Here is a 56,582-nt window from a genome sequence, read left to right as displayed (position 1 = left end):
CGTCGTCGTCGGCTCCCCCCACCCCCTCGCCACCCGACGCGCCGCGCTCCGCGACCGCGACCAGCGCCGCGCGCTGGTCCCGGGCCTGCTGGCGGACCAGGTACCGCGCCTGGCCGAACGCCGCCTCACCGCCGACGGCGCGGCGGCGGTGGAGACCATGCTCCGGGCCCGCTCCGGGTCGGCGTGGTCGGGCACCTCCGACTTCGCCGAGACCGCCGGGCTGCTCCGGCGCGCGATGCTCATCCCCAAGGTCGCGCACCTGTCGCTGGAGAGCCGCCGATGGATGATCCGCAGCCAGATGCGCCCTGACGGCCGGGACTTCCGCCGCACCGTCTCCCGGGTGCTGGACCAGCCGGTGTTGGCGATCAGCGGTGCCGAGGACCGGTTCATCCGTCCCGAGACCGTCCGCGCGTCCCGGGAATGGGCGCGCGATTTCCGCACCGAGCTCGTCCCCGGAGCCGGGCACTACCCGGCCATGGAGGATCCCGCGGCGACGTCGCGACTGATCGTGGACTTCGCGCGCGACGTCAGCGGGTTCTGAGCCCGGTCAGGGCGCCCCGACGCAGGACCCCGTCGACACGGGTGCGACCGCATCGACCGCGATCTCGAGCTGCGGGAGCACCTGCTCGACGGTGAGCGCGTACCCGGTGTCGGCGGCGTCCATCGCGGCGCCGAACACCACGCCCACGACCTGCCCCTCCGGCGAGATCAACGGCCCGCCGGAGTTGCCCTCGCGCACGGCCCCCCGCAGGATGTACACCTCGCGCTCGACCGTCTCCTTGCGGTAGATGTCCGGCCCGCGGAGCGTGACCCTCTCGCGGATCCGAGCGGAGTCAGCACGGAAGGGGCCGTTTCCGGGGTAACCCACGACGATCGCGCTGTCGCCGGTCCGGGAGCGGCGCTCGGCGAAGGGCAGCACCGGCGCCTGCAGACCGGGTACCCGCAGGACGGCGATGTCCACGCGCGAGTCGTAGGCCACCACGTCGGCGTCGAGCTCCTCGTCACCCACCACGACCTTCACGGAGCCTGTCCCGGCCACCACGTGGGCATTGGTCATGACGAGCCCGGGCGCGGCCACGAACCCGGAGCCCTCGAGGGCACGGCTACAGGACTCGGCCCGCCCCAGGATCTTGAGGACCGACGGCTGCACCGCGGCCACCACCTGTGACCCGGTCAGAACCGGGTCCGGCGGGGCCACCTCCTGCATGGGGGTGGTGCCGAAGGGGCCGAGGATGTCCGGGAAGCCGGTGGTGCCGAGCACCGCGGTGAACGCGCCCGGGATCCGTTGCAGCTGCTCGGGGGCGACGTCGTCGATCTTGGCGAGCACCGACGACCCCCGCACCGCCTTCCCCGGGCCCGGCCCCTCCTGGGCGGCGATCGGGATGGCCACCAACCACGCCACCAGGAGGATGGCCGCGGCCTGGAACACGGCCCCGATGGTGCTGTCCAGGATCTTGGCAAACGTCCCGGAGATGTAGCGCCGGGCCGCGCGGCCGATGGTCACCCCGGCGATCTGTCCGATGATCACCATCACGGCGATGACGGCGAGTCCCACCGTGAGCCGGCCCAGGGGCGAATCGAACTCGCGGACCAGATGGGGCGCCACGAGCAGCCCCGAGGTGGCGCCGATGCCCACCCCCAGCAGCGCGAAGCCCGAGGCCGCGGCGCCGTTGATCCACCCCGAGATGGCGGCGGCGGCGGCCAGGGCGAACAACGCCAGATCGAGCCACTGCGAGCCCGTCACCGGTAGCCCCTCCGGGGATCGTCGGCGGGCAGGTCGAGCGGGGCGTCGGTGGCGTCCCCGGTGGCGTCCCCGGTGGCGTCCTCGGTGGCGTCCCCGGGCACGCCGGAGCGCGCGCCGCCGGACGTGGGCGCTGAACCGGCCCGGCCGTCGGCGTGACCCGACCGCACCCCGGGTACCCCCGCGACGGTCCGGTCGGCGAGCGGGTCGGCGGACTCGCGCCGGGCCTCCTCGGCCGACAGCCGGGACTGCTCACCGTTCGCGGACGCGGCCAGGGTCTCCTCCAGATCGCGCACGTCCCCGGTGTCCCAGTCCAGGTCCCACCCGGCCGAGCTGAACATCGCTGCCAGGATGCCGGCGGTGAAACCCCACACCACCAGGTCGTCGTGCTGGAACGCCGGGCCGGTCCAGCCGGTGGAGTGTCTGAGCAGGAAGCGGTTGGCGGGGTCCAGCAACTCGTTCACCGACACCGTCATCACCCGCGAGGTCTCGCCGGTGTCCACCACCCCGACCTCCATCGGTTCGCGCCAGTAACCCAGCACCGGGGCGACGGAGTAGTTGGAGACCGGGATGTACAGCTCGGGCAGCACGGCGAGCACATCCACCCCGGACGCGTCGAGCCCTGTCTCCTCCCACGCCTCACGCAGGGCCGCCTCGATCGGACCGCTGTCGGTGTCGTCCACGCCGCCGCCGGGGAAGGAGATCTGCCCCGAGTGGCTGCGCAGGGTGGCCGCGCGGTGGGTGAGCAGGACGCGGGCGTCACCCGGCGGCTGCGGGCCGGGGGCCGCGGGGGATCCGGAGAACAGGACGAGCACGGCGGCGTCGCGGTGTGGCCGCCCGACCTCGTTGGGTCCACGGTCCTCGGGCGGCCGCCGCTTGGGCAGCAGCCCGTCAAAGCTGCCGTCGGTGCACGCCGCCATGAGCGGGTCCATCCAACCGGGATGGGGCACCCCGGTGACGTCGCCGGGCCGGAACACGGCCTTGTCCTGCGCGGCTCCGCTCACGCCGTCACCCCCAGGTGTTCCTCGACGGCGTCGAGGACGTCCTGCTCGCTGTCCATCGGTTCCACGAGCACGTGCGCCACCGTGCCATCAGCCCGGACGAACACCGTCAGCGGGAGCACGGGGGGCGCCCCCAGCAGCGTCGGCAGGTCCTCGTCGGGGTCGGAGACGGAGATCAGGTCCTCGATCCCGAGCGCGGACAGGGTGTCGAAGCCCTTGGTCTCGGAGGGGTCGGTGTGGGACAGCACCACGCGGACGCTGTCACCGAGCGTGGCCTGCGCGTCCCGGATGGCGGGCAGCTCGCGGCGGCACGGCTCGCACCAGTAGGCCCACAGGTTGACCAGCATCGGGGTCCCCGCCTGGATCTTGCCGAGCGTGGTGGTGTCGCCGTCGTCCATGCAGCGCACCATGAGGCCGGCCACGGGGCCGACCGTGGTGGCGGGCACCGCGCCGTCCCGGCAGGCCGGGAGCCCGGCCGCCGCGCGGGTGTCGGGGTCGACGGTGGTGTACGGCTCCTCCGCCGGTGGGGAGCCCGCCGGCGGGGCGGTCGCCGTCGGAGCGGTCGGCGCCGCCGCGCCGGGACCGGGCCCCTGGTCACTGTTGCCGATGGTGGAGAGCAGGGCGACGACGACGCCGACCAGCGCGACCAAGGCCACGAGCGACCATCTCAGCGACGCACTCACGCCTGATCCCCCAGTCCGGCCAGTTCCAGCAGGTGGTCCCGTTCGGGTCCCACCACCAGGCGGGCGGCGGCCACGGGATCGAGCGGCCCGGCTTCTCCGGCCGAGGGGCAGTCGTCGGCCAGGACGCACACCCCGCAGGCCGCGGTCCGCGCGTGGCACACCCGGCGGCCGTGGAAGATGATCCGGTGACTGGCGTCGGTCCAGGTGGGGCGGGGCAGCAGCTTCGCCACCTCCCGCTCGATGCGGACCGGGTCGGTGGCGTCGGTCCACTTCCACCGGGCCACCAACCGCATGAAATGGGTGTCCACGGTCAGACCGGGCACCCCGAACGCGTTGCCCAGCACCACGTTGGCCGTCTTCCGCCCGAAGCCCGGGAGGGTGACCAGGTCCTCGAGCCGCCGCGGCACCTCGCCGTCGTACCTCTCCACCAGGGCCGCGCCCAGGCCCTGGATGCTGCGCGCCTTGTTGCGGTAGAAACCGGTGGGTCGGATCAGCGCCTCGAGCTCGTCGCGATCCGACCCCGCGTAGTCGGCCGCCGTGCGGTAGCGGGCGAACAGTGCCGGGGTGACCTCGTTGACCCGCTTGTCCGTGCACTGGGCGGACAGGATCGTGGCGACGGACAGCTCGAGCGGATCGCGGAAGTCGAGTTCGCAGTAGACGACCGGGAACGCCTCCTCGAGGGAGCGGAGCATCCGTCGGGCTCGACGGGTGCGCCCGAGGTCGGTTTCCACCCCCCTCGCGGCCACCCCTCGTCTGCGGAGCTTCGGGGAAGCTGGAGCGCGGTCGGGCATGAGACCACATTACGGCTCGTGCCACCGACCGGCCGGGACCCCGCCCCGGCAGCGCCCCGGAGCCCACCCCGGTCACCGCCGCCGGGTCCGCTGGCACGGCGCTCCCCGGCGGTGTTTACTCGAGGGCATGCAGGGAATCCTCGTCGTCCTGGTTCCGGTCCTCCTCGCCGGTTTCGCCCTCCTCATGGAGAGATTCGAGGCCGCCATTCTCGCCCGGCCGGAGCAGATCGAGACCTGAGCCGGCCAGATGACAGCGCGTCGAGCACATCTCGGGCCCGCTTGCGGCTAGAGTGGCTTTCGCCACACGCACGCCATGGCGCGGACTCCCCTTGCCCGCGCCCGAACGGAGGGTCACAGACTGTGACGATCGATCGCCGCACGGACCAGTCTGCTGACGATGTCCTGACCCGGGCCGGGATTTTCCAGGGTGTCGAGCCCGCGGCCGTCTCGGCGCTGCGTGCTGACCTGACCCGCGAGGAGTACTCGAAGGGTGACGTGATCATCCGCGAGGGCGAGCAGGGCGACAGCCTGTACATCGTCACCTCCGGCAAGGTGAAGCTCTCCCGCAAGGCCCCCGACGGCCGCGAGAACCTGCTGTCCATCCTCGGCCCGTCGGACATGTTCGGCGAGCTGTCGATCTTCGACCCGGGCCCGCGCACCTCCTCGGCCGTCTGCGTCACCGACGTCTCCATCCAGGCCATGGACCGCTCCGCGCTCAAGCGGTGGATCTCCGAGCGTCCCGAGATCTCCGATCAGCTGCTGCGCGTGCTGGCCCGCCGCCTGCGCCGCACCAACAACAACCTCGCGGACCTCATCTTCACCGACGTCCCCGGCCGCGTGGCCAAGGCCCTGCTGCAGCTCGCCCAGCGCTTCGGCACGCAGGAGGGCGGCAACATCCGCGTGACGCACGACCTCACGCAGGAGGAGATCGCCCAGCTCGTCGGCGCCTCCCGCGAGACCGTCAACAAGGCACTGGCCGAGTTCGCGCACCGCGGCTGGCTGCGCCTCGAGGGCAAGAGCGTCATCATCTCCGACACCGAGCGCCTGGCCCGCCGCGCCCGCTAGCTTCATCGAGAAGAGTGTTCCGCACACATCCCCCGAGAGAGGGGTGCGCGGGACGCTCTCTTCGTTGAGCGGGCCGGACCGGTGGAGCTAGCCGGACCGGTCGAGGTAGCGCAGCGCGACCTTGGTCGACTGCTCGGCCACGATCAGCAGGAACGGCGTGACGTCCCGGTAGATGTGCCGGGTGATCGCCTCGGCGGAGGCGTCGCGGCCCAGCTCGGCACGGGCGGCCACGATCTGCTCGAGCCGGTCCCGCCGGTGCTGGCCGAGCACCTGGGCCGCGCGGGCGGTGTTCTCCACGTCCGGCCCGTGCCCGGGGATGCCCACGACCCCGTCGGCGCGGGCGGCCAGCGTGTCGAGGCTGGTCATGTAGTCGCCCAGGTCGCCGTCGGTCGAGTCGAGGACGGTCGAATCCCGGCCGAGGATCGTGTCGCCGAGCACCACACAGTCCGGCGGCGCGGTGAACCCGGTACCGGCGGCCCGCACCTCGAGGCTGATCGAGTCCGCGGTGTGTCCGGGCGTGGCCAGCACGATGATGTCCAGACCGGCGGCGTGGATCACCTCGTCGTCGTCACCGCCCGTCATCAAGGGCGCGGCGTCGCGGCAGAACCGCTCCTCCACCGCGCGGACCGGCGCCGACGTCAGCGTGCGCAGGTGGTCGATCCCGTCGGTGTGGTCGCCGTGCCGGTGGGTGACGACGACGAGCTCGATCTCCCCCACGATGGCGGCGATCCGCTCGGCGTGCGCGAGGTCGTCGGGCCCGGGATCCACGACCACACAGGTCGGCGAGCCCGGCGCCCGCAGGACGACGGTGTTGGTCCCCTCGAAGGTCATCTCCGACGGGTTGTCGCAGAGGATCACCCCGGCCAGCTCCGTGACCGGCCGCAACGTCTCGTACGCCGGGAAGGTGATGGGGGCGAGTCCGCCGGCCATCGGCGCTATCCCTCGACCTCGACGATGAGCTCGACCTCGACAGGCGCGTCGAGCGGGAGCTCCGAGACGCCGACGGCCGAGCGGGCGTGGACGCCGGAGTCGCCGAAGATCTCCCCCAGCACGTCCGAGGCGCCGTTGATCACGGCGGGCTGGCCGTTGAACCCCGGCGCGGAGGCCACGAATCCGACGACCTTGATGACGCGCACCACCGCGTCGATGCCGACCAGACCATCGACGGCGGCGAGGGCGTTGAGGGCGCAGGTCCGGGCGAGCTCGGCGGCCTGCTCCGGGCTGACCTCAGCCCCGACCTTGCCCGTCGCGGCGAGGGCGCCGGCGACCATCGGCAGCTGGCCGGAGGTGTAGACGAACGCGCCGGTCCGGACGGCGGGGACGTAGTTGGCCACGGGCGGCACGACGGTCGGCAGCTCCAACCCGAGCTGCTCCAGCTTGCGGCTCCAGTACCCGGCGCCCTCGCCCTCGGACATCAGAGCGTTCGCTTGAGGTAGGCGACGTGCTGCTCACCGGTGGGGCCGGGCAGCACGGAGACGAGTTCCCAGCCGTCACTGCCCCACTGGTCGAGGATCTGCTTGGTGGCGTGGGTGAGCAGCGGGACGGTGGCGTACTCGAACCGGGCTGCGGAGGTGATTTCGCTCATGGTGCCCACTCTAGGGAAGTCGAGAGCGTCCCGCTCACAGCGGTGTTGCGTTTAGTGTGGATCGCATGCCAGCCACAGAGGGTCCGGGAACGCGGACGTCCATCGCTGACGAGCTGTCCACCGGGTGGTGCGACGACTCCGCACGCGCAGAACTGCACTACGTGTCCGGGAAGGGCGGCACGGGCAAGACCACCGTCGCCACGGCGCTCGCGCTCGCGCTGGCGTCGACCGGTAAGCGCGTCCTGCTGGTGGAGGTGGAGGAACGCCAGGGCATCGCGCGCATCTTCGACCGCGCCCCGCTGCCCTACCGCGAGGAGCTGGTGGCCCGGGTCGACGGCGGCGGCAAGGTGTTCGCGCTGGCCATCGACATCGAGGCCGCGATGCTCGACTACCTCGACACCTTCTATCACCTCGGCGTGGTCGGGAAGGTCATGAAGTCGGTGGGGGCGATCGAGTTCGCCACCACCATCGCGCCCGGCCTCAAGGACGTCCTGTTGACCGGCAAGATCTACGAGGTCGTCCGGCGCGAATACGCCAAGAAGGAGGTCGTGTACGACGCCGTGGTGGTGGACGCCCCGCCCACGGGCCGGATCGGCAAGTTCCTCGACGTGACCACCGCGATGGCGGACCTGGCCGCGGGCGGCCCGATCCGGCGCCAGGCCGAGGCCGTCTCCGAGCTGGTCCACTCCACGCAGACGGTCGTGCACCTGGTCACGCTGCTCGAGTCGCTGCCGGTCCAGGAGACCATCGAGGCGATCGAGGAGCTGCGCTCCCACGGGCTGCGCGTGGGCCAGGTGATCATCAACCGGGCCGAGACCAGGCACCTCGACGACGCCGCGCTCGAGCGGATCGCCGCGGAGGAGATCGACGCCGAGGCGGTACTCGTCGGGCTCGACGAGACCGGGATCGAGCTCGACGACGAGGGCCTGCAGGGGCTCCTCGTGGAGGCGATCGAACACGCCCGCGTCGCACGCGGCCAGCTCAAGGCCGGCGAGATGCTGACCTCGGCCCACGGCCCGACGCTCGTCCTGCCCGCCCTGCCCCACGGTGTCGAGGTCGCCGACCTGTACGACCTCGCCTCCGCCCTCGTCGATCAGGGAGTGAGCTGACATGCCTCGTCGCCTCGACATCACCGCCATCCTCAGCGACCCGGCGACCCGCGTCGTGGTCACCACCGGCGCCGGCGGCGTGGGCAAGACCACCACCGCCGCGGCCGTCGCCCTGCGTGCCGCCGAACTCGGCCGCGACACGGTGGTCCTCACGATCGACCCGGCCCGTCGTCTCGCGCAGGCACTGGGCATCGACGACCTCTCCAACGAGCCGTCCCGGGTGGACCTCGGGCCGGACCACGCGGACTCCGGGGGGTCGCTGCACGCGATGATGCTCGACATGCGTCGCACGTTCGACGAGCTGGTCTCCGCCAACGCCACGCCCGAGAGGGCGCAGTCCATCCTGGACAACCGCTTCTACAAGACCATGGTCACCTCGTTCGCCGGGACGCAGGAGTACATGGCCATGGAGAAGTTGGGGCAGCTGCTCGAGGACTCGACGTGGGATCTCGTCGTCGTCGACACCCCTCCGTCGCGCAACGCCCTCGACTTCCTCGACGCCCCGCGTCGCCTGGGAGCCTTCATGGACAGCCGTCTCATGCGGGTGTTCGCGGCTCCCGGCCGCGGGATGGGTCGGCTGGTCACCGGTGCCATGAGTACCGCGATGCGGGGCGTGTCGGCCGTCGTCGGGTCGTCGATGCTCAAGGACGCCTCCGAGATGGTGGTCGCGCTGGACACCACGTTCGGCGGATTCGCCACCCGTGCCTCCCGCACCCAGGCGGTCCTGCGCCGCAAGGGCACGGAGTTCCTGGTGGTCTCGTCCGCGGAGCGACCCGCGCTGCGGGAGGCCGCGTTCTTCGCCGAGCGGCTCGCGGAGGAGAAGATGCCGTTGGCGGGGGTGGTGATCAACCGGACCCATCCGCGGCTGACCGACCTCACGGCCGAGCAGGCGTGCGCGGCCGCGGACCGGCTGGGGTCGTCGAATCCGGAGGCCGAGGCGGTGCTCCGCATCCACGCCGACCGGGCCGGGACGGCCAAGCAGGAGGTCCGGCTGCTCGAGTCGTTCACCGACACCCATCCGGACGTGCGGATCGTCGGCGTGCCGTCGCTGCCCTTCGAGATCTCGAACCTCGAGGCGCTGCGGTCGGTGGGCGACCAGCTCTGCGGCTGACCGTCCGACTGACCGAGCACGGCCCTCGCCGGCGCGCGGTCCGGCGAACACACGGCCCCGCGAGAGCACGACGCGGTCCGCGGCAGGTGCCGCGGACCGCGTGCGAGTGGCGCCGATCAGTAGATCAGTAGATGGGGGCGTGCCGCTCGATCTGCTGGGCGAAGAAGTCCGCCCAGGACCGCACCTCGGGATGCTGCTTGAGCAGCGCGCGGCGCTGACGCTCGGTCATCCCGCCCCAGACGCCGAACTCGACGCGGTTGTCCAGCGCATCGGCGCGGCACTGGAGGAGGACCGGGCAGTGGCGGCAGATGGAGGTCGCCTTGCGCTGCGCGGCTCCGCGGACGAAGAGCTCGTCCGGGTCGATGTCCTTGCACCGGGCCTGGGCAACCCACTCCTGGCGGCCCTCCCCGATGATCGTCTCCTCGGTCCCGAGGGGGTTGTGTGTTCCGGGGCGAACTCCCGTGTCGGCAGAACGCGAGGTTCCGGGAAGGGTGGCCGTCATTGATGTACCCCTGTCTGAGTGGAGTCGCTGACGGGTTCACCGCCCACGCTCCGGCCTTCTGAGCCAACCCGGCGCGGTGGGCTCACAATGTCCGCGGGAGTCCCTGTCCGGTGGCGCCGTCTGACGACGACCTCACTCCGACTCGAAACGTCCCGTGTTCCCTCATATTGTTACCGTAGTCACACAACAGAAGTAAAGAGACATCTACCGATGTGGCCTCGCGGAGTGGCGCGCCAGGGGTGGTCCCGTAGCCTGGTTGGCGTGTCGGGTATGAGTTCGTTGGGAAAGCTGGTCGCGACCTGCGTCGCCGCCGGAGTGGTCGCGGCCGGGTCCCTGTTCCCGATCGCCGGGGCCGCGGGACTGGCCTCCAACAAGATGGCGGACTCCCTGGCGGGGACGTCCGCGGATCTGATCAAGGGCGATCTGCCGTCCATCTCCACGGTCACCGACGCCGGCGGGGAACCCATCGCGTGGCTCTACGACCAGCAACGGGTGATCGTGCCCAGCGCGGAGATCTCGCAGAACATGAAGCTGGCGATCATCGCGATCGAGGACCGCCGGTTCGCCGACCACTCGGGGGTGGACTGGCGCGGCACGATCCGGGCCGCACTCACCAACGCCACGTCCGGTGACGTCCAGCAGGGCGCCTCGACCATCGACCAGCAGCTGGTCAAGAACTATCAGTTCCTCGTCTCCGCCGAGAACGACGCGGAGCGGCGCGCGGCCGTGGAGACCACCCCGGCGCGCAAGATCAAAGAGATCCGGATGGCGCTCACCCTCGACAGCGAGATGAGCAAGGACGACATCCTCAGCAAGTACCTCAACCTGGTCTCGTTCGGCAACGGCACCTTCGGCGTGCAGACCGCCGCGCAGACCTACTTCGGGGTGGACGCCGCAGACCTCAGCGTCCCCCAGGCCGCGACGCTGGCCGGGATGGTGCAGTCCACCAGCAGGTTCAACCCGTACACCAATCCCGAGGACACCAGGAACCGGCGGGACACGGTCATCGACACGATGGTCCAGACCGGGGCCATCACCCCGGGCGCGGGCGCGGGCTACATCGCCGAACCCCTCGGCGTCCTCGAGCGCCCGAACTCGTTGCCCCGCGGGTGCATCACGGCCGGTGACCGCGGGTTCTTCTGTGACTACGTCCTGGACTACCTCGACCAGAACGGCCTGAGCCGCGAGATGGTCGAGCAGGGCGGCTACACCATCCGCACCACCCTCGACGAGACCGTCCAGGCTTCGGTCCAGGATTCGCTCGACACCTATGGGAACCCGACGGCCCAGGGCGTGGCCGAGGTCATGAGCGTCGTCCGCCCCGGCCAGGACTCCCACAAGGTCGTCGCTATCGCCTCGAGCCGCCAGTACGGCCTGGAGCTGGGCGACAGCCAGACCGTCCAGCCGCAGCCGTTCTCGCTGGTCGGCGACGGCGCCGGCTCGGTGTTCAAGATCTTCACGGTGGCCGCGGCCATGGAGAAGGGGATGGGTACCAACACCTCGCTCTCCGTTCCTCGTCGCGTCCAGGTCTCGGGCCTCGGCGCCGGAGGTGCGGTCGGGTGCCCACCCGCCCAGTACTGCGTCGAGAACGCCGGTTCCTACCCGGGTTCGCTGTCCGTGACCGACGCCCTCGCGCAGTCGCCCAACACCACCTTCGTCAACCTCATCAAGGACGTCGGGGTGACGCCGACCGTGGACATGGCGGTGCGGCTCGGCATGCGGTCCTACGACCGCAAGGGGACCGCGGCGGGCGGCGACTCGATCGCCGAGTACGTCAAGAAGAGCAACCTGGGGTCGTTCACCCTCGGCCCCACCGCGGTCAACGCGCTCGAACTGTCCAACGTGGGAGCGACCCTCGCCTCCGGCGGGGTCTGGTGCCCGCCGAGCCCCATCGAGTCGATCACCGACCGCACCGGCAAACCCGTCGAGCTCAGCGAGCCGGCATGTGAACAGGTGGTCGAGCCCGGGCTGGCCAACACCCTGGCCGTGGCCATGTCCAAGGACTCGGTGGCCAGGGGCACCGCCGCGAACGCCGCCAGCTCGGCCGGGTGGGGTCGGCCCGTCTCGGGCAAGACGGGAACCACCGAGGCCAACCGCTCGTCGGCGTTCCTCGGGTTCACCAACCACTACGCCGCCGCCGTCTACGCCTTCAACGACGGCACCACCACCACCGAGTTGTGCACCAGCCCGCTGCGGCAGTGCTCGTACGGCAACCTCTTCGGCGGAAACGAGCCGGCCAACACCTGGTTCTCGGCGTTCAGCCCGATCGCGGACATCTACGGACCGGTCCAACTCCCGGCACCGGACCCCGCCTATCAGGCGGGCAAGAGCGGGGCGGGAGCCCCGGATGTCGAGGGCATGAGTCAGTCCGCGGCCGTCTCGCTGCTCACGGGCGCCGGGTTCGTCGTCAACACCCAGTTCGTGTCCGGAACCGGCCGCCCGTACGGGACGGTGGTGGGGCTGGACGGTGGGACCGGCATCCCCGGATCCCAGGTCACGCTCCGCGTGTCCGACGGATCGACCGGCGGGGGCGGAACCAGCGGCACGGGCGGCAGAGGCGGCGCCGGAGGCCCCGGCCAGGGCGCCTCCGGGCCGGGGGCCGCGATCGGCGACGCTCCCGTCGTGCTCAACGTGCCCGGACTGGCGCCGATCACCATCTCGCCGCCGAGGTAGTCGCCGCGGCGACCCGGAAGGCCGTCGCAGCCGCCGGGGGCTGTCGTCGCAGCAACCAGAAGCCACCGCGGACCGCCGGTAGTCTTGACTGATGCAGCGTCCCTCCCGCCGTTCCCGCACCACCCCGCCGTCCTCTCCCGCCCAGGCTGCGGCCCTGCTCGCCGGGGCGGTCGTGGCCGGGACGGTCTACGCCACCGGGTGGGAACGCAACGACTTCACCGTGCGTCATCACACGCTCCCCCTGCTCGCCCCGGGGTCGCGCCCGCTGAGAATTCTGCACGTATCCGACATCCACATGACGCCCGGACAGAAGCGCAAGCAGCGATTCCTCGCGTCGCTGGCGCAGTTGGAGCCGGACCTGGTGCTCAACACCGGCGACAACCTCTCCAACGACCGGGCGGTGCCCTCGGTCGTGCAGGCCCTCGGCCCGCTCCTCGGCGTTCCCGGGGCGTTTGTCTTCGGTTCCAACGACTACTTCGCGCCGGTGCCCAAGAACCCGCTGCCCTACATCGGGATCGGCCAGAAGAAGCACTCGGCGATCCCCCTGCCGTGGCGCGATCTCAAGGCGGCGTTCTCCGAGCGCGGCTGGGTGGACGCCACTCACCGGCGGGCGGAGATCGCCGTGGACGGCCGTCGGGTCCTGGTGGCGGGCGTCGACGACCCGCACATCGACCGCGACCGCTACAGCGAGATCGAGGGTCCCGCCGGGCCGGCGTTCGACCTGCGGATCGGCCTGGTGCACGCGCCCGAGCCCCGTATTCTGGACCGCTTCGACAGCGACGGGTACGACCTCGCCGTGGCCGGCCACACCCACGGTGGACAGCTCTGCCTGCCCACCGGGGCGATCGTCACCAACTGCGGGATCGACCGCTCGCGGGTGCAGGGCCTCTCGGCCTGGGGCCGGAACCTGGTCCTGCACGTCTCCGCCGGGCTGGGAACCTCGCCGTACGTGCCGGTCCGGACGTTCTGCAAACCCGAGGCCACACTGCTCGAGTTGGTCGCCGGCCCCGGGGGCGGTGGCGACGACGCGCCGGTCCCCGCGACGCCGTTGCGCGAGCGCGTGCCGCTGCCCGTCTGACCCGGTTTCGCGAATCCCGACGGGGGACGCTAGAGTATCCCTCGTTGTGACCGGGGTGTGGCGCAGCTTGGTAGCGTGCTTCGTTCGGGACGAAGAGGTCGTGGGTTCGAATCCCGCCACCCCGACAACACGAGGTCCCGGATCAGTTCTCTGATCCGGGACTTCTGTCATTTGCGGCCCGTGTCCGGCTGGCGGAGGCCGAACCGGTGCGGACTTCCGGTGCACGTCAGTTCTCGGAATAAGTAGAGTCTGGTCCATGACCTCCGAGACCGACGTCCAGAACGCCGCCGCCCCCGGGGCCTCACCCCTGACTCCCCCCGTGGACCGTCCCAACTACGGCCGGACCACCAGCACCGGCCCCGGTGACGCCGCCCTCGCCGCAGGACTGCAGAAGGTCCTCGACGGCCACTGGGCCGAGGCCCGCAGGTTCACGCGCGAAGCCATGACCCCGGACATGCTCAATCCCATCGGGCTGACCATGGAGGAGCACCGCGACCACGTGCTGGCCCAGCTCCAGCGCCTGGCCGACTCGGGCATGCCCGGGCTGGGTTTCCGTGAGGAGGACGGTGGCACGGGCGACACCGGCGGGGCGCTGACCTCGTTCGAGATGCTGGGTCACCTGGACCTGTCCCTGATGGTCAAGGCCGGCGTGCAATGGGGCCTGTTCGGGGGGGCCATCGCCAACCTCGGCAACTCCGAGACCCGCAAGAAGTACCTGCCGGGCGTAATGTCGCTCGACCTGCTCGGCTGCTTTGCCATGACCGAGATCGGCGGGGGTTCTGACGTGCAGAACCTGGAGACCACGGCGACGTTCGACCGCGGGACCGGCGAGTTCGTGATCCACACCCCCACCCCCAGCGCGGAGAAGGCCTACATCGGCAACGCGGCCCGGGACGGCCGGATGGCCGCCGTGTTCGCCCAGCTCATCACCTCCGCCGACAACGGGGACGACCTGCGGCACGGTGTGCACTGTCTGCTCGTGCCGATCCGCGACGAGGCCGGCAACGACCTGCCTGGCGTCACCACCACCGACCACGGCCACAAGGGCGGTCTGCCCGGCGTGGACAACGGCCGCATCCGCTTCGACCACGTCCGCGTCCCCCGCGAGGCACTGCTCGACCGGTTCGGGGCCGTCGACGCCAGCGGCGAGTACTCCTCCCCCATCGACTCGGTGGGCGCCCGCTTCTTCACCATGCTCGGCACGCTCATCCGCGGCCGGGTGTCGGTGGGCGCGGCCGCCGGCGCGTCAGCGCGCACCGCGTTGGCGCTGGCCGTGCGGTACTCGCTGGGGCGCCGCCAGTTCGACCACCCGGAGACCGGCACGGGCATCCCGCTGCTGGAGTACCGCGAGCACCAGCGCCGGCTCATGCCACGGGTCGCCCGCGCCTACGCCTACGCGTGCGCCCAGAACGCGATCATCGCCGAGCTCCACGAGTTCGAGAAGAACCCCGAGGCCTTCGACGAGGTCCGTCGCCGCGAGATGGAGACCCACGCGGCGGGCATCAAGGCCACCGTCACGGCGTTCGCCAACGACACCATCATCGAGGCCCGCCTCGCCTGCGGTGGCGCCGGGTACATGGCCGAGAACTTGATCACGGAGATGCGCAAGGACTGCGACGTCTTCTCGACGTTCGAGGGCGACAACATCGTGCTCACGCAGCTGGTGGGCAAGGAGCTGTTGAGCTCCTACGCTGCGGAGTTCGGCGACATGGACCAGCGCGAGACCGTCGCGTTCGCCCTCAGCACCGCCGTCGACGTGGTGCAGGAGAAGGCCCGGGCGTCCACCCTGTGGCAGAAGCTCGTCGACACGGTGACCGACCGTGAGAACACCGACCTGCTCGACCGGGGCAACCAGCTGGAGCTGCTGGTGGACCGCGAGGAGCACCTGCTGGAGACCGTCGCCCGCCGGCTGCGCAAGGCGCAGGGCCAGGACGGCTCGGCGGCGTTCAAGGTGTTCAACTCGGCCCAGGACCACCTCCTGCAGGCCGGCCGCGCCCACATGGACAGCTGGGTGTTCGCCCGCTTCGCCGAGTCCGTGGACTCCTGCGAGGACCCGGAGGCCAAGGAGGTCCTGGGGATGCTGTGCGACCTCTACGTGCTCGACATCGTCGACGGCGACAAGGGCTGGTTCCTCGAGCACAACCGGCTGACCACCGAACGCACCAAGGCCGCCACCTCGGCCCGGAACCGCCTGTGCACCAAGCTCGCCGGGAAGGCCCGCACCCTGGTGGACGCGTTCGCCATCCCCGAGTTCGTCTTTGACGTGCCCATGCTCACCGGAGGCGGCGTCGACGCCCCGTTCGAGGTCGCGCCCGGCGCCGGGCAGCTCCCCTAGGCTGCGCGGACACCGCCAGCCCGCACCGCCCGTCTCCCTGTCCCCGACTGGGGGCTCAGGTGAGGCGGGCGGTCTGCGTCAGGTGAGGCGGGCGGTCTGCCTTGTCCCTGCCAACCGCGCGGCGAGCATCGAGCACACGGCCACCGCGGCGAGCACGGCCGCTCCGGTCCAGGCCACGGCGGTGGGGCCGGCCAGCAGCACGGCGTCGAGCGCGGCGGTGGCCTGCCCGGCCGTGGTCCCCGAGGTGATCGCGACGGCCGCCGAGGGCGCGCCGCCGGCGACCCACACCCACCACGCCACCCCGATCGAGGCCCCTGCCAGGACCACTCCGACCAGGCGGCCGGGCCACGCCCCGAGGACCGTGACGAGTCCGTGCCACAGGGCGCTGGAGGCGACGACGACGAGGGCCACCAGGCCCACGACCGCAGCCGCTCCGGCTGCGGACGGGGCCTCCGCGGTGGCCAGCGCCCACGCGGACAGGCCCGCGGTCAGCACGACCAGCGCGAGTGCGGTCTCGGCGATCGGGTTGCCGGGCCGGCGGACCAACTGGACTAGCAGCGCCCCGAGGACCGCCGCGGCCGCCACCGCGAGGATCCCGGCGGAGGTGCGGCGCTGCGAGTCGTCGGCGGCCACCGCGGCGGCGGTTCCCGCGTCTCCCTGTTCGGCGGCCAGGGCCCGTCCGGTCTTGCCGATCGACTCCTGGGTGCGGCCGGCGGAGTCGGCGACGCTCGCGGCGCCGTCGCGCAGGCTGCCCGCGCCGTCGGCCAGTTCGGCGGCGCCGCCGGCGAGTTCACGTGATCCCCGGGTGGCCTCATAGATCCCGTCGCGTAACGGGGCGCCGGGTGCGGAGAGCTGCCGGGCGAGTTCGTCGGCCCCGCCCTCCAGTTGATCGAGCCCGCTGAGGGTGTTCTGGTCCATGCCCTGGCTGGCGAGCTGGCCCTTGAGCCCGGTGAGCGCCTCGCGGGCGCGGACGACCTCGGGGGCGTCCCCCTGGAGCCGGGACAGGGCGTCGTCGATCGCGGTCGACACCTGCCCCTGGATCACGGCGACGCCGCGGACCGCGCCCACCACCTGACCGACCCCTCCGGCCAACTCGGTGGCGCCCGTCCCCGCCTGACCCATCCCCGCCTGGAGCTGCTCCATGCCGGTGGCCAGTTCCTCGCTCCCCGACCGCAGCTGCTCGGCGCCGTCGGCCAGGTCGGAGGAACCCGAGCGCAACTGCTCGGACCCGGCCACAGTGAACGACGAGTTGGCCGAGGCCTCTGACAACGCCGACCTCAGCGGGCCGCCCGCACCCGGTGCGGCCTCCTCCTGCTGAGGGGTCGGACCCACCACGGCCCAGAGCGCGGCCAGGATCAGCGGCAGGACGATGAGCGCCAGGCCCAGGATCCGGCGGACAGGGCCCGCGCCCCGCCTCCCGCTCGGGCGGGCGGGCCGCTCCGTCCCCGGCCGGTCGGCCTGCTGGTCGGACTGCTGGTCGGACTGCTGGTCGGACTGCTGGTCGGACTGCTGGTCGGACTGCTCTGATGCTGGCCGGTCGCCTGGTCCGGGGTCGGTCACCGGCAGGACGTCGGTATCCGGCAAGGGGTCCGGCGAGGAGTCTGCGTGCGCCGTGGCGCCGGTGTCCGCTGTCTCCGAGGGGGTCTCCGAGGGGGTCATGTCCGGATGGTAACCGCAGATCGGAGACGTTCCCGCAGGTCATCCGGCACGCCCCCGCATCCGGGTCCGAGGTGGTTGGTAAACTCGCCCCACGTCCTCGTCACGCCCGCCCGCCGTTCATGCAGCAGCCCACGCCGTAGTCCACGTGGCAACCCACGCCGCAGTCCGCGCTGCAGCCCGAGCCGAAGTCCGCGCCGCAGGAAGGAGCCATGAGCCCCGTCCTGAGCCCGGTATTGGCGATCGCCTTCGCCGGCCTGGCCACGTTGCTGGCGTGGCCACTGACGCGGTGGCTCGGCCGGGGTGCGGGCTGGCCGCTCGCGGCGCTCTACCTCCTCGGCGCGCTGGCGCTGCTGCCGCAGCTGGGACTGATCGCCTCGGGGATGCCCATTGAGGTGGTTCACGCGCCCTGGGTGCCCGCCCGCGACTGGACCCTGGACGTCTTCGCCGACCCCACGGGGCTGCTGTTCGCGATGCTCGCGCTGGTGATCGGCGCGATCGTGTTGATCTACTCGTCGTCGTATCTCGACCGCTCGGTCCCGGACGCCGCCACCGGGGGCGTCCGTCGGATCCAGCACTACGGTTTCTTCCAGCTCATGACCTTGTTCACGGTCTCGATGCTGGGGCTGGTGCTCACCGATTCGCTGGTGCTGCTCTTCGTCTGTTGGGAGCTGACGTCGCTGGCGTCGTTCGCCCTGATCGCCAACTCGGGTCGGGCCGCGTTCGCCGCCGCGTTCCGAACGCTGACCGTGACGTTCGTCGGTGGGCTCGTGCTGCTGGCGGCGGTGGTGGCGATCTGGTTGCGGACCGGAACCACGTCGATCTCCGAGGCCCTGGCACACGAGGTGTGGACCACGGATCCGGGTTTCACCGCCGCCGTGGCGGTGGCCGTGGCGGTGGCCGCGTTCACCAAGTCCGCCCAGTTCCCGTTCCACTTCTGGCTGCCCGACGCCATGGCCGCGACCACCCCGGTCAGCGCGTACCTGCACGCCGCGGCCGTCGTGAAGGCGGGCATCTTCCTGCTCATGCGGTTCTCGCCCGCCTTCCACGACGTGCCGGTGTGGAACGCGCTGCTGGTCTCGGTGGGCATGGGCACGGCGGTCATGGCGGCGGTGTTCGCTCTGCAGAAGACCGACCTCAAGCAGCTCATGGCGTACTCCACCGTCAGCCAGCTGGGCTGGATCATCGCCGCGATCGGGGTGGGGACCCAGGAGGCGCTCGCCGCCGCCGCGCTGCACACGCTCGCCCACGCGCTGTTCAAATCCGGGCTGTTCATGCTGGTCGGGGTGGTGGACCACGAGGCCGGCTCGCGCGACATCCGCGAGCTCGGCCCGCTCTGGCGGCGGATGCCGTGGTCGTTCGGCTCAGTCGTCCTGGGCGCCGCCGCCATGGCCGCCGTCCCGCCCACACTGGGATTCGTCTCCAAGGAGTCGATGCTCGTCGCGTTCGGGGACGTGGCCGGGGGACATCCCGTGGCGGTGACGGCGCTGCTCACCGCGGCCGTCGTCGGGGCGATCCTGACCTTCCTCTACTGCGCTCGCATCGTCATGGGCGGCTTCCTGGGCGTGTACTCCCGCGGTCGCGCGGGTGACCGGGGCCCCGCCGCCGTCCGTGATGTCTCGACGGTCCACGAGGCCCCGGTGAGGCTCTGGCTGCCCGCGGCCCTGCCCGCCGTGATCGGGCTGCCTGTCGCGCTGGCGGTGTGGGTGCTCGACGTGCCGATGTCGGCGATCGCGGAGGCGGCGGCGGGCCCGTTCGGATGGCCGCCGGTCGAGCCCGGAGCCGCGGCCAGGTACGGCTCCCCGTCGTTCCCGGCGGTCATCGACGACCTCACCCACGAGGCCCACTTCACCCTGTGGCACGGGTTCACCCTCGAACTGGGCCTCACCGCGCTCATCCTGGCCGTCGGCGCCCTGCTGGTCTGGCGGCGCGGAATCGTCGACCGGGCCCTGGACCGCGACCTGCTGCCGTTCACCGGCGCCTCGGCCCTCGAGTCCCTCATGGCTTCGACCAACCGCGCGGGCCGGGCCCTGGTCCGCCCCACCGCGTCGGATTCGCCCGCCCGCCACGTCGGTGCGCTGCTGGCGACCGTGTGCGTGTACGCGATCGGGCTCGGCGGCTGGGCGCTGGCGTCCGGCGCCGGCATCCCGCCGCGCGTCGGCGGCCTCGACCGGGCGATCGACGTCATCCTGCTCGCGGTGATCGTGGTGGCCGTCCTCGGGTTGTGCGCGGCGCGCTCCCGCCTGGCCGCGGTGGTCCTGCTCTCCGCGGTCGGTATCGCCGTGACCATCCAGATCTTCGGGCTCGGCGCGCCGGATGTGGGACTCACCCAGTTGCTGGTCGAGGCGCTGACGATCATCGTGTTCATGCTGATCCTGCGCCGGTTGCCGCGGGACTTCGTCGCCCCCACGCGTGGGCGCCACACCGCCGCCATCGCGCTGGCCGTCCTCTCGGGGGTCGTCGCCACGGTCGCCGCCCTGGTCTTCACCGGGCGCCGTGAGCGTTCCCCGCTCGGCATGTACCTGCTCGAGAACGGGCCCGAGATCACCGGCGGCGGCAACGTGGTCAACACGATCCTCGTGGAGTTCCGCGCGCTGGACACCTTCGGGGAGGTCGCCGTACTCGGCGTGGCCGGGATCGCGATCCTCGCGGTCCTCGGTTCGGTCCGTGCCACGGCCGCCGCGATCGAGCCCCCGCCGGATCACGACCAGCTACCCGGCACGGAGCAGAGCACCGGGTCGGCCGCCGACGCCATCGAGGACGCCATCCGCAACACCGCGCCGCTGCGCCTGCTCGCCCGCGGGGTGACCCCGATCCTGGCCGTGGTCTCGGTGATGCTGCTGTGGCGGGGCCACAACGAACCCGGCGGCGGCTTCATCGCGGCACTGGTCGCGTCGTGTGCGTTCGCGCTCATCTACCTCGCCCGCGAGTCGGACTCGCCGGTGAGCAAGCCCTCCACCCCCGTCGCGCTCATCGGGGGCGGACTCCTGGTGGCCGGGTTCACCGGGGTCGGCGGGTACGGGCTCGGACAGTTCCTCGAGCCCGCCCACTGGTACGTCGCCGGGCAGCACATCACCAGCGCGCTGATCTTCGACCTCGGCGTGTTCGCGGGCGTGCTCGGGCTGGTCATGACCGCGTTCAACACCCTCGGCGCGGGCCGGTCCCCCGCCGAGGTGGTGCCGGGCCCCGACACACCGACGGCCCGCCGGGGCGGTCCGGTGAACGGTCCCCGTGGACAGGGCCCGCGCGGACGGGGCCCGCGCGGCGCGGAGACCGAGAGCGAGACCGGTACCGGGACCGGGACCGGGACCGGGACCGGGACCGACATCGAAGAGGCCACGCGATGACCCTCGCCCTGATGATCGGCGTCCTGACCGCCGGCGGCGTCTACCTGATGCTGCAACGCGGCATGGTCCGCGTGGTCTTCGGTCTGTCCCTGCTCACCCACGCGGTCAACCTCATGCTGCTGACCGCGGGCGTCTCCGCATGGCGGGCCGAGCCCCTGGCCGGGGTCAACAGCGCCGAGGTGTCCGCGGACCCGCTGCCGCAGGCATTCGTCCTCACGGCGATCGTGATCGCGTTCGCCGTGACCGTGTTCATGCTCTCCCTCGCCGTCGTCAGCCGCGACGACGACACGCACGAGATCCCCGCGACCGGTGAGGAGCACGAGACGTGACCGCCCTGCTCCTCCCTCTGCTGGCGGCCGTGCCGGTGCTGGCCGCCGCACTCGCCGCGATAGTCCCCGCGCGGGCGTTCGGGCGCGTGCTGTCCCTGGTGGTCCCCGCCGCGACCTTGGTCGCCGGCCTCGCCCTGCTCGTGCACCACCACTCCCGACCCGTCATCGCCACCCAGGTCGGCGGCTTCGTCCCCGGCGTGGCGATCCCGTTCGTCTCGGACGCCTTCACCGCCCTGATGCTCACCGCCACGGGCGTGGTCGCCCTGACGGCCCTCGCGTTCTGCGCACAGACCGGTGAATTCGACCGCAGCCGGTACTTCGCCCCACTGGCGCTGCTCCTGCTGGCCGGCGCGAACGGCGCACTGCTCACCGGCGACCTGTTCAACCTGTTCGTCTTCGTCGAGGTCATGCTCCTGCCCTCGTACGCGCTCATCGCCATGACGGGCACCTGGCGACGCCTGGGCGTGGGCCGGTTGTTCGTGGTGATCAACCTGCTCACCTCCACCCTGCTGCTGGCGGGCGTGGCCTTCGTCTACGCCACGGCGGGGACGGTCAACCTGGCCGTTCTCGCCGGCGCGGCGGCCGAGGACGGCCGCGTCGCCGCCGCCCTGGGCATCGTGGTGATGGCGCTGTGCATCAAGGCCGGCGCGGTCCCCGTCCACGGCTGGCTTCCCCGCACCTACCCCGGCACCTCGGCCGGGGTGATGGCCCTGTTCTCGGCGCTGCACACCAAGGTGGCGCTCTACGCGATCATCCGGATCTGGGCCACCGCGTTCGACCTCGACCCCACGTGGGGTCGTGTCATCCTGGTGGTGGCCCTGGTGACGATCCTCTGGGGCGCCGTCGCCTCGGCCGCGCCCGTCGGCGCGCGCGAGATCCTGGCCTGGCAGATGGTCTCCGGCGTCGGCGTGATCCTGGCCGCGCTCGCCGTGGCGCAGGCGCCGGGCGGGGCGATCGTCTACATGCTCCACCACATGGTCACCATCGGCGCGTTGGTCCTGCTCATCGGCGCCGCCGAACACGTCTACCGCAGCGGCGAGCTCGGCGGACTGTCCGGACTGTGGCACAAGGAACGCCCGCTGGGCGTGCTCCTGGCGCTGGCCATCGCGGCACTGGTCGGACTGCCCCCCACCTCGGGACTGATCGGCAAGCTCGAGGTCCTCACCGCCGCCGTCACGACCGGCGGAGCGTGGGGGGTGGCCACCCTCGTCGTCGTCCTCCTCGGTTCGCTCATCGGGTTGGTGGCCATGCTCCGGCTGTGGGGCGGCGTGATGTGGCGCGGGGGCGCACGCGGTGGCCCGGGCCCGATCGCGCCCGTGATCGACGACGACCAGCGGGACGGCGGACTGGGGCTCGACGACGACAGGCGCAGCACCCCCCGCGTGCCGGCGCGACTGCTGGTGCCCGGTGGCGCACTCGTCGCGGTCTCGGTGGCGCTCTTCCTGGGCTACGGGGCGGTGGCCCCCGAGGTCGACCGCGCGGTGGCCGGGCTGGTCGACACCGACGGGTACGTCGACGCGGTGCTCGGTGGCGGAGTACTGCCCGGCGGCGCCGAGGTCCTGCCCGGCGGCGCCGAGGTCCTGCCCGGCGGCGCCGACGACGCGCTGACCGCCACGACCATCGGGGGCGGGTCGTGATCGGCCGCGTCCTACGGGCCCCGCTCGTGCTGGCCTGGCTGCTGTGGAACGTCGTGGTCTCGTCGTGGGCGCTGACGCTGACAGCGTTCACCCCCGGCCCGATCGGGTCACCCGTGCTGGTGCGGTATCCCATGCGCAGCCGCACCGACGTCGAGGTCACGGCGCTGGCGTGGGCCATCACGGTGACCCCCGGGACGCTGGTGACCGTCATCGGCGACGACGAGATGTGGGTCCACGTGGTGCTCGGTGGGCCGCGCGAGGAGATGATCGAGCTGCTCGCGCAGACCGAGGACCGGGTCCTGTCCGTCCTGCGAGGTGAGCGACCGTGATCTCCCCGCTCACCGTTCTACGAGGGGATGGCTCATGAGCACGCTGCTGTCCGTACTGCTGGCGGTGTCCACCGTTATCGTCGCGGCGAGCATGCTGGTCGCGGCGATCCGCGCGGTCCGGGGCCCGGGTGACGCCAACCGCGCCGTGATGGCCGACCTCAGCTACTTCTGCGCCCTGGCGCTGTTCGTGATGTTCGTGATCCGCGAGAGCTCGGCCGTCGCACTGGACGTGGTGATGCTCGGTTCACTCATCGGCGTATTGTCGACGATCGCGCTGGCGCGACTGCTGTCGCGGGGACGGAGGTGACGGCGATGGGCGGCTCGGTGCTCTCGGACCTGCTGATCGGTGTGCCCGCACTGCTCGGTTCCCTGTGCTTCCTCGTGGCCGCGGTGTCCATGTCCCGGGCAGGCGACGCGCTGACCCGGATCAACATCCTCTCCGTCGCCACCGGCCTGGGGATGATGATGTTCGTCATCGCCGCCTACGTCAACGACCTCACCGCGGGATTCCGGTGGCACTCCCTCCTCACGGCCCTGGTGGCTCTGGTCGCGACGGTGGTCGTGACGTCGGTCGCCTCCATCACACTCGCCCGGGCCGCCTACCGCTCGGACGGCCGACTGGACCCGCGGACCGCCTACGACGACATCGCCGAGGAGGGCTGACGTGGCCCCGTCCGGTGACCGCAGCGAGGACCGGGGCGCCCGGGGCGCCCGGGATTCGGGACCCCGGTCCACCGAGACCCTCCGGGACCCGGCCTCGGCCGCCCGCAGGATCGACGCCCTCCTGGACAGCGAGGACCTCCACGGCGCGGCCTCGCTGGTCGAGGGCATGCCGCCGTGGCTCGTCGTGGACATCCTCGAACGCAGCACCGCCAAGGACCGGGCGGTGCTGTTCCGGCTGCTGTCCAAGGGCGCCGCCCACGTCGTGTTCGAGGCGCTCGACCCGCCGGTGCAGTCCGAGCTGATCCGCGGACTCCAGGCCGACCGCGTCAGCCAGATCTTCGCCGACCTCGACCCGGACGACCGCGCCGGGCTCGTCGACGAGTTGCCGGCCAACCTCGCGACCCGGCTGCTGCGCGGGCTCTCCGCGGACGAGAAGGCGCTGACCGACACCGTCCTCGACTACCCGGCGGGCTCGGTGGGTCGCCGGATGACCCCGGAGTTCGTCACCACCCACCCCGAGACCACCGCGGGCGAGACCCTCGAGCGGGTGCAGCGCCGGATCGACGACGTCGAGACGATCTACGGCCTGCCCGTGACCGACGGCCAGCGCCGACTGGTGGGGATCGTGGGCCTGCGCACGGTGATGCGCGCCGACCCCGCCACCCCGATCAGCGCCCTGATGAACGAGGCCGTGACCGCCCGCGCCCGCGAGTCGGCGGAGACGGCCGCGCGCCGGTCGGCGGAGGAGCGGCTCATCGTCCTGCCGGTGGTCGACGAGGAGTACCGCCTCGTCGGCATCCTCACGTTCGACGACGCCCTGCGGGTCCTCGAGGACGCCGAGTCCGAGGACACCGCCCGCCAGGGTGGCTCCGAGCCACTGCGTCGTCCCTACCTCACGACGCCCGTCCGCTCGCTGGTCCGCTCCCGCGTGGTGTGGCTGCTCGTGCTGGCGCTGGGTGCCGCGCTGACCGTGCAGGTGCTCGAGGTGTTCGAGGCGACCCTCGAGCAGGTGGTGGTGCTGTCGCTGTTCGTCCCGTTGATCATCGGCACCGGCGGCAACACCGGCAACCAGGCCGCCACCACCGTGACCCGGGCCCTGGCGCTCGGCGACGTCAGTCCCCGGGACGTACTGCGGGTGATGCTGCTGGAGGTCCGGACCGGCGCGACCCTGGGTCTGGTCCTGGGGACCGCCGGGTGGGCGGTCACCGGACTGATCTACGGCGCCGACCTGGGGATGGTCATCGGGCTTACGCTGCTGGCGCTGTGCACCATCGCCGCGACGGTGGGCGGGATGATGCCGATCCTCGCCCAGTCCGTCCGCGCCGACCCGGCGGTGTTCTCCAACCCGTTCATCACCACGTTCGTCGACGCCACCGGCCTGATCGTGTACTTCCTCATCGCGCGGGCGGTCCTGGGCCTGTAGCGGGGCGGGGCTCGCGGGGTCGCGGGGCTTTCGCGGCGGCTCGCGCGGAGGCGGATCTCACGCGCCGGATCGACCGGGGGAACCGGCGCCGAGCAGCTAATGTGACAGGTGTCACATCCGGCGAGCCGGAGCCCCGACCGCCGGAAGGCCCCTATGCCCCACCACGACACCGCCGAACCGCTGATGTCCGAGCTGGCCTGTTACGGCCTCGCCGGGCACAGCGCCTCACCCGCCGACCTCATCGCGGAGGCCGCCCGGGCGGAGGAGTTGGGGCTCGGCTCGATCCTCCTGTCGGAACGCTTCGCCCTCAAGGACGCCGGGGTCATGGCGGGCGCCGCCGTCGCAGCGACCACCCGGATCGGCGTCGGCACCGCCGCGACCAACCACAACACCCGCCACCCGCTGTCCACCGCGACGATGGCGGCCACGCTGCACCGGATGTCCGGCGGCCGGTACGCGTTCGGGCTGGGCCGGGGCATCCCGCTGCTGTTCGACATCATGGGCCTGCCGCACGTCACGTCGGCGCAGCTCGAGGACGCCATCGGGATCTACCGCACGCTCTGGAGCGGCGGCGCGGTCATCGGCCACGACGGCCCGGCGGGCAAGTATCCGTACCTCGTGCAGGATTCCTCCTTCGACGAGGACATCCCGATCCTCCTCATGGCCATGGGCGACAACTCGCTCAGGCTGGCCGGACGGATCGCCGACGGGGTCGTCCTCCACACCTTCATGTCCGACGCGGCGGTCGCCAGATCGATTCGGTTGGTCCGCGAATCCGCCGAACGCGCCGGACGCGACCCGGCGGCGGTCCGGGTGTGGTCGGTGATGGCCACCATCGAGGACTCACTCGACGAGACCGCGCGGCTGCGCAAACTCGTCGGCCGCCTGGCCACCTACCTCACCGGCTACGGGGAGGTGCTGGTCCGCGTCAACGGCTGGGATCCGGCCGGGCTCGAGAAGTTCCGCGCCGACGAGCGCCTGTCCGCGTACTCCGGCGCGCTCGACGCCGCCGACGACCTCGACCTGCTGCGCCACGCCCGCGACGTGCTGCCCGACGAGTGGCTGGCCTGCGCCGCGGTCGGCAGCGCGGAGCACTGCGCGGACCGCATCGAGGGCCAGCTCGCGCTCGGCGCGGACTCCGTGGTGCTGCACGGCGCGACTCCCGATGAGCTCGCCCCCGTGCTGGCCGCGTGGCGCCTGCGGCGGGACCCCGGCCGGTTCGCCCATCTCGATCCCAACCCCGGACGATTCCACCAGCGTGAGGACACCCCGTCATGACCAGCATCCAGTCGAGCCCCGCGGTTGTCTGCACCCCGGAGGAGGTGACCGCCGAGTGGCTGTCCGAGGCCCTCGGCACCGAGGTCAGGTCGGTGCGGACCGAGGCCGTGGGCACCGGCCAGATCGGCTGCTGCGTACTCGCGCACGTCGACGGCGACGGGTTGCCGCGGACCCTGTTCGTCAAACTCCCGAACCCCGACGAGGGCATGCGCCCACTGCTGCACGGCGTGTACCGCAGCGAGGTGCTGTTCTTCTCCCAACTGGCCGCCACGGTCGCCGTGCGCGTTCCGCGCTGCCGGTTTGCCGCACTCGGGGAGCGGGAGGGCGACTTCACGCTCATCCTCGACGACGCGACGCCGCTGGTCCAGGGCGATCAGCTCGCCGGCCTGACAGTCGACGACGCCCGTGACTGCGCCGTCAACCTCGCCGGGCTGCACGGCCCGCGGTGGTGCGATCCCACGCTCCGGGATATCGGCGGACTCTCCTGGCCGTCGGTGGAGGACAACGTCACCCTGCAGGAGCTCGGCGGGCCGGCGCTGGAGGCCTTCCTGGCCGAACTCGGCGACCGTCTCGACGACGAGGAACGGCAGATCATGTCCGAGATCGCCCCGCTCATCGCGCAGTGGGCCAACGGCCGGCCCGAGCGGTTCGGTCTGCTGCACTCCGACTACCGCGCGGACAACATGCTGATCGACCCCTCCGGAGGTGCGGCGTCCCTGGCCTGCGACTGGCAGACCCTGACCGTCGGGCTGCCCGGGCGCGACCTGGGCGGGTTCCTGGGATCGAGCCTGGAGGTCGGGGATCGCCGGGCAGCCGAGCGCGGGATCGTCGCCGACTACCACCGCGCGCTGATGGGACACGGGGTGACCGACTACTCGCTCGAGGCGTGCTGGGACGACTACGTCTACGGACTGCTGCAGACGCCAGTGGTCGGGATCTTCGGCTGGATGTACGGCACCCGGACCGCGCGGGGCGATGAGATGTTCGCGCTCCTCATCCGCCGCGCCTGCCGGGCGATCGCCGACCATGACGCCCTCGCGGTGGTCCGGGCCGGTTGAACACAGCTGAGCCCGAACACAGCAGAGCCCGATCCCGCAGGTCGCGGGATCGGGCTCTGTCACCGGGCCGTCGTGACGCCCGGCGCGCTCACGCCGTCGTGGTCATCAGACCGACTGTGCCTGCCACATCCAGTGCAGCTGCTCCAGCCGACCGCTGATCCCGATCAGTAGGTCCTCGGTCACCGGGTCGGCCTCGACCTTCCCGATGTTCGTGCGGATCCGCTTGATGGCGGCCTCGAGGGCCTCCGTCATGACCAGCACGATCTTGTCGTCGGACGCGAACTCCGCCGAGATCTCGTCGAGCGCGGTGTTGGCCGCGACCGTCTTGGAGCGGCCATCCGGGCTGACGCCCACCGCCGTCGCCCGCTCGGCGACCTCGTCCGTGAACGCACGGGCGTCGGTGACGACCTCGTCGAGCGCGAGGTGGACGCTCCGGAAGCGCGGGCCCACGACCGACCAGTGCGCCTGCTTGGCGACCAGCGAGAGGTCGATCAGGTCGACGAGCGACTCCTGCAGGGCGCCCGCGACCGCTTCCTGCGCCTCGGCGGGGACGAATGAGGTGAACAAGCTGGTATCAGTGGCCATGGATGGCCTCCTCTCTGACCCGGGTGCCGGGTCGTGAAAGCGGATCGGATCGTGCAGTCAGGCGCTGCCGGCCTGCCGGCTGATCACTCCTGCAGACGGTGATTACCGCGCGGGCCGGCCTCGACGCGGGTCTTGACCGCCTCGCACAGGCCGGTGTCGACGGCCGCCCAGTAGGCGTACACGCGGCCGAGCAGCTCGGTCTCGGACGGATCGATCGCACTGACGTGGCCGGCGATGTTCGAGGCGAGCCGGTCACGGGCCGCGTCGTCCAGCACGTCGCGGTACAGCGTGGTGGCCTGCACCTGGTCGGTGTCCTCGATGTGCGGGGTCACGTCGCCACGGTGGATCTGCGAACCCTTGGTGTCCCACTCGCCGAAGTCGAAGGCCTTGGCGGGATCGGCGGTGGGGCCGGCGATCGTGTTGGGGTGATACTCGGCCTGCGCCGGGTGGGGGAACTCGTACTGCATGCCACCCTCCTTGGAGTAGGAGTTGACGGGCGAGAGCGGCGAGTTGACCGGCAGCTGCTGGTAGTTGGCACCGATGCGGTAGCGCTGGATGTCCGGGTACGCGAAGACGCGGCCCAGCAGCATCTTGTCCGGCGAGAAGCCGATGCCCTTGACGATGTTGGTGGGCGCGAACGCGGCCTGCTCGATCTGCGCGTGGTGATTCTGCGGGTTCCGGTTCAGCGTCATGGTGCCGACCTTGCGCAGCGGGTAGTCCTTCTGCGACCAGGTCTTGGTGAGGTCGAACGGGTTGAAGCGGTAGTTGTCCGCCTCGTCGACCGGCATCACCTGGACGTGCAGGTCCCAGGAGGGGAACTCACCCTTGCGGATCGTCTCGTAGAGATCCTCGCGGTGGTAGTCGGCATTCTCCCCGGCGAGCTTGTCCGCCTCGGCCTGGGTGAGGAACTCGATGCCCTGGTTGGTCTTGAAGTGGAACTTGACCCAGTTGCGCACGCCCGAGGCGTTGATGAACTGGTAGGTGTGCGAGCCGAAGCCGTCCATGTGACGCCACGTGGCGGGGATGCCACGGTCGCCCATGAGCCAGGTGACCTGGTGGGTCGACTCGGGGCTCAGCGTCCAGAAGTCCCACTGCATGGCGTGGTTGCGCAGGCCGGAGGCGTTCTTCCGGCGCTGCGAGTGGATGAAGTCCGGGAACTTGATGGCGTCGCGGATGAAGAAGACCGGCGTGTTGTTGCCGACCATGTCGTAGTTGCCCTCGTCGGTGTAGAACTTCAGGGCGAAGCCACGCGGGTCGCGCCAGGTGTCCGGGCTGCCCTTCTCACCGGCGACGGTGGAGAAGCGGGCCAGCATCGGCGTCGTGACGCCCTTCTGGAACAGGCCGGCGCAGGTGATGTCCGAGATGTCCTCGGTGGTCTCGAACTGGCCGAAGGCTCCGGAGCCCTTGGCGTGCGGGATGCGCTCGGGGACGTTCTCCCGGTTGAAGTGGGCGAGCTTCTCGATCAGATAGAAGTCGTGGATCGGCTGCGGACCCTGCTGGCCCACCTGCGCGCTGAACTCGTCGTGTGGAACCGGCTGGCCGCTGTCGGTGGTGGTGGCAGCGTTGGGTGCGAAGTTGCGTACGCCGCGATCGGCGGGATGAGTGCTCACTTGGGTTACTCCTCGTCAGGGTCGGGTGATGGTGCGGGAGTGGTCTGGATTCTCAGTCTGCGACGAGAAGGGCTCGCGCCGCCTGACATTCGGGACATATGCCCCAGTAGTTGACCTCTGCTTCATCTATCTCGAAGCCGTGGTCCCGTTCGGGCTGCAGGCAGGGCGCATGCCCGATCGCACATTCGACGTCCTCGATCTGGCCACAGAGCCGGCACACGAGGTGGTGGTGGTTGTCCCCGGTGCGTCGCTCGTACCGCGCCGGGGAGCCGGCCGGTTCGATCCGGCGCATGAGCCCGACTTCGGTGCACACCCGCAGCGCGTCGTAGACGGTCTGCGTGGACACCGCGCCCAGACGCTCCCGCACCTGTGCGGCGACGTCCTCCGCCGCGATGTGGGGACGATTATCGACGACGGCGAGGACCGCGAGCCGCGGAGAGGTGACCCTCAGCCCGGCCGACCGGAGCAGCGCTCCGGGGTCTCCCAACTCCGTTGTCATGAGCACCACCATAGCCCACAATCTGGAATTACTCCAGAATGGGATCGATTCCGGTCTGGGGCCGTCCCCGATGCGTCGCGGCAACGGCGCCGACTAGGCTGACCGGCAACCAACGAGCAGGAGGACGCCATGTCGGAGACCGTCATCGGACCGGTCGTGTGTGGTTACGACGGCTCGCAGGATGCCCGCCGGGCCGTGGCCTGGGCCGCTTCGTGGGCCCGTGACCACGGCGCGACTCTCGAAGTGATCTCCGCCGACCGCGCCGTCGGCCGCGTGGTGGCCTTTGACCAGACCGCCCGCGAGAACGTCGAGGGCGCCATGCGCGACCAGCTGGTCGAGCTGACCGCCGACGTCCCGGCCACTTTCCACGTGGTGGCCGACAGCCCGGTGAGCGCTCTCGTCGAGGCCTCCCGCCGCGCGTCCGCGGTCATCGTCGGCAGCCGCGGGCTCACCCCGCGCGAGGACTTCGCGATGGGCTCGACCTCCGCCGGCGTGGTCGAGCACGCGGCCTGCCCCGTCATCGTGATCACCCCGCACACTCCCGAGGCCCCGCGCACTCCCGACACCTCGAGCACTCCGGATGCCCCCAGCGGCGGCCCGGTCGTGCTGGCCGCCGATGGCTCGCCGGCCGGTGATCCCGCCGTCGCCTTCGCCTTCGCCGAGGCCGAACGGCGTGGGACCACCCTGCGCGTGATCCACACGGTCGAGGTCCCCAAGCTGCCCGGTGCCTCGCTGTTCGACCTCGACACGCTGGCCGAGAGCGTGCTCGCCGAGGACGAGCAGGAGGTCACCGACGCCCTCGCCCCGCACGAGGCCCGGCACCCCGGGGTGTCCGTCGACCTGGTCCTCGTGGTCGGCGAGCCCGCCACCACGATCTCCGACGAAGCCGCGGGGGCTGCACTCCTGGTCACCGGGTCCCGCGGGCACGGCGGATTCGCCGGCCTGTTGCTCGGTTCGGTCAGCCGGCGACTGCTCCAGACGGCGCCGTGCGCGGTGGCGGTCGTCCGCCCCACCGAATAGAGCCCCGCTCCCCCGCGGTTGGCGGACCTCACCTCCCAGTCGGCGGACATCTGGCCCGCTCCAGGGCCGATTTCTCGCGAATCCTGTCCGCCGACTGCGGTGGGAGGTCCGCCAACGGCGTCCTAGGGCGGGCCGATGCGGAGCATCCGCGTGAGGGTGGGCTGCCACATGACGCCCGGGGCGTCGCCGCGCGAGACGATGGTGCCGGTGAGTTCCATCGGCTCGTCCAGCGGTGCGTGGCCCACGAAGCCGCGCATGACCTCTCGGCCGGTCTCCACATCTGTGGAGGTCACGTCCACCGGGCCGAACTTCTGCGCCAGCCCCTGGGCAAGAAGGGGATGGTCCAGAGCGGGATGGTCCAGAGCGGGGTGCGCCCCGGGCGGGCCGTAGGCCAGGGCGTGGATGTGGCCGTCGCCGGTGGTGAGCTTGGGCAGCGACGCGGTCCGAGTAAGCGAGGTCCACGCGCGACCGCACGAGCCGTCCGCATCTCCAGCGCCGTCCGCGCGCACGTCGATGCGGGTCATCCCGCCGGTGTACGGCGCGGAGGCTGGAACGGCGGGTCCGTCGACGGCGAACGGCGGGTACTCGAAGCCGTAGGTGTTGACCAGCACCAATGCGCCGGAGAACGCGATGATCGAGTTCTCCGTGGCCGCGGGCCCCTCGATCAGCACGCCGTCGGGCGCCACGGAATCCGGGGCGAGCGTGGTGGCGAAGGCCGGCATCCGGCACACCTGCGAGCCGTCGTCGCGGCGCAGGACGATCAGATCGGGCTGGTCGGCATCGTCGGTGATCGCCACCAGCGAGTCATCGGGGCCGAAGTAGGTGGGCGTGGTGCCCGATCCGTGCGCGAGCAGGCCGGGCTTGCGCGCCGGGCCCACCTCGTAGCCGTGCCGCCAGCGCACGACCGGCGTCCCGTCTGCCTCGACATCGATCTCGTAGAGGGCGCGGGTGGTGATCACCGAGGCGCCACCCGGCCGGGCCGTCAGCCCGTTGGTGATCTTCTCCCCTGCCGGCAGGGCGAGGGTGCGCAGCTCGTCGTCGTCGTCATTTACCCCGTCGTCGCCCGGTCGCACGGTTCCCACCACCCCGCCCGACGTCGCGAACCAGACCCGCCCGTCAAAGGCCGGGGTCAGGCCGGTGACCGCGTCGCCGGGTGGGACGGCCGCGGTCAGGTCGGCCATGACCTCGACCGTCATCCGCCAGGTCCCGTCCGGGTCGCGGTGGTGCCCGACGGCGAGGAGCCTGCGGTTGCCGTCAGCGACCACCACCCGGTCGCGGTCGTCGAGGTAGCCGTAGACGCCGCCGAGGAGCGCGCCCTTGGCCAGCTGCACCTCGGCCAGGACCGCCGCGGTGTCCGGGTGGAGGAGCTTGACGGTCGGCGCGAGCGGGGTGGGCGGGTTGAGTCCCACATAGGACGTGCACAGCGCGACCGGCATGCCGTCGGAGCCCACGAACACGGTCGAGCAGGTGGCGCCGGTGAGCCCACCGACGATGGCGGGGGTCGCGCCGGGTCCCCGCCCGGGGAGGGTGTCGGTGGAGGCCGCGTCGCCGTGGACCGTCGAGGTGCCGGCGGGCCCGAGACCGGGCGGCGACACCGGCACCGGGGGCTGTGCTCCGGATTGCGCTGCGGCCGCGGAGGCGCCGAGGACCACCACGCACGCCACCGCCGCCGCCACCGCCGCGGTCAGCCTCGTGGTTGCCGCGAGAATCTGCCGGTGTCGGGTCATGCCCCTGATCTCACCACGCCCGGGCGGGGCTCTAGAGGTGTTCGGTCACGTCCGCATCCCGGCGAAGCTCCTCGGAGAACTTCTGCATGGCCTGCGCCTGCTGCTCGGACAACAGCTGCTTCTCGACCTCGCCGCGGACCTGCTCGAGCGGGGGCAGCTGCCCGCCGCCCGACTGACCGCCGCCGGACATCGCCTGCTGCTGGGCCAACTGCTGGTACCCGGCCTCGACCTCCTGGTCGGTCACTGAGAACTCGCCGTACTCGTCGACGATCAGCTTCTCCACCAGGAGCTGCTTCTCGATCTGCTCCAACACGTCGTCGCGGTTCATCCCCTGCTCGCCCATCGCCGCGATGAACTCGTCGGTGCTGGCCTGGTTGGCCTGGGCGAACCCGGCGAGCGCCTTGTCGATCTCGGGTTCGGAAACCTTGAGACCGCGGGTCGCGGCCTCCTGCCGCAGCAACTCGCTGCCGACCAGCCCCTCGACGATCTGCTTCTTGAGCTCGTCGGAGTCCACCGGCTGCCCGGTCGACTGCGCCTGCGCTTCCATCTGCGCGTACTGGCTCTGGAAGACCGAGACGAACTCCTTCTTGGTCACCTCGGTCCCGTTGACCTCGGCCACCGGGTCCGGGATGTCGGCGGTGTCCGGGCCCGCGCCACCCTGCCCGGGGTCGGCATTCGGGTCGGCATTCGGGTCGGCCTGCTCGGCCGCTGCCGTCGGTTCGCTCTGCGCCGCCTCGTCGTCGTCGCCCGGGGCGCTGCAACCCGCCGCGATCAATACGGACCCGGCCGCGACCGCGACCACCTGCCATTTACTCCTGCGCACTCGATCTCCTCACGTTGATGGGTGCATGGAGTCGCCGAGGCTACACATCGGAGTTAGGCGGGAACTGAGCGCGAGGACGGGGCGCGGTCCTGAGCGCGAGTCCGGGCCGCGAGGGCGTGGCCGATGGACGCCCGCCGCGAGGTGGCCGATCAGAAGCGGAGGATGGCCCCCTCCGCGACGTCCTTGGGCAACGTGCCCACGACCACGACCGAGCCCGAGGTGGCCAGCACGTGACCGATCGCCGAGTCGAGGTCGTCGGGGCCGTGATCGGCGGCGCACCGGCGGCGCGTGACCAGCAGCGTGTCCACGCGTCCCTCGCGGGCCGCGCGGAGGATGTCGGAGCCACCGCCGGCGATCGAGCGCCCGGCACCGATCGCGTCGCCGAAGCGCTTCGCGTCCGCGTCGGCCTTCTTCTGCATCGCCGGTTGCACCACGGCCCAGGCGCGCCCGTGCAGGTCCCCCGGCGACAGGGCGTCCGGGTTACCGGCGACCACCTCGTCCACCAGGTGGCCGTAGTTGAGGTATCCCCGGAACTGCGGGAGGTGCTCGGTCACCGCCGCGAGCACGACAGGGCGCCGGTCGTTGGGCCGTAGCGCCTCCTGCAGTCCCTGCGCGACCTGCCGCAGGAACTTCTCCAGTTGCACGTCCCCGACCTCGGCACCGGTGCCGTGACTGTGCACCACTCCCCCGCCACCCGCGCCCGCGCCGAACCTCTGCTGCTGGTGCGGCGGCGGCTGCGTGTCGCCGGCCATGTCCTCGATCGAGGACGGGATCGAGCCCAGGTCGAGCTCGCGGATCGTGGCGGCGGTGCCCTCGAGGAGGCGGACCTTGTTCTGGCTGCCCGCGAGTACCAGGAACTCTCCGTCCCCGACCGCGGCCGGGGCGATCGCGCGGACGGCAAAGTGATCGCTCACGTGGACGATCTCGGGGAAATTCTCGGTCACGCGGTAGGCGCGCGAGAACCCCTTGGAGGCGTAGAGGGCCAGGCCGTCGGCGAGGTGGCGCCAGAACTCGTCGTCGTCGAGCAGCGCGACGAGCGGTCGGAGGATCTCGGTGGCCTCCTCGGCCGAGGCGCCGTTCGCCCTGAGCCCGGCGTCGGCGTCCTTGATCAGGGCTCGGGCGCGGATCGGGTTCTCGCGGACCCCGGCTCCACCGCGGGCGGTGGGGAGGAAGATCGACACGGCCCGGCCGGTGGTGGTTCCCAGCTGGGCGAGGTCGTCGGTGGTGATCGGATCGACTTCTGCGGTACGGGTGACATCAGCCATAGCCTGACGCTACTGACCGCGGCGGTGTGCGGTGGAGGTGTGATCGGGTTGTTGTAGGAGCGTGATCTTGAACCGACGCGGCTACCATCGCGCACGTGACCGACCAGCCCGTGGTGCCCTCGGACCAGCCACCCGTGAGTACCGCGCGGGTGCTCACCACGCTCATGGTCCCGCTGTTCATGGCGCTCCTCGCGCTGTCGGTGATCAACGTGGCGCTACCCGTGATCGGCCCGGCCCTCGGCGCCGACTCGAGCGGCCTGCAGTGGGTGGTCTCCGGTTACGCGCTGTCGTTCGGTCTGCTGCTGGTGCCGTCGGGGCGCCTCGGGGATGCGACCGGCCGCAAACGGCTCTTCCTCGCGGGCGTCGCGGTGTTCACCCTCGGTGCCGTGTTCGCCGGGGCGGCAGCGACCATTGAGATGCTCAACGCCGCGCGGGTGGTGCAGGGCATCGGCTCCGGCATGCTCAACCCGCAGACCTTCGGGCTGATCCAGAAGTACTTCCGGAAACAGGCCCGCGCCCGTGCGTTCGCCACCATGGCCACGACGGTCTCCGTGGCCACCGCCTCCGGACCGTTGTTCGGCGGGCTGCTCATCCAGGCGCTCGGGGACAACCTGGGCTGGCGGGCGATGTTCCTGGTCAACGTGCCGCTGGGCATCCTCGCGCTGGTGCTGGGTCACCGCTGGCTGCCCGACGACCGCGCGATCCCGACGCCGGCGGGACGAGATATCGGCGGGTCAAAGGCCCGTGCAGGCGACATGGCACGCCTGGAGATCGACGACGACGACGAGGTCACCGCCCCCGTCGCCCCGCCAGTGCGGCGCAAGCGGCTGGACCTGGACCCGGTCGGCATCGCGCTCCTGGGCGTGGCCGTCCTCTCGATCATGCTGCCCTTCCTCAACCGGGACGCGCCCCCGGTGCACTGGGCGCTGGTGCCGCTCGGGCTGCTCCTGCTCGGGGGGTTTGTCTGGTGGGAGCGCCGCTACGAGCGGATCGGGCGGCCGCCGCTGGTCAACCCGGACATCTTCCGGGACCCGGCGTTCCGCAACGGCATGATCATCGTCTCGATCTACTTCGTGGGCGGCACGAGCCTGTGGATCGTCATGCCCATGTACCTGCAGTTCCACCTGGGCTACGCGCCCATCAACTCGGCGCTGGTCAGCCTGCCGGCCTCGATCTGCGCGGCATTCTCCGCCCAGATCGCCGGCCGGTATGTGCTGCGGCTGGGCCGGCGGATGGTCATCACGGGGTTCTGCCTCACCATCACCGCGTTGCTGACGTTCATGCTGCTCGCCGGCCTGGTCGAGTCCGGAACGGTGGGCTACCTGATCTTCATGGCCCCCGCCACGCTGATGGGCCTGGCGCAGGGCATGACCATCTCCCCCAACCAGACCCTCACGCTGCGGGCGGTCGACCCCGCGTACGGCGGGGTGGCCGGCAGCATCATCTCGCTGGGCCAGCGCATGGGCACCGCGATCGGCACGGCGATGGTCCCCGGCGTGCTGTTCTGGGTGGTCGAGACGCACGGCGACTGGCTCCTGGCGTTCCGATCGGCCCTCGGGCTGATCGCGGTGCTAGCCGCGGGCGCGCTGGCGTTCAGCATCGTGGACCGCCGCCGCGAGAAGCGCAGCGCCTGACGGGCTTCACTCAACGCCTCCCGCCTCCGCCGATCCCAGTTGGCGGACACCCCCCTCAACCTGGCGGACTCCAGAGGCGAAATCCGGTCCGAAAACCAGCGAGATGTCCGCCGGGTCGCGGCGCGTGCCCGCCAACGCGTACGTGGAGGTACCGCCATGCCGGGAACAGCGAACCCCCGCGACCCCTGAAACTCAGGGCGTCGCGGGGCCGCTAAGAAATGCGGTCTTCAATGAGGAGGCGAACCCCGCGAAGTCAGGTCACGGGGCTGGACAGCGCGAGCGATCCGAGACTGCCACTGACCGAGGAGACCCATCCCGGGGTGACGGGCAAGGCCGGGACATCGTTCAGCTTCCATCCTGCATACAGGGTCAGGCTCTCCGTGATGGGAAGCTCCGAGTCGAACGGCGTATCCAACTCCGGTGCGGTGTTCCAGCCCGTGAAGGTGTACCCCTCCCGCACCGGAACCGCCGGCAACTCCAGCAGCCCGCCGTGAGAGACGATGACCGGCTCGATCACTGCGCCGCCACCGGTGTCGAACGACACCGTGTGAGTATTCTGCTGCCAGCCTGCGTACAGGGTCTGGCTCCCGGTGATGGGAAGCGTCGGGCTGAAAAGCACATCCGATTCAGGCGAAGTCGACCAATTCGTGAAGGTGTACCCCTCCCGCACCGGAACCGACGGCAAGTCCAACAGCCCGCCGTGCGCCACAGACACCGGATCAATCACCGCACCACCACTTGTGTCGAACGACACCGTGTAGCTGTCCGGGTGTGCGTTGTAGCCCATCCACTGCGGCGAGGTGTAACCCGGGCCCTGTGGCTGCGCCAGATACTGGGCGGGGAACGTCACGGTCAGCCCTGCGGCATTGCCCAGTGGCGGATATGGGGAGCCGGTCCCGGTAATCGTGGTCGGCGCCGGACCGGTGAAACGCACCTGGCTCAAATAGTGATTGGTATGGAATGCGCCAAGATCGATAGTTGTGACTCCGGCGGGAATCACCACCGAGGTCAAGTGATTGAAGGCGAACGCGCCTTCGCCGATCGTGACCAGGTTGCTCGGCAGAATCACCGACGTCAACCGATTCTCGTAGAAAGTAAAATCACCGATGTCGCTCAGGCCGTCGGGAAGGGTTACCGACGTCAACAGATCGTTGAACATGAACGCGGCGCCACCGAGAGTGACCAAGCCGTCCGGGAGGGTTACCGACGTCAGACGATTGCGGCTAAACGCCAAGTGGCCGATTGTGACCAGGGTGTCCGGCAGAGTCACGGAGGTCAGCCCTTTCGAGTAGAACGCGTCGTCGCCGATGGCGGTGACGGCGTACTCGGCGCCGCCTACCTCGACAGTGCTGGGAATGTCGACGACCGGTCCGGAGTCGGCGTTATAGCCGGTGACGGTAGCCCCGGCGCCGACGTCGGCGGTGTCGACGGTGTAGGCGACGCCGACGATGACGGCTTGCTCAATGTCGGCCCGGGCGGGCGCTGCGCTCGCGATGACCAGCACGGTTGCCGCGAGCAGAAGGGCGAGGAAGAACGCAAGGTAACGGCGGACCGTCACGGTGGCAGGGAGGAACAGGGTGGACATGGAGTTCCTGACGTGTCGAGCACGCCGCACCACCGACGGAGGAGCATGGTCAGGGAGCGCTGTGCATGGTGGGGGGAACCATCACACCGACCCAGCGGGGAACACAGGGACCGAGAAAACCGCGATGTAAGCGAATCGTAATACTGCCTGCTCGACCGTGACGCTGGAAAACCCGAACTCAGAGTCCCGCAGCTACTTCCACGCCCTGCTTGATGGCCCGTTTGGCGTCGAGTTCGGCCGCCACGTCCGCACCACCGATCACGTGGACGCGTGTACTGGTACCCGTAGGCCCCCCGTCGGTCAGCTGATCCAGCTCAACCACGAGGTCGCGTACGGACTCCTGGCCCGCGCACACGACGATCGAGTCGACCCGAACCAGATGCGGGCGGCCATCGGCGGTGCGGAGGTGCAGCCCGTCGTCGTCGATCCTCTTATAGGTCACTCCCGTGTACTGCAGGACCCCGCCCCTCTTGAGCCCGGCGCGGTGGACCCAGCCGGTGGTCTTGCCCAGGCCCTTGCCGATCGGCGTGGCCTTGCGCTGGAGCAGGTGCACCTCGTGCGCGGGCTCGTCGATCACCGCGGAGATCACCAGGCGGTTGATGCCCGACGACGAGAGGGCTGGTCAGGTGCGGATGTCTGGAGCCCATGGGCCGATTGTGCCGGTGAATCCGGTCAACCGGACAACGGGTCGGACAAATTTCGCTTAAGCAGTAGGCCTTTATCCAGGGAGCATGTGGGCCGATCAGTGACCCACACCACGTCCGATCTCGATGCGCCCGGGCAACTACTGGACGACTGTATATATCGGCATCGGCGGCGAATTTGGTCCTGACCTGCACATTCATCGATCCGGCACCCGTTCCGGCCGAAAAACCCGTCTTGCAGTGATTGGTGGTTCGTGAGCCTATTCTCAACTTAAGGCCCCCTCAGCCCGCACCCTCGAACCCCTCCCCCTCTCAGGAATTCCTTGATGCGACGCATCGTCAGGCGCCGCGTCGGCGCCATCGCCGCCGCTGTGGCCACCTTCGCCGTCCTGGCCGCGCCCCTCGCCCACACCCAGTGGCTGGACCTCGCCGCCGGCCCGCCACCACCCTGCGAGCAGGCGAGCCCTGCCGAGCTCGAGCAGGTGATCTCGGACATCCACAAATTCACCAACCTCGCGCGCGCGGCCGCCCTGGTAGCCCCCGTCGAGCGGCTCGACCGCCTGGACCGGATCGCCCAGAAGTGGACGCCCAGGATGGCCGCCGACGACCAGATGCGTCACAACCCCGACATCCGGGCCGATGTCATACAGACCTTCCCCGGCGAGTGGCGCGGGTTTGCCGAGAACGTGCTGCAGAACTGGTGCGGTGCGACCGGCGAGGCCCTGGTCCAGCAGTGGATGGGCTCACCGACACACCGCGCCAACCTGCTCGACCCCGAGCACACGCACCTGGGAGTCGGCGCCGAGGTGGCCGCGAGCAAGAAGCTGTACTCGACCCAGAATTTCGTCAGCCTGCAGTGAGGCAGCGAGCACCGCACCGCTTGTAACGAATGTGACTCGTGTGACGAAAGGTGCGTGAGTGAACTCGCGGCATTAGTGTTGCGAGGGAACGATCCCCGCCGGGGTCCGGCAGCCGCCGCCCCAGGAAAGGACACCCACGTGCGTCATCCCATCCGTTCCGCCGTCGTCGCGGGGGCTTCCGCCCTCCTCCTCGTCACAGGTGCCGGCACGGCCTCCGCCCAGGGGTCCCTGCAGTTCGCGCTGCCGTTCCCGCTGGACATCCCCGGCCTCGCCTCGCTCATCTCGGGCACCGGTGCTCCCGGCACCCAGGCCGTCCAGACGGCCCAGGTACAGCACGAGCCCCTGATCGCGGTTCCGGAAGAGGTCGCCCGAAAGGCGTTCGAGGGCAGAATCGTGGCCGGGATCAACGAGGCCCGGACCGCCGTGGGAGCGGAGCGACTGGTCACCGATCCCATCCTGGCCGCCACCGCGCGGGTGCGCGCCGAGCAGCTGGCGGCCGGGGACCCGATCACAGGCGACCTCACCGTCCCCGAGGGAGACGAGACCCTGAACCGCACCGTCCTCGACCTGCCCCCGGAGGCGACGCCGCAAAACGTGTTGACCGCCATGGTCACCGACACCGGCATGCGCGAGCGGATGCTCAATGGCGACTTCGACCACGTGGGAGTGGGCACGGCCGCCGGCCAGGACGGGCTGCTCCACGTGGTGCTGGACTTCGAGCGCGGGTAGTCGCCACTGCTGAAGCCGCCGCCGCACCCACCTGACGGGCTCGCGGCCGGGTGGCAAAACTCTACTTTTTGCACGGGGGTATTCCGGTAGACCGTTGCCAAATCGTTCCCTACTCTTCAGCTCGTCATCACCTCCCCCTCAGGTGATGCAGCTAAGGAGCCCCTCCGTGCGTCGCACATCCCCTCGTCTCATCACGTCCCTCGCCGTCTGCGCGGCCGCCGCCATGGCGGTCGGTGGCCTCGGCGCCCCCGCCGCCTCGGCCCAGCAGGTCCTGGTCCCGGGCTCGTCCTTCGGTTTCGTAGCAGGCGATCCTGGCACCGTTCCCCTGGTCGACCCCGCCAGCGCCGAGTACCGCACCCAGCTGATCGAGGCCACCAACGCCGCGCGCGTGGCGAACGGCCAGAAGGCCCTGACCGCCGCCCCCGCCCTCAACACGGTGGCGACCGCCTGGAGCCAGGTGCAGGCCGACGCGAACAAAATGTTCCACAACCCCACCCTCAGCAGCCAGATCCCCGATGGGGCCTCGCGCTGGTCGGAGAACGTGCTGCAGAACTACCGCAACGCCACCCCGCAGGAGCTGGTGAACCAGTGGATGGCCTCCCCCGGTCACCGCATCAACCTGCTCCGCTCGGATCACACCACCATGGGCATGGGCGTCGCCGTGTCCAGCAGCAACAAGCTCTACGCCACCCAGGTGTTCGCCCGGTACTGAGCCACCGGAGCGCGCTCTCCCGGCCCGACCCCCGTCACCCTCTGGTGGCGGGGGTCGAGTCGTTTGGTGGCGGGGGTCGAGTCGTCTCCGACGCGCACTCGATCACCCCCAACCGCACCTAATGACTGGTTTAGATAACTATTCGGTCTCTACTGTGTAACAAACGGCCCGGACGACGGGTCTCGCCCTCTCGAAAGGATTCAACTCGTGACTCGAGCCCTCACCCGATTGCGAAGCGGCCTCCTCCTGGGCGCCGCCGCCTCCATGGCCATGGCACTGAGCGCCGCCCCCCATGCTTCTGCGCAGCTGCCCCAGATCTACCTGCCCGGTCTGACGATCGGCTTCGCCCTGCCCGCCGCCCCGGGCGCCGCACCGGCGATCGATCCCGCCTCCGCGGAGTACCGCGCCCAGCTCGAGGGCGCCACCAACGCGGCCCGCACCGCGCACGGACTGGCCCCGCTGGCCGTCAACGGTGGCCTCACCGGCGTGGCCACGGGTTGGAGCGGAGCCCAGGCCGCACAGAACCGGATGTACCACAACCCCGCCGTGGGAGCGCAGATCCCCGCCGGCTGGGCCCAGTACGGCGAGAACGTGCTGCAGAACTACGCGCACGCCACCCCGCAGCAGCTGGTGGACCAGTGGATGGCCTCCCCCGGCCACCGCGCCAACATCCTCAACCCGGGCCTCAACTCGATGGGCGTCGGCGCCGCCGTGGCGGGCGACGGCAAGCTCTACGCGACGCAGGTCTTCGCGCGGTACTGAGCACGCGCCACGCGCGACTTGGTTGAGCAACACCGCACCACCGCCTCAAGCGCCATCGCACCACCTCACCCCGGTCTCCGTTGGAGGCCGGGGTGAGTCGTCTCTGCGCCCGACGAAGCCGGTCCGGCGCGGGTGCCGCGAGCCCACTGAGCGGGCAAGAAGAACGACGACGACGACGACAAGGTCCACCACCGCGCGCCCGAGCCCGCCTCCCCCACTGCCAACATGGTCCTGGCCGACGCCGAGCCGAGGGCATGGGCATGGGCATGGGCTCACAGTCGCGCTCCGGCCCCCGCGGTCTCTCCAGAGAATCGCCGAGCGCGGGCGTAAACCCGCGCAGCACTGCCCCCGCTGTTAGCTTGGCAAAACACCCGTCGACCGAGGAGTTCCGCCGTGCCCCTGACCCACCACACGCGCCGGCGACTCGGACTCGCTCTGGCGATGGCCGGCGCGGTGGGCGTCCTGGGCCCCGCTGCTGCCAGCGCCGACCCGGCGACCCCGGCGACCGCCGCACCGATGCCCCAGATCCCCCGCGGTCAGCAGATCGTCAACGACGTGCTGGGACCGACCGACCCGGCGTTCTGGAACCTCGCTGTTCCTGGCACCCGGGTGCTGACCCCGATCGATCCCCGTCACGAAGTGATCTGCCTGACGGCCTTCCTGCCGGTGAACAGCTGCTGGACTAACAAGAAGTACGAACTGGCGACCCCGCGACCACTCGCGCATGTCGACGTCCCGATGATCGGCGGGCCTCCGCTACGAATCTGGGCGGACCTCCCGCGATGGGGCGACGGCTCCACGGGCGAGGGCTCCACGCGCGAACTGGCGGACGGCGTCGTGATCTGGTGGCTCACCAACTTCGGCTAACAGCCCGCCAATAAAGCCTCGAGCCCCTCCTCGAAGCGCGGGGCGAACTCGACTCCGGGCATCGTCGGGTCAGCCGCCGTGAGGTTGTGGTGCGTCTGCTCCTCGAGCGCCAACCCGAGCACGTAGGCGGTCATCGCCGTCGTCAACCCCCGCGCCCGCCCCTCCAGGCCGTACCGTTCACACGTCACCTCGACCGCCCGGGCCACCGGATTCACCGCGCCGGCGGCCAGCCCCAGCGCCACGATCTCAGCCCCGTCGGGAACATCCGTCACCGCAACCTTGAGCGCCCGGCCCACCGCGCGCAGCTCCTCGGCCGCTGAACCGTAGACCCCGGTGCCGTCGACCCCGCCACCGGCCTCGACCGGGGCCACGCTCGCCAGCACCCGCTCGGCAACAGCCGTGAGCAGCGCCTGCTTGGACGGGAAATGCCAGTACAGCGCACTGGCCTGCACGTGCAGCCGGGTCGCCAGCGTGCGCATCGACATGCCGGGCAAGCCCGCCTCGCGGAGGAGATCGAGCGCGGTGTCGACGACGGCCGACTTGTTGAGAGCCACGGCTGCTCACCCTATCGCCCCGGGCACGCCGCCACCCCGCCCGCACCTGAACGCTGTACAAGTCCGCGGTTTGGCGCTAGCTTGAACGCCGTTCAGTGAACGTCGTTCAGGAGGAACCATGCCCACCACCACACCCCGCTGGCACGAGCTCGCAGCGCACGTACTCGACGGCGGCGCGATCGACGCAGCCGACGCACTCGCCGTCCTCGAGTCGTCCGACGCCGAACTCATGGACGTGGTGGCCGCGGCCTCCCGCCTGCGCTTCCACCACTTCGCCAACAAGGTCAAGGTCAACTATCTGGTCAACCTCAAGAGCGGCCTGTGCCCGGAGGACTGCTTCTACTGCTCGCAGCGGCTCAACTCGACGGCCGGCATCCTGCGCTACACGTGGCTGAACACCGAGGAGGCCGTCACCGCGGCCAAGGCGGGCATCGCGGCGGGCGCATCCCGGGTCTGCCTGGTGGCCAGCGGCACCGGCCCGAGCAACCGCGAGGTCGGCAAGGTCTCCGACATCATCCAGGCGATCAAGGGCGACACGCCCGGCGTCGAGGTGTGCGCGTGCCTGGGTGCGCTGAAGGACGGTCAGGCCGAGAAGCTCTGCGCGAGCGGCGCCGACGCGTACAACCACAACCTCAACACGGCCGAGAGCCACTACGAGGAGATCTGCACCACGCACACCTACGCCGACCGCGAGCACACGGTTGCCCAGGCGCACGGCGCGGGCCTGTCGGCGTGCTCGGGCTTCATCGCCGGCATGGGCGAGTCGCACGAGCAGCTGGTGGAGCTGGCCTTTGACCTGCGCAGCAAGGGCGTCGACTCGATCCCCGTCAACTTCCTGCTCCCCTTCGACGGCACCCCGCTCGCCGGCGTCGACACCCTCAACCCCCGCGACTGCCTGCGCATCCTGGCGATGGTCCGCCTGGTCAACCCGGACACCGAGATCCGCGTGGCCGCCGGCCGCGAGCGCCACCTCGGCCATCTGCAGGCCACGGCCCTATACGTGGCCAACTCACTGTTCCTCGGGGACTACCTCACCAGCGAGGGCCAGCCCGGCGGCGAGGACCTGCAGATGATCGCCGACGCCGGCCTGGAGATCCTGCAGATGGAGACGGGCACGGGCACAGGGAGAACAGGAATAGAAAACGACGACGAGGCCGTCGTTCTCGAGGCGGCCCGCCCGTCCCCGCAGACCCCGGTGGCCATCCGCACCCGCGGCGCCGGCACCAGCGAGCCCGCGAACGCCTGACATGACCACCGCTCCTGCTGCCGTCGACCCCGTCGTCGTCGACCCCACCGCTCTGCTCGCCGCGGACGCCGAGCACGTCTGGCATCCGTACGGCGGGTTCCCGGCGACCACCGAGCCGCTGCCCGTGGTCTCGGCGGAGGGGGTGCGGCTGCGGCTGGCCGACGGGCGCGAGCTCATCGACGGAATGAGCTCGTGGTGGGCGGCCATCCACGGCTATCGGCATCCGCACCTGGACGCCGCCGCGCACCGGCAGATCGACACGATGAGCCACGTGATGTTCGGCGGGCTCACGCACGCGCCGGCGGTAGAGCTGGCCACGCGGCTCGCGCGGATGGCGCCGGGCGGGCTGAACAAGGTGTTCCTGGCCGACTCCGGCTCCGTATCCGTAGAGGTCGCGGCGAAGATGGCCATCCAGTACCAGCGCTCGCTGGGCCGCACCGGCCGCACGCGACTGGCCACCTGGCGCGGCGGCTACCACGGCGACACCCTCTCTCCCATGAGTGTGTGCGACCCCGACGGCGGCATGCACAGCCTGTGGCGCGGCGTGGTGACCGAGCAGGTGTTCGCGCCCCAGCCGCCCGCGCATTACAGCGGCGACTACGTCGCCGAGCTGGAGCGCACCTTCCATCAGCACGCGGGCGAGCTGGCCGCGATCATCGTCGAGCCCGTGGTCCAGGGCGCCGGCGGGATGCGCTTCCACCACCCGGATTACCTAGCAGACCTGCGCCGCCTCGCCGACGAGACCGGCGCCCTGCTGATTTTCGACGAGATCGCCACCGGCTTCGGCCGCACCGGCGAGCTCTTCGCCGCCGACCACGCCGGCGTCGCCCCGGACATCCTGTGCCTGGGCAAGGCGCTGACCGGCGGGTACCTCACCCTGGCCGCGACGCTCACCACCGACCACATCGCCGAGGTGATCAGCGCCGGCGAGGCGGGCGGCCTGGCGCACGGCCCGACCTTCATGGGCAACCCGCTGGCCTGCGCGGTCGCGTGCGCGTCGCTGGATCTGGTCGAGTCCGGCCAGTGGCGCGAGCGCGTGCCGCGGATCCAGGAGCGCCTGCGCCGCGGACTCGCGCCCGCGCTCGGGCTGCCCGGCGTGGTGGACGTGCGCGTGCTCGGCGCGATCGGGGTGATCCAGCTGGACGCGCCGGTAGAGATGGCGACGACGACGAGGGCCATCACCTCGCACGGCGTGTGGCTACGCCCCTTCCGCGATCTCATCTACACGATGCCGCCGTACGTCACTACGAATGAAGAGATCGACCGGATTTGCACGGCAGCGGTGGCCGGGGCGGCAGCTGCCGGAGCGGCCGCAGTGTCCGGGGCGGCCGCCGCCAGCGCAGAACGAGGAGAAACTGCACATGTCTGACCTCCTGGCCCCGACCACACGGACCACCTCTCCGGCACCGATCCACTCCTGCGCTCTGGACTGGCTCGACGCCGCCGCCGCGCAGCGCAGCGCCCACCACCTGCACCGCGTCCTGGCGCCCCGGTCCCCGGACGACCGGGCGATCGACCTGGCCTCCAACGACTACCTGGGCCTGGGCCGGCACCCGGAGGTCGTGGCCGGGGCGAACGAGGCGACCACCCGCTGGGGCGCCGGGGCGACCGGATCGCGGCTGGTCACCGGCACGACCAGCGATCACGAGGCGCTCGAGCACGAGCTCGCCGACTTCACCGGAAAGCCCGCCGCGCTGGTGTTCTCCTCCGGCTACACCGCCAACCTCGGCGCGGTGGTGGCGCTGTCCGGGCGGGGATCGCTCATCGTCTCCGACGGCGGCTCGCACGCCTCCCTGGTGGATGCGTGCAGGTTGTCGCGGGCCCGCGTCGTCGTCGTCGATCGGGGGGACACCACCGCCGTGGCGCGCGCCCTCGCCGAGCGCACCGAGGAACGCGCGCTGGTCGTCACCGACTCGGTGTACAGCGCCGACGGCGACCTCGCCCCGCTGCCCGCGCTGCACGCGGCCTGCCGGTCGCACGGCGCGGTGCTGCTGGTGGACGAGGCGCACGGCCTGGGGGTGCGCGGCGTCGGCGGCCGCGGGCTGGTCCACGAGCACGGGCTCACCGCGCACGAGGACGTGGTCATCACCGCGACGCTGTCCAAGGCGCTCGGTGCGCAGGGCGGGGTGGTGCTGGCGTCCGAGCGGGTGCGCGCACACCTGGTGGACACCGCGCGGACCTTCATCTTCGACACCGGCCTGGCGCCCTCCAGCGTCGGGGCGGCGCGGGCGGCGCTCGCGGTCCTGCGGGCGGAGCCGGAGCGGGCGCAGCGCGTGCGGGACGTCGCCGGGTACCTGGCCACGGTGACCGGCGCCGCCCGGCCGCACTCCGCGGTGGTGTCGGTGATCCTCGGCGACCCGGCCCGGGCCTACTCCGCAGCCCGGCGCTGCGCGGACCTGGGCGTGCGGGTCGGCTGCTTCCGGCCGCCGTCGGTCCCCGAGGGCACCGCGCGGCTGCGGCTCACCGCCCGCGCCGATCTGTCCGACGACGAGCTGGTCAGCGCCGCCGCGGTCCTGACCCAGGTGCTGGTCGAGCACGAGCGGTGGGGCGACGCGTGACCGCGGGGACCGGGACGAGTGCGACGACGAGGGCCGCCACGGCCAGGACAGCACCGGTCGTCATCACCGGCACGGGCACCGACGTGGGCAAGACCATCGCCACCGCCGCGCTGGCCGCGTTCGCCCGTTCCGCCGGCCTCGACGTGGGGATCTGCAAGCCCGTGCAGACCGGCCTCGCACCGGGCGAACCCGGCGACGCCGACGAGGCCGCGCGGCTCTCCAGGGTCGGGCGCCTGCTCGAGGTGCGACGACTCCCCGACCCGCTGGCCCCGGAGACCGCCGCCCGGGTCGCGGGGCTGCCGCAGCCCCAGCTCGATGATCTGGTCGGGCCGATCCGCCGGTGGCTCGGCTCCCCCGAGGGTTTGAACTCGACCGCTGGACCCGACTCCGCCGCTGGCCGCACCGACCTGCTCGCCCCGTCCGCCCGCCTCGATCTGATCGAAGGCGCCGGCGGGGTGCTGGTCAGGCTCGGCACCGACCTCACCGTGCTCGACCTCGCGGCGGCGCTCGAGGCTCCGGTGGTCGTGGTCGCGCGCGCAGGCCTCGGGACGCTCTCCGACACCGAGCTCACCGTCCGGGCGATCGAGGCCGCGGGGCTGCACTGCGCCGGGACCGTCCTCGGCGCGTGGCCGACCGAGCCCGACCTCGCCGAGCGTTGCAATCTCGAGGACCTACCTCGCCTGACCGGGGTCCCGGTGCTCGGCCGGGTTCCCGCGGGCGCGGGCCGGCTCGCCCCGGACGAGTTCGCGCAGCGTGCGCCCGGATGGTTCGACGACGACGCACTGGCCGCTCTACAGACTCCCCATGACCAGCTCCTGAGCAGGTAGAATCGGCCAGACGCATACGCAAGGAGGACCTCATGTCCACCCGCATCGGACCCACCACCGAACAGGCACTCGCCGGTGCCCTGGCCGGCCACCGGATGGCAGGTATGGAGCCGTCTCCCGACGCTGTCGAGATCAGTCGCCAGTTCGCCGACGGGAAGCTCACCCGCGAACAGGCCCTCGTCAAAATTCGAAACGCGGTGCTCAAGCGCACCGCCCGTTGATGGCTTTCATCGCGTGAACCCCCGAGATCCCTACACGGACCCCTCAGGGGCACTTCGTAACCGACTTGGAATCACCGACCCTCACATCCTCGCCGAGCATGAGCGCGATCTCGCCTTTTTCCGAGTCGTCGAACTGGAGCGCACCCCAATCGAGGGACGCTTCGACTTCGCCCATCTTCGCGCGATCCACCGTCACATCCTCCAGGACGTCTACGACTGGGCCGGAGAACTCCGCACTACCGACACCGGCGCCTTCGGCATCCCTCATGCGCGTCCGCAGTTCCTCCGCGAGGAACTCGACCGGGTGTTCCACCAGATCGCCACCCGGCCGCCCAGCACCACCGATTCCGACGCGGCCACCGACACCATCGCCGCGCACTGGTCCGAGCTCACGCTGGTCCACCCGTTTCGCGACGGCAACAGCCGCAGCCAGCGCGTCTTCTTTGATCAGATGTTCCGCCATGCCGGGTGGGCCGTGAACTGGGCCGGTGTCGATGCCGCTGCAGCTCACGCCGCCCGCCACATGTCCCTGTACGGCCGGCCCGATTATCTCGCCGACCAGCTCAGACACGCCGTGTACCCCATCGCAGAGCTAGCGGACGGTGGGCTGTCCGCCACCCAGGGCATCCGCTCCGCTCACGACGCCGGCGAGCACTTCCGCGCTATGCGTGAACACCACGCGGCGGGAATAGTGACTCCCTACGTGCCCTAGATCCTCCCGCCGACTGGAGCGAGCCGAGCGATGAGCTGTTCCAGAGGTGACTCGACGAGGAGCGCGCGATCAGCCTGATCCTGTACGGGACACCCCGGAGGGCTGAGCGCGGTCCCCACGGGCCACTCGTGGGCTACGGGGACAGTCGGCCATGCCCTCTCGGCTCGGCCCTCAGACCAGCCACGTTCAGCCGACGTGCCAGTGACGGCGGATGAGCGCCTCGCGAGCAGCCTCGTCATGCGCACCCTCGCCGTCCTGCGTGGCATCGTCGGTGTCGCGTAAGCCCGCGAGCAGGGCGTCGATGAGCTGACCGGGGAAGACCCCGTCGGCTTCGAACTTCTCGCGCTCGGCCTCGAGCACGTCGGCCGCCTCCGAGCACGAGGTGGGCAGTTGCTCGAAGTCGTCGTGGTTCGCGGTGCTGAGCCGCTCTGCCAGCTCCAGGCTCCCGGGATCACTGAGCCCGCGCGTGGCTGCGACGGCCATGCCTGCCAGGAGCAGGTGCACGTCGGCGGAGCCGTCGCCGAGTCTGAGCTCGACGGTCTGGGGATGCGTGACGGGTTCCGGCACGGGCTCGGTGCTGCCCGGATTGGCGTGGGCGACCATGTCGGCCAGCACGTCCCCGTTCCAGGCCAGCGGGACCCGGACCAGGCCGGTGCGGTCCGTCGTGCCCCAGCAGATGTCCTCGGGGGACTCGTCCCCTTCGGCGAACCGCAGGTAGGACGTGGGGACCGTGTTCCCGAACGCGGACAGGGCCCGGGCCGCCGAGAGGTAGCCGGCGATCAGCCGACGTCCGGTGTCGTTGATCCCCGCCTTGTTGACGATGGTGTTGGTGCCGTTTCGCACCAGCCGACTGTGGATGTGCAGGCCGTTTCCGGCGCCCTCGCCGCTCACCAGAGGGGCGAAGGTCGCCTCGAGACCGTGGGCGTAGGCCACCTCGCGCACCACCCATTTGGCCAGGACGAGGTGGTCGGCTGCCTGCTCCACGGGCACGGGCTGGAGCTCGATCTCGTGCTGGACCAGCTGCCGGTCATCCTCGAGGATGTTGCCGACCTCGCTGTGGGCATACTTCAGCGGCACCCCCATGGCGCCGAGGTGACCCAGCACCTGCTCCCGGACGCGCTGGCCCTTGGAGAAGGGCCCCGACTCCTGGTAGCCGCGCTCCTCTTCGACGGGGTAGATCCGCTCGGGCTCGTCGACGAGGTAGTACTCCAGCTCGCCGAAGGCTTCGAGCGTCATGCCGGTCTCCTGCGTCAGCACCTCGGCGGCGCGGCGCACGATCTGCTCGCGCGCGTAGGGCAGCGGCGTCCCGCCGTCGTCGTAGAAGGAACACAACACGTCGAGCGAGCGCCGCTCGCCGAAGGGGTTGAGGAAGGCGGTGCGGTGGCGCGGGACGATGTAGACGTCGCTGGCCTCGGTGTCGGTGCCGGCGAAGACACTCGAGCCGTCCACGCGCTCGCCTCGCGTCAGCACCTCGGCCAGGTGCTCGCGCGAGTTGATGGGGAAGGCCAGCGTCTTCAGCCGCCCGTCGCCCCCGACGTAGCGCAGGTTCACCTGGCGCAGTTCCAGCTCTTCGACCGCCCGCACGAGGTCGCCGGCGGTGAACTCGGCCGAGGGCTTGCCGAGCAGGCGGACGATCGGGTGGGGTTCGAACGCGTCGATGGCCATACCCCGTTCTACCAGCGCCGGGGCGGGGTCTCCCGGGTTTCCGGGGCGCACCCGCTCAGCCGAGGATCTTCTCCCATTCGATCCAGCCGCGCCCGGTCCGCCCGTCGGCGGCGGCGAAGTCGGCCATCGCCCGGACGAAGTGCGCGACCTCGCCCTCCTCGGAGACCAGCAGCAGGTTGGCGTAGGCCGTGGGCGTGACGGTGAACGCCAGGTCCACCCCCTCCAGCCGGACCGTGGCGTTGGTCATCCGCCCGTCGCCGTCGTATTCCGCCTCCGACGATCCCAGGGACAGCTCGGTGAGGGAATCACCCTTCTGGACGTAGCCGAAGGCGTATTCCATTCCGTCCATCACCACGCTGTGGACCTTGGTCCCGGTGGTGAGTCCCTCGCCGTCGTCGAGCCGGAAGGCATTCCACATCCACGCCGATCCCCACCAGTCGCGCTTGGCCCACGAGTGGTCGCGCTGGCCGTCGCCGGCGAAGGTGAACTCCTCGCCGTCGATCGAGATGGTCCCGGTGACGCGGCTCGGCATCTCGTAACGGGTGGTGATGGACCACTGGTAGTCGATGCCGTCGGTCAGCCACGTCAGTTCGGCCTTGATCTCCGTGGGCGTGCCGGGCTCGCCGCGCAGGATCGCGCCCTCGTCGGCATAGGTGTACGCGGTGCCCTCGAATTTCACCACGTAGGCCTTGACCGGGTCGGTCACCTCGAACGAGGCCGTGTACGTGGGCGCCTCAACGGTGAACTTGAGCTCCTCGCGCGTGGGCAGCGGCGCGGCGGTGTCGTTGAGGATGATCGACGGCCTGCCCGGTCGCGCGATGGCGAACGACGTCATGGACACCCCGAGGTTGGGCGTGTCACCCAGCCGGGCGTAGACGCCCACGGTGCCGTCGTCGCTGATCGCGTCCATGTAGTGGCTCTCGGACCACAGCCGCACGTCGGCCTGGGGCGGGTGCGCGCCCTCGTTCACCGGGTCGACGCGCAGCGGCTGCGGCTGCTGCTGGTGCTGGGAGTGCCGAGGGGTCTGAGGGGCCTGAGGGGCCTGAGGGGCCTGAGGGGTCTGAGACATGGGGCACCGTTTCTCCGGGGGGTGGAACGTGTTCCATTCTGGCCCACCATCCCCCGGCGGGCGCCCGCCGGGGCGGCCACCGTCAGCGCGCTTCAGGCGGTCGGAACCACACGTCGGCCAACAGTTCCAGGGACTTGTTCCGCACGGCCGGGTCGTACGCGTAGGTGACGGTGATGAGCTCGTCGGCGTCGGTGCGCTCGACGAGGCTACCGACGGCCGTGGATCCGTGACGGGTCACCGATTCGGGAGGGGCGGGTGTCGACGACGAGGTGCCCTTTCCCGCGCGGCACGACCGCCCGCCCGGTGTGTCAGTCCAGGTCTTCCGACGAGCTCCGGCTCCAGCGATGCCGACGACGTCCACGTGGACGGTGCTCGATCTCCTGGTAGTCGAACACCGGTAGTGAGAGTTTGAAGCGGATCGCGGCCACCCGCAGGCCGAACCCTACGACCACGGTGATCGCCGCGCCCCAGTTCTCCGGGACGCCCGCTGCCGCGAGGCCCACGTAGACGAGCGCGGCCAGGATGGCGACACTGGCGTACAGCTCGTGTCGGAACACGAGTGGCACCCGGTCGCACAGCAGGTCACGCATGACTCCCCCGAACACGCCCGTGATGACCGCGGCAGCGACGGCGATGATGACGCCGTGCCCCATCTCGAGGGCGATCCGGGCACCGAAGATCGCGAAGACGGCCAGTCCGAGTGCGTCGAGCCCGAGGAAGAGCACCCTGAAGTGCCGCATGAGCGGGGCGACGAACACGGTGACGACCGCTGCCAGCGCGACCATTGCGAGGTAGGACGGATTCTCCACCCAGATGAGCGGATAGTGGCCCAGCAGGACGTCCCGGATCGAGCCGCCGCCGATGGCGGTGACGCACGCAACGATCACCACCCCGAACAGGTCCATGCGCTCGCGACCGGCGGCCAGCGCACCGGTCATGGCCTCGGCGGTGATACCGATGAGGAACAGAATGGTGAGGAACTCCACGGGTCCGGTCAGACCGTGCGAGAGGCGAGGTGAGGGGTCGGCATGGGGCGCGCGACTAGAACCACAGCTCTGCCAGCAGCTCCAGCGAGCGGTTCCGCACCGCCGGGTCGAACGCGTAGGTGACGGTGATGAGCTCGTCGGCGTCGGTGCGCTCGACGAACTCGTCTAGCTGGGCCTTGACGGTGGCCGGCGAACCCACCGCGCTGACATCGAGCATCGCCGCGGCGCCGCCCAGCTGGCCGGCGAGCGCCTGCGGGTCAACCGGCGGCTGGATCTTGCGACTGCGCCCGGCCCGCAGGTCCAGGAACATCTGCTGGATGGTGGTGAACTCCCGCTGCGCCTCCGCATCGGTGTCGGCCACCATCACGTTGATGCCGGCCATCACGTAGGGCTTCTCCAGTCGCGCCGTGGGGGCCTCGGTGCTGAAGGACTCGCGGTACACCTGGATGGCCTGGTCGATCTGGTCGGGCGCAAAATGCGAGGCCAGCGAGAACGGCAGTCCCAGCTGGCCGGCGATCGACGCGCCGTTGACCGTGGACCCGAGCACCCAGATCGGCACCTCGGTCCCCAGCGACGCCGACGACAGGATCGACGTGCTGTGCGCGGTGCCGTCGGGGCCGAACCAGCCCTGCAGGTCGTAGATGTGCTGGGCAAAGGCCTGCGGCTCGGCTGACGAACGGCTCAGCGCCTGCGCGGTCATGCCGTCGGTCCCCGGCGCGCGGCCCAGCCCCAGATCGATCCGGTCGCCGTACATGTTGGCGATCGTGCCGTACTGCTCGGCCACCATCAGCGGGGCGTGGTTGGGCAGCATCACGCCGCCGGAACCCACGCGGATCTTCTCCGTCACCGACGCGGCCTGCGCGATGAGCAGCGACGTCGCGCTCGAGGCCAGGTTGGGAGTGTTGTGGTGCTCGGCAAACCAGAGGCGCTTGTAGCCCAGCCGGTCGGCAAGGCGCGCGGACTCCATCGACGCGGCGATGCCCTCACGCGCGGTGGAACCCTCGGGGATCGAGACCAGATCGAGAATGCTCAACGGGACGGACAAGTGACATCTCCTTGAATACGGTGCCGCGGCGAGGACCCTTTCGGTATTGCCCCCGCCCGGACTCACACCCAGATGCTACGGACGTCCGCGATTGGGTGACGGATCACCGATCCCCCGCGGGCGTCGGTCACCCCCGCGATAGCGATGCGGTGGGGACCGCGGCGAGGACGCGGTGTCGGCGCGGTCGGACGGTCGCCGCGTGAGAGCCACGACGACGAGGTGTTCTCCCGCGTCCCCGCCAGCGGTCCGCGGGGATGCGCATTCCGAGCCCGGTCCAATGTGTCGTGGGCCACACTTAGCGAGACGCGGGCGCCGCCCGCCAGCCGATCCGCGCGGAGGGTCACCACCATGACGCAGACACGTTCCGACGAGCCGCTCAATCAGCGAGTGACGGCGGGTGAGACCGATCTCGACGACTTCCGGGAGCGCTTGACCATCTGGCTGGCTGGCCGGGACGAGGTCGACGAGTCCGCCGGGGTCGAGGTCTCGGCGGTGAGCCGGCCGGAGAGTTCGGGGATGTCCAACATTTCGGTGCTCTTTGAAGCCTCCTGGGCGCCGGCCGGCGCGGCCTTTCCAGAGAATTCGGCGACTCCAGCGGGCCCGGCCTCTCCGGAGGGCTCAGCCGAGCCGCAGACGGCCCGGTTGGTGGCCCGCATGTGTCCGGAGAACGACGCGTTCCCGGTGTTCCCGGTCTACGACCTGGCCAAGCAGTTCGACGTGATGCGGGTCGTGGGCGAGCACACCGACCTGCCGGTCCCCCGCGTCCGCTGGCTCGAGCAGGACCCCGCCGTGTTGGGCACGCCGTTCCTGGTGATGGACCGGGCGACCGGGCAGGCACCGGTCGACAATCCCCCGTACGTCTTCGACGGCTGGCTGCTGCAGATGGACATCGAGCAGCGGCGGGATTTCCAGCGCGAGTCTGTTGCCGTGCTCGCGGCGATCCACGGCATCCCGCAGCCTGCCGAGTTGGTGCCGGGTCTCGCCCCCGCCTACGGCATGAGCTCGCTCCGAGCGCACGTGGACGAGCAGCGCGCCTACTACGACTGGACCACCCGCGAGGACGGGCTGACAATCCCCGTCATCGACCGGGCCTTCGACTGGATCGAGGCCCACTGGCCCGCCGAGACCGGACCCGACGTGCTGAGCTGGGGCGACGCCCGGATCGGCAATATCCTCTACGAGGGCACCCGCCCCTCGGCCGTGCTGGACTGGGAGATGGCGGCGATCGCGCCGCCCGAGGTGGATCTGGGCTGGTTCCTCTACTTCCACGACCTGTTCCAGGAACTCGCCGTGGCCTTTGACTTCCCCGGCATCCCGGACCTGTTCGACCACGACGAGGTGGTGGCGCAGTACCAGCAGCTGACCGGTTCCACGGTCCGCGACCTGCCGTTCTACTACGTGTACGCCGGGCTGCGGCAGGCGGTGATCCTGTCGCGGATCAGTACAACGTCGCTGACCACGTGGCACGCGGCTCGTGCAACGGGGACGTGGGGTGGGCCTGTTCGAGCCCGCCAATGGGCCGACACGAACTGTCCAGTCTTGCGGGGTGGGCGATATGGCTAAGTAGGCGTAGGTCCTGCAGATAAGGTCTACTCCCGAATCTGAAGCGCGCTGACAAGGGAGCCCAATTGCCGCGTATCGAAGTAGTGGCGGCAGTGTTCTACCGGGATGGCGAGGTGCTCGCCTGCAAACGAGCGCCTGGTAAGTCCGCGGCGGGCAAGTGGGAATTTCCGGGCGGGAAAATCGACGACGACGAGACTCCCCAATTCGCGTTGGCTCGCGAGATTCGAGAAGAGCTCGGGATCTCCATCTCGGTCGATGGTCTCGTCGACAGGACTGTTACCCCAGTCGGCGATCTCGACATCGATCTGGCCTGCTACCTCGTGTCCTCCGCTGAGGTGCCGTTCCACAGCACCGATCACGACGAATTGCGCTGGCTTCCCGTCGACGCTCTGACGACGCTCGATTGGGCGGCTCCAGACCTCCCGGCGGTAGCAATTCTTTCGGCTCCTGCCTACAGGTCAAAGACGGAGCGGCCGTGAGCGCCCCTTTGCCCGATGGGCTCTACGAATCCGTCATTACGCCGCGCCTCCAGAAGCGTCTCGACGCGACCCTCGGGTCACGCCGCATCGTCGACTTAGATCCAACTCTTGCTCCCGAGATCCTCGGACGGCACATCGGTGACGCGGTTCGGAGACACCTCGAATCTGTCGACCCAACTGAGCGACTCGAGGTGGTCGAGCGGTTCCTTGAAGTTCTTAAATCCGATACCGACGACCTCGCAGGCGGGTCGATCCTTCAGTCCATCTACCCCACCGGGAGAGCCGAACCTCGTCGCCCGTCAACCCCGCTGTCCGAAGGCGCGCTTCTCACCAACGCCCGGGATGAGCCCGGCCTTGGCAATGAACTCGCCCTCGAGATGGAATCGGCTGACGAAGTCGACCTCTTGTGCGCGTTCGTAAAGTTCACCGGCGTGACGGTCTTAGCCCCACAGTTCAAACTGCTCGCTGACAGGGGGATATCTCCTCGTGTTCTCACGACAACTTACATGGGAGCGACCGACCGGCGGGCTCTCGACGTGCTGGTGAATGACTACGGCGCGCAGGTCAAAGTGCGGTTTGAGAAGGCTTCGACCCGTCTGCATGCGAAAGCGTGGTTATTCCGGCGTCATTCCAGCTTCGACACCGCTTATGTCGGTAGCTCGAACCTATCCCGTGCTGCGCTCGTGGACGGGCTCGAATGGAACGTCCGCCTGTCGTCAGTCGCGCACGCGGCTCAGTTGGCAAAATTCCGGGCGGTCTTCGACTCGTACTGGAACCTGGCGGATTTCGAGTTGTACAACCCAGCTACCGACGCAGAGAAGCTAGACCGAGCGCTCGAAGAGGCAGGCGGCCGCAAATCCGGCTCTGAACTGCCCCAGGTTTCCCGCCGCTCCTATGTGGGTTGAAGCTCTCGGCTGAGAGCGGCGTAGTAGCTCTGCTCG

The 56,582-nt window shown here is 70.6% G+C and carries 55 protein-coding genes, 1 tRNA gene and 1 pseudogene (1 of these 57 running past the window's edge); 34 read left to right on the top strand and 23 right to left on the bottom strand.

The window, feature by feature from the left end; all coding sequences use genetic code 11:
• Positions 1–541: the 3' portion of an alpha/beta hydrolase gene (locus R4P08_RS13445; protein ID WP_317814399.1), read on the top strand. It extends 329 nt beyond the left edge of the window; only the last 541 of its 870 coding nucleotides appear in the window; its start codon lies beyond the left edge, outside the window; its stop codon occupies positions 539–541.
• A gap of 6 nt (positions 542–547) precedes the next feature.
• Here the strand turns inward: R4P08_RS13445 and R4P08_RS13440 are convergent, their stop codons facing one another.
• The 4 genes from R4P08_RS13440 to nth are packed head-to-tail and all read right to left on the bottom strand — an operon-like array spanning position 548 to position 4,117.
• Complete coding sequence (locus R4P08_RS13440; protein WP_317814398.1) at positions 548–1,744, bottom strand: MarP family serine protease; 1,197 nt, start codon at positions 1,742–1,744, stop codon at positions 548–550.
• Positions 1,741–2,745 (bottom strand): CoA pyrophosphatase, encoded by a 1,005-nt coding sequence (locus R4P08_RS13435; protein ID WP_317814397.1) that lies wholly within the window; start codon positions 2,743–2,745, stop codon positions 1,741–1,743. Before R4P08_RS13435 ends, R4P08_RS13440 begins: the two co-directional genes overlap by 4 nt.
• Positions 2,742–3,425: a TlpA disulfide reductase family protein gene (locus R4P08_RS13430; protein ID WP_317814396.1), complete on the bottom strand. Its 684-nt coding sequence runs from the start codon at positions 3,423–3,425 to the stop codon at positions 2,742–2,744. Before R4P08_RS13430 ends, R4P08_RS13435 begins: the two co-directional genes overlap by 4 nt.
• Positions 3,422–4,117, bottom strand: a complete 696-nt coding sequence (gene nth, locus R4P08_RS13425; protein WP_317814395.1) for an endonuclease III — start codon at positions 4,115–4,117, stop codon at positions 3,422–3,424. Before nth ends, R4P08_RS13430 begins: the two co-directional genes overlap by 4 nt.
• A gap of 97 nt (positions 4,118–4,214) precedes the next feature.
• Here nth and R4P08_RS13420 point away from each other — a divergent pair, with 97 nt between their 5' ends.
• Together R4P08_RS13420 and R4P08_RS13415 are read left to right on the top strand one after the other, a co-directional pair.
• Complete coding sequence (locus R4P08_RS13420; RefSeq protein WP_317814394.1) at positions 4,215–4,454, top strand: hypothetical protein; 240 nt, start codon at positions 4,215–4,217, stop codon at positions 4,452–4,454.
• A 122-nt stretch (positions 4,455–4,576) separates the two neighbouring features.
• On the top strand, positions 4,577–5,281 hold the full coding sequence (locus R4P08_RS13415; protein WP_311201642.1) for a Crp/Fnr family transcriptional regulator: 705 nt from the start codon (positions 4,577–4,579) through the stop codon (positions 5,279–5,281).
• 87 nt (positions 5,282–5,368) lie between these two features.
• Here the strand turns inward: R4P08_RS13415 and R4P08_RS13410 are convergent, their stop codons facing one another.
• From R4P08_RS13410 to R4P08_RS13400, 3 genes are read right to left on the bottom strand one after another with little or no spacing between them, the layout of a single operon-like run.
• On the bottom strand, positions 5,369–6,211 hold the full coding sequence (locus tag R4P08_RS13410; RefSeq protein ID WP_317814393.1) for an MBL fold metallo-hydrolase: 843 nt from the start codon (positions 6,209–6,211) through the stop codon (positions 5,369–5,371).
• 5 nt (positions 6,212–6,216) lie between these two features.
• Entirely contained in the window at positions 6,217–6,696 is a 480-nt protein-coding gene (locus tag R4P08_RS13405) for a RidA family protein (protein WP_317814392.1), read from the bottom strand.
• Entirely contained in the window at positions 6,696–6,866 is a 171-nt protein-coding gene (locus R4P08_RS13400) for a DUF4177 domain-containing protein (protein WP_317814391.1), read from the bottom strand. The genes R4P08_RS13405 and R4P08_RS13400 overlap by 1 nt, the downstream gene beginning before the upstream one ends.
• Positions 6,867–6,931: 65 nt before the next feature.
• Here R4P08_RS13400 and R4P08_RS13395 point away from each other — a divergent pair, with 65 nt between their 5' ends.
• Together R4P08_RS13395 and R4P08_RS13390 are read left to right on the top strand one after the other, a co-directional pair.
• Positions 6,932–7,975 carry an ArsA-related P-loop ATPase gene (locus R4P08_RS13395; protein ID WP_317814390.1) on the top strand — a complete coding sequence of 348 codons (1,044 nt, stop codon included), beginning with the start codon at positions 6,932–6,934 and terminating at the stop codon, positions 7,973–7,975.
• Between the two features lies 1 nt (position 7,976).
• On the top strand, positions 7,977–9,086 hold the full coding sequence (locus tag R4P08_RS13390) for an ArsA family ATPase (protein ID WP_317814389.1): 1,110 nt from the start codon (positions 7,977–7,979) through the stop codon (positions 9,084–9,086).
• A 124-nt stretch (positions 9,087–9,210) separates the two neighbouring features.
• Here the strand turns inward: R4P08_RS13390 and R4P08_RS13385 are convergent, their stop codons facing one another.
• Positions 9,211–9,588 carry a WhiB family transcriptional regulator gene (locus R4P08_RS13385; RefSeq protein ID WP_317814388.1) on the bottom strand — a complete coding sequence of 126 codons (378 nt, stop codon included), beginning with the start codon at positions 9,586–9,588 and terminating at the stop codon, positions 9,211–9,213.
• A gap of 270 nt (positions 9,589–9,858) precedes the next feature.
• Here R4P08_RS13385 and R4P08_RS13380 point away from each other — a divergent pair, with 270 nt between their 5' ends.
• The 4 genes from R4P08_RS13380 to R4P08_RS13365 all read left to right on the top strand — a co-directional run bounded on the left by R4P08_RS13380 (position 9,859) and on the right by R4P08_RS13365 (position 15,674).
• Complete coding sequence (locus R4P08_RS13380) at positions 9,859–12,261, top strand: transglycosylase domain-containing protein (protein WP_317814387.1); 2,403 nt, start codon at positions 9,859–9,861, stop codon at positions 12,259–12,261.
• A gap of 91 nt (positions 12,262–12,352) precedes the next feature.
• A complete protein-coding gene (locus tag R4P08_RS13375) occupies positions 12,353–13,339 on the top strand; it encodes a metallophosphoesterase (RefSeq protein WP_317814386.1) in 987 nt (328 codons plus the stop codon).
• Positions 13,340–13,390: 51 nt separating this feature from the next.
• Positions 13,391–13,464, top strand: a tRNA-Pro gene (locus tag R4P08_RS13370).
• Between the two features lie 131 nt (positions 13,465–13,595).
• Positions 13,596–15,674 carry an acyl-CoA dehydrogenase gene (locus tag R4P08_RS13365; protein ID WP_317814385.1) on the top strand — a complete coding sequence of 693 codons (2,079 nt, stop codon included), beginning with the start codon at positions 13,596–13,598 and terminating at the stop codon, positions 15,672–15,674.
• A gap of 78 nt (positions 15,675–15,752) precedes the next feature.
• Here the strand turns inward: R4P08_RS13365 and R4P08_RS13360 are convergent, their stop codons facing one another.
• Complete coding sequence (locus R4P08_RS13360; RefSeq protein ID WP_317814384.1) at positions 15,753–17,333, bottom strand: hypothetical protein; 1,581 nt, start codon at positions 17,331–17,333, stop codon at positions 15,753–15,755.
• Positions 17,334–17,542: 209 nt separating this feature from the next.
• On the opposite strand from R4P08_RS13360, the gene mbhE reads away from it, so the two are divergent.
• From mbhE to R4P08_RS13315, 9 genes are all read left to right on the top strand, one after another.
• On the top strand, positions 17,543–20,677 hold the full coding sequence (gene mbhE / locus R4P08_RS13355; protein WP_317814383.1) for a hydrogen gas-evolving membrane-bound hydrogenase subunit E: 3,135 nt from the start codon (positions 17,543–17,545) through the stop codon (positions 20,675–20,677).
• Complete coding sequence (locus R4P08_RS13350) at positions 20,674–21,006, top strand: cation:proton antiporter subunit C (RefSeq protein WP_317814382.1); 333 nt, start codon at positions 20,674–20,676, stop codon at positions 21,004–21,006. The genes mbhE and R4P08_RS13350 overlap by 4 nt, the downstream gene beginning before the upstream one ends.
• The gene (locus tag R4P08_RS13345; protein ID WP_317814381.1) at positions 21,003–22,643 is read left to right on the top strand and encodes a proton-conducting transporter membrane subunit; all 1,641 of its coding nucleotides are present in this window, start codon (positions 21,003–21,005) and stop codon (positions 22,641–22,643) included. The genes R4P08_RS13350 and R4P08_RS13345 overlap by 4 nt, the downstream gene beginning before the upstream one ends.
• Positions 22,640–22,972, top strand: coding sequence for a Na+/H+ antiporter subunit E (locus R4P08_RS13340; protein ID WP_317814380.1), 333 nt, complete (start codon positions 22,640–22,642; stop codon positions 22,970–22,972). Before R4P08_RS13345 ends, R4P08_RS13340 begins: the two co-directional genes overlap by 4 nt.
• Before the next feature lie 34 nt (positions 22,973–23,006).
• Entirely contained in the window at positions 23,007–23,279 is a 273-nt protein-coding gene (locus R4P08_RS13335; RefSeq protein WP_317814379.1) for a monovalent cation/H+ antiporter complex subunit F, read from the top strand.
• Positions 23,280–23,284: 5 nt separating this feature from the next.
• The gene (locus R4P08_RS13330) at positions 23,285–23,635 is read left to right on the top strand and encodes a monovalent cation/H(+) antiporter subunit G (protein ID WP_317814378.1); all 351 of its coding nucleotides are present in this window, start codon (positions 23,285–23,287) and stop codon (positions 23,633–23,635) included.
• 109 nt (positions 23,636–23,744) lie between these two features.
• Positions 23,745–25,058, top strand: coding sequence for a magnesium transporter (gene mgtE / locus R4P08_RS13325; RefSeq protein ID WP_317814536.1), 1,314 nt, complete (start codon positions 23,745–23,747; stop codon positions 25,056–25,058).
• Between the two features lie 153 nt (positions 25,059–25,211).
• Positions 25,212–26,336, top strand: coding sequence for a TIGR03857 family LLM class F420-dependent oxidoreductase (locus tag R4P08_RS13320; RefSeq protein WP_317814377.1), 1,125 nt, complete (start codon positions 25,212–25,214; stop codon positions 26,334–26,336).
• Positions 26,333–27,394, top strand: coding sequence for an aminoglycoside phosphotransferase family protein (locus tag R4P08_RS13315; RefSeq protein WP_317814376.1), 1,062 nt, complete (start codon positions 26,333–26,335; stop codon positions 27,392–27,394). The genes R4P08_RS13320 and R4P08_RS13315 overlap by 4 nt, the downstream gene beginning before the upstream one ends.
• 105 nt (positions 27,395–27,499) lie before the next feature.
• On the opposite strand, the gene R4P08_RS13310 is transcribed toward R4P08_RS13315, so the two are convergent.
• The 3 genes from R4P08_RS13310 to R4P08_RS13300 form a co-directional block, all read right to left on the bottom strand.
• Positions 27,500–27,979, bottom strand: coding sequence for a DNA starvation/stationary phase protection protein (locus R4P08_RS13310; RefSeq protein WP_317814375.1), 480 nt, complete (start codon positions 27,977–27,979; stop codon positions 27,500–27,502).
• Positions 27,980–28,062: 83 nt separating this feature from the next.
• Positions 28,063–29,589: a catalase gene (locus tag R4P08_RS13305; protein WP_317814374.1), complete on the bottom strand. Its 1,527-nt coding sequence runs from the start codon at positions 29,587–29,589 to the stop codon at positions 28,063–28,065.
• Between the two features lie 52 nt (positions 29,590–29,641).
• The gene (locus tag R4P08_RS13300) at positions 29,642–30,088 is read right to left on the bottom strand and encodes a Fur family transcriptional regulator (protein WP_317814373.1); all 447 of its coding nucleotides are present in this window, start codon (positions 30,086–30,088) and stop codon (positions 29,642–29,644) included.
• 129 nt (positions 30,089–30,217) lie between these two features.
• On the opposite strand from R4P08_RS13300, the gene R4P08_RS13295 reads away from it, so the two are divergent.
• Positions 30,218–31,108 (top strand): universal stress protein, encoded by an 891-nt coding sequence (locus R4P08_RS13295; protein ID WP_317814372.1) that lies wholly within the window; start codon positions 30,218–30,220, stop codon positions 31,106–31,108.
• A gap of 122 nt (positions 31,109–31,230) precedes the next feature.
• On the opposite strand, the gene R4P08_RS13290 is transcribed toward R4P08_RS13295, so the two are convergent.
• The 3 genes from R4P08_RS13290 to R4P08_RS13280 all read right to left on the bottom strand — a co-directional run bounded on the left by R4P08_RS13290 (position 31,231) and on the right by R4P08_RS13280 (position 34,923).
• Positions 31,231–32,835 (bottom strand): hypothetical protein, encoded by a 1,605-nt coding sequence (locus R4P08_RS13290; RefSeq protein ID WP_317814371.1) that lies wholly within the window; start codon positions 32,833–32,835, stop codon positions 31,231–31,233.
• 31 nt (positions 32,836–32,866) lie between these two features.
• Positions 32,867–33,658, bottom strand: a complete 792-nt coding sequence (locus R4P08_RS13285; RefSeq protein WP_317814370.1) for a SurA N-terminal domain-containing protein — start codon at positions 33,656–33,658, stop codon at positions 32,867–32,869.
• Between the two features lie 149 nt (positions 33,659–33,807).
• On the bottom strand, positions 33,808–34,923 hold the full coding sequence (locus R4P08_RS13280) for a hypothetical protein (RefSeq protein WP_317814369.1): 1,116 nt from the start codon (positions 34,921–34,923) through the stop codon (positions 33,808–33,810).
• A gap of 95 nt (positions 34,924–35,018) precedes the next feature.
• Between R4P08_RS13280 and R4P08_RS13275 the strand changes: the two genes are divergently transcribed.
• A complete protein-coding gene (locus R4P08_RS13275) occupies positions 35,019–36,557 on the top strand; it encodes an MFS transporter (protein ID WP_317814368.1) in 1,539 nt (512 codons plus the stop codon).
• Positions 36,558–36,810: 253 nt separating this feature from the next.
• On the opposite strand, the gene R4P08_RS13270 is transcribed toward R4P08_RS13275, so the two are convergent.
• Both R4P08_RS13270 and R4P08_RS13265 read right to left on the bottom strand, forming a co-directional pair.
• Positions 36,811–38,142: an InlB B-repeat-containing protein gene (locus tag R4P08_RS13270; protein WP_317814367.1), complete on the bottom strand. Its 1,332-nt coding sequence runs from the start codon at positions 38,140–38,142 to the stop codon at positions 36,811–36,813.
• A gap of 178 nt (positions 38,143–38,320) precedes the next feature.
• Positions 38,321–38,728, bottom strand: a pseudogene (locus R4P08_RS13265) (NADPH-dependent 2,4-dienoyl-CoA reductase); the annotation flags it as partial.
• A 384-nt stretch (positions 38,729–39,112) separates the two neighbouring features.
• Between R4P08_RS13265 and R4P08_RS13260 the strand changes: the two are divergent.
• From R4P08_RS13260 to R4P08_RS13240, 5 genes are all read left to right on the top strand, one after another.
• A complete protein-coding gene (locus tag R4P08_RS13260) occupies positions 39,113–39,646 on the top strand; it encodes a CAP domain-containing protein (protein ID WP_317814366.1) in 534 nt (177 codons plus the stop codon).
• A gap of 138 nt (positions 39,647–39,784) precedes the next feature.
• Complete coding sequence (locus R4P08_RS13255) at positions 39,785–40,375, top strand: CAP domain-containing protein (protein ID WP_317814365.1); 591 nt, start codon at positions 39,785–39,787, stop codon at positions 40,373–40,375.
• Positions 40,376–40,541: 166 nt separating this feature from the next.
• Positions 40,542–41,087: a CAP domain-containing protein gene (locus tag R4P08_RS13250; RefSeq protein ID WP_317814364.1), complete on the top strand. Its 546-nt coding sequence runs from the start codon at positions 40,542–40,544 to the stop codon at positions 41,085–41,087.
• Positions 41,088–41,294: 207 nt separating this feature from the next.
• Positions 41,295–41,849 carry a CAP domain-containing protein gene (locus R4P08_RS13245; RefSeq protein WP_317814363.1) on the top strand — a complete coding sequence of 185 codons (555 nt, stop codon included), beginning with the start codon at positions 41,295–41,297 and terminating at the stop codon, positions 41,847–41,849.
• A gap of 393 nt (positions 41,850–42,242) precedes the next feature.
• Positions 42,243–42,716: a hypothetical protein gene (locus tag R4P08_RS13240; RefSeq protein ID WP_317814362.1), complete on the top strand. Its 474-nt coding sequence runs from the start codon at positions 42,243–42,245 to the stop codon at positions 42,714–42,716.
• Here the strand turns inward: R4P08_RS13240 and R4P08_RS13235 are convergent.
• Positions 42,713–43,270, bottom strand: coding sequence for a TetR family transcriptional regulator (locus R4P08_RS13235; protein ID WP_317814361.1), 558 nt, complete (start codon positions 43,268–43,270; stop codon positions 42,713–42,715). The genes R4P08_RS13240 and R4P08_RS13235 overlap by 4 nt on opposite strands.
• Positions 43,271–43,388: 118 nt before the next feature.
• Here R4P08_RS13235 and bioB point away from each other — a divergent pair, with 118 nt between their 5' ends.
• From bioB to R4P08_RS13205, 6 genes are read left to right on the top strand one after another with little or no spacing between them, the layout of a single operon-like run.
• Positions 43,389–44,516, top strand: a complete 1,128-nt coding sequence (gene bioB, locus R4P08_RS13230; protein WP_317814360.1) for a biotin synthase BioB — start codon at positions 43,389–43,391, stop codon at positions 44,514–44,516.
• Between the two features lies 1 nt (position 44,517).
• Complete coding sequence (locus R4P08_RS13225; RefSeq protein ID WP_317814359.1) at positions 44,518–45,885, top strand: adenosylmethionine--8-amino-7-oxononanoate transaminase; 1,368 nt, start codon at positions 44,518–44,520, stop codon at positions 45,883–45,885.
• Complete coding sequence (locus R4P08_RS13220; RefSeq protein ID WP_317814358.1) at positions 45,878–47,074, top strand: 8-amino-7-oxononanoate synthase; 1,197 nt, start codon at positions 45,878–45,880, stop codon at positions 47,072–47,074. Before R4P08_RS13225 ends, R4P08_RS13220 begins: the two co-directional genes overlap by 8 nt.
• On the top strand, positions 47,071–47,901 hold the full coding sequence (locus tag R4P08_RS13215) for a dethiobiotin synthase (protein ID WP_317814357.1): 831 nt from the start codon (positions 47,071–47,073) through the stop codon (positions 47,899–47,901). Before R4P08_RS13220 ends, R4P08_RS13215 begins: the two co-directional genes overlap by 4 nt.
• A 32-nt stretch (positions 47,902–47,933) precedes the next feature.
• Positions 47,934–48,122, top strand: a complete 189-nt coding sequence (locus R4P08_RS13210; RefSeq protein ID WP_317814356.1) for an antitoxin VbhA family protein — start codon at positions 47,934–47,936, stop codon at positions 48,120–48,122.
• Between the two features lie 13 nt (positions 48,123–48,135).
• On the top strand, positions 48,136–48,834 hold the full coding sequence (locus tag R4P08_RS13205) for a Fic/DOC family protein (protein WP_317814355.1): 699 nt from the start codon (positions 48,136–48,138) through the stop codon (positions 48,832–48,834).
• Between the two features lie 186 nt (positions 48,835–49,020).
• Here the strand turns inward: R4P08_RS13205 and R4P08_RS13200 are convergent, their stop codons facing one another.
• From R4P08_RS13200 to R4P08_RS13180, 5 genes are all read right to left on the bottom strand, one after another.
• On the bottom strand, positions 49,021–50,499 hold the full coding sequence (locus tag R4P08_RS13200) for a glutamine synthetase family protein (RefSeq protein WP_317814354.1): 1,479 nt from the start codon (positions 50,497–50,499) through the stop codon (positions 49,021–49,023).
• Positions 50,500–50,554: 55 nt separating this feature from the next.
• Entirely contained in the window at positions 50,555–51,568 is a 1,014-nt protein-coding gene (locus R4P08_RS13195; RefSeq protein WP_317814353.1) for a hypothetical protein, read from the bottom strand.
• An 82-nt stretch (positions 51,569–51,650) separates the two neighbouring features.
• A complete protein-coding gene (locus R4P08_RS13190; protein WP_317814548.1) occupies positions 51,651–51,806 on the bottom strand; it encodes a hypothetical protein in 156 nt (51 codons plus the stop codon).
• A 70-nt stretch (positions 51,807–51,876) separates the two neighbouring features.
• Entirely contained in the window at positions 51,877–52,554 is a 678-nt protein-coding gene (locus R4P08_RS13185; RefSeq protein ID WP_317814352.1) for a trimeric intracellular cation channel family protein, read from the bottom strand.
• A 55-nt stretch (positions 52,555–52,609) separates the two neighbouring features.
• Positions 52,610–53,599, bottom strand: coding sequence for an LLM class flavin-dependent oxidoreductase (locus R4P08_RS13180; protein ID WP_317814351.1), 990 nt, complete (start codon positions 53,597–53,599; stop codon positions 52,610–52,612).
• 348 nt (positions 53,600–53,947) lie between these two features.
• On the opposite strand from R4P08_RS13180, the gene R4P08_RS13175 reads away from it, so the two are divergent.
• From R4P08_RS13175 to R4P08_RS13165, 3 genes are all read left to right on the top strand, one after another.
• Positions 53,948–55,162, top strand: coding sequence for a phosphotransferase family protein (locus tag R4P08_RS13175; RefSeq protein ID WP_317814350.1), 1,215 nt, complete (start codon positions 53,948–53,950; stop codon positions 55,160–55,162).
• A gap of 65 nt (positions 55,163–55,227) precedes the next feature.
• Positions 55,228–55,641: a (deoxy)nucleoside triphosphate pyrophosphohydrolase gene (locus tag R4P08_RS13170; protein WP_317814349.1), complete on the top strand. Its 414-nt coding sequence runs from the start codon at positions 55,228–55,230 to the stop codon at positions 55,639–55,641.
• Positions 55,638–56,546, top strand: a complete 909-nt coding sequence (locus tag R4P08_RS13165) for a phospholipase D-like domain-containing protein (protein ID WP_317814348.1) — start codon at positions 55,638–55,640, stop codon at positions 56,544–56,546. Before R4P08_RS13170 ends, R4P08_RS13165 begins: the two co-directional genes overlap by 4 nt.
• The last annotated feature ends 36 nt before the right edge of the window (positions 56,547–56,582 follow it).

The organism is Rhodococcus sp. IEGM 1408 (assembly GCF_033142235.1).
GTDB lineage: Bacteria > Actinomycetota > Actinomycetes > Mycobacteriales > Mycobacteriaceae > Dietzia.
Note: the sequence above shows the minus strand (reverse complement) of the source record. Positions and strands in the feature narration are given on the sequence as shown.

What these genes read in the sequence shown, in the direction of transcription:
- nth (WP_317814395.1), bottom strand. Translation starts at nt 4,117, where the DNA reads ATGCTCCGCTCCCTCGAGGAGGCGTTCCCGGTCGTCTACTGCGAACTC.
- R4P08_RS13420 (WP_317814394.1), top strand. Translation starts at nt 4,215, where the DNA reads ATGAGACCACATTACGGCTCGTGCCACCGACCGGCCGGGACCCCGCCC.
- R4P08_RS13410 (WP_317814393.1), bottom strand. Translation starts at nt 6,211, where the DNA reads ATGGCCGGCGGACTCGCCCCCATCACCTTCCCGGCGTACGAGACGTTG.
- R4P08_RS13405 (WP_317814392.1), bottom strand. Translation starts at nt 6,696, where the DNA reads ATGTCCGAGGGCGAGGGCGCCGGGTACTGGAGCCGCAAGCTGGAGCAG.
- R4P08_RS13400 (WP_317814391.1), bottom strand. Translation starts at nt 6,866, where the DNA reads ATGAGCGAAATCACCTCCGCAGCCCGGTTCGAGTACGCCACCGTCCCG.
- R4P08_RS13395 (WP_317814390.1), top strand. Translation starts at nt 6,932, where the DNA reads ATGCCAGCCACAGAGGGTCCGGGAACGCGGACGTCCATCGCTGACGAG.
- R4P08_RS13390 (WP_317814389.1), top strand. Translation starts at nt 7,977, where the DNA reads ATGCCTCGTCGCCTCGACATCACCGCCATCCTCAGCGACCCGGCGACC.
- R4P08_RS13385 (WP_317814388.1), bottom strand. Translation starts at nt 9,588, where the DNA reads ATGACGGCCACCCTTCCCGGAACCTCGCGTTCTGCCGACACGGGAGTT.
- R4P08_RS13380 (WP_317814387.1), top strand. Translation starts at nt 9,859, where the DNA reads ATGAGTTCGTTGGGAAAGCTGGTCGCGACCTGCGTCGCCGCCGGAGTG.
- R4P08_RS13375 (WP_317814386.1), top strand. Translation starts at nt 12,353, where the DNA reads ATGCAGCGTCCCTCCCGCCGTTCCCGCACCACCCCGCCGTCCTCTCCC.
- R4P08_RS13365 (WP_317814385.1), top strand. Translation starts at nt 13,596, where the DNA reads ATGACCTCCGAGACCGACGTCCAGAACGCCGCCGCCCCCGGGGCCTCA.
- R4P08_RS13360 (WP_317814384.1), bottom strand. Translation starts at nt 17,333, where the DNA reads ATGACCCCCTCGGAGACCCCCTCGGAGACAGCGGACACCGGCGCCACG.
- mbhE (WP_317814383.1), top strand. Translation starts at nt 17,543, where the DNA reads ATGAGCCCCGTCCTGAGCCCGGTATTGGCGATCGCCTTCGCCGGCCTG.
- R4P08_RS13350 (WP_317814382.1), top strand. Translation starts at nt 20,674, where the DNA reads ATGACCCTCGCCCTGATGATCGGCGTCCTGACCGCCGGCGGCGTCTAC.
- R4P08_RS13335 (WP_317814379.1), top strand. Translation starts at nt 23,007, where the DNA reads ATGAGCACGCTGCTGTCCGTACTGCTGGCGGTGTCCACCGTTATCGTC.
- R4P08_RS13330 (WP_317814378.1), top strand. Translation starts at nt 23,285, where the DNA reads ATGGGCGGCTCGGTGCTCTCGGACCTGCTGATCGGTGTGCCCGCACTG.
- R4P08_RS13320 (WP_317814377.1), top strand. Translation starts at nt 25,212, where the DNA reads ATGCCCCACCACGACACCGCCGAACCGCTGATGTCCGAGCTGGCCTGT.
- R4P08_RS13315 (WP_317814376.1), top strand. Translation starts at nt 26,333, where the DNA reads ATGACCAGCATCCAGTCGAGCCCCGCGGTTGTCTGCACCCCGGAGGAG.
- R4P08_RS13310 (WP_317814375.1), bottom strand. Translation starts at nt 27,979, where the DNA reads ATGGCCACTGATACCAGCTTGTTCACCTCATTCGTCCCCGCCGAGGCG.
- R4P08_RS13300 (WP_317814373.1), bottom strand. Translation starts at nt 30,088, where the DNA reads ATGACAACGGAGTTGGGAGACCCCGGAGCGCTGCTCCGGTCGGCCGGG.
- R4P08_RS13295 (WP_317814372.1), top strand. Translation starts at nt 30,218, where the DNA reads ATGTCGGAGACCGTCATCGGACCGGTCGTGTGTGGTTACGACGGCTCG.
- R4P08_RS13290 (WP_317814371.1), bottom strand. Translation starts at nt 32,835, where the DNA reads ATGACCCGACACCGGCAGATTCTCGCGGCAACCACGAGGCTGACCGCG.
- R4P08_RS13280 (WP_317814369.1), bottom strand. Translation starts at nt 34,923, where the DNA reads ATGGCTGATGTCACCCGTACCGCAGAAGTCGATCCGATCACCACCGAC.
- R4P08_RS13270 (WP_317814367.1), bottom strand. Translation starts at nt 38,142, where the DNA reads ATGTCCACCCTGTTCCTCCCTGCCACCGTGACGGTCCGCCGTTACCTT.
- R4P08_RS13260 (WP_317814366.1), top strand. Translation starts at nt 39,113, where the DNA reads ATGCGACGCATCGTCAGGCGCCGCGTCGGCGCCATCGCCGCCGCTGTG.
- bioB (WP_317814360.1), top strand. Translation starts at nt 43,389, where the DNA reads ATGCCCACCACCACACCCCGCTGGCACGAGCTCGCAGCGCACGTACTC.
- R4P08_RS13225 (WP_317814359.1), top strand. Translation starts at nt 44,518, where the DNA reads ATGACCACCGCTCCTGCTGCCGTCGACCCCGTCGTCGTCGACCCCACC.
- R4P08_RS13220 (WP_317814358.1), top strand. Translation starts at nt 45,878, where the DNA reads ATGTCTGACCTCCTGGCCCCGACCACACGGACCACCTCTCCGGCACCG.
- R4P08_RS13210 (WP_317814356.1), top strand. Translation starts at nt 47,934, where the DNA reads ATGTCCACCCGCATCGGACCCACCACCGAACAGGCACTCGCCGGTGCC.
- R4P08_RS13200 (WP_317814354.1), bottom strand. Translation starts at nt 50,499, where the DNA reads ATGGCCATCGACGCGTTCGAACCCCACCCGATCGTCCGCCTGCTCGGC.
- R4P08_RS13195 (WP_317814353.1), bottom strand. Translation starts at nt 51,568, where the DNA reads ATGTCTCAGACCCCTCAGGCCCCTCAGGCCCCTCAGGCCCCTCAGACC.
- R4P08_RS13175 (WP_317814350.1), top strand. Translation starts at nt 53,948, where the DNA reads ATGACGCAGACACGTTCCGACGAGCCGCTCAATCAGCGAGTGACGGCG.